Consider the following 56,712-nt stretch of genomic DNA (forward strand, 5'->3'; position numbering starts at 1 on the left):
TGGACAAGCAAACGATTCAGGGGGAATTCGGAGCCTTCGTCCATCAGTTTGATTGAAACCTTTTGAAAGGAATGACGTAAATGGAATAGGAAAGGGGAGTTGATGATGTACCTAGCAGATGCCGTGAAATTAAAGAGTATTCTGAGGAAACAGCTTGATCAGCTGATTGAAGAAATGGAGCGCGTAGCGTTCATTGATTTAGAAAAGGGAGAAGCACTCCCCGCACAACAAGGCCGGAGCTTAACCGACGTCGAAGCCGCCATGGACATCGTGCGTCATGATATGCGAGTCTTGGATCGTCTCGTCTACGCGGCGAATCTAGAAACTGTCATCGTGACGGATGAAGGAGAAATGCCGCTCGTCGAAGCAATCGAGTGGGCGACCCAATTGCGGGCAAAGGCACAAAATTATCAGATGCTCGCAAGTCGACCAAAACGCGAGTTCCAATACGGATTTGAAGGGACGACGATCATTCGTCATGCCTTATTCGATCCAGATGCCTATCGCTTAAAAGCGGAGGAAGTGGAACGGCAAGCACACAAAGTATCGAATGCGATCAATGCCGCGAACTATCAAACGACAATTGACTTTGATGGTGGACGTTATATGTAACTCCTTGACGTGGTGAGACTCCACGTCAAGGAGAGGGGACGGACCTCAATTTTCCTCTGTGGAGAAGAGATGGCGATGGCAAACCGATGACCATGAACCATTGACAGGCTGACCTGTTACCTTTGACCACCTATGGAACGCTGATGTTTTTTCCGTCCCCGATCCCTGTCGTTTCTTTGAGAAACGACAGGGATTTTTAGTGTGTCGATGGAAACAACAGGGTATAGAGAAGCACAAGAGAAAGGAGAGACATCATGAAACACACTTTTTCAGCATTCGTCGTACGAGAGGTGGATGGGAACTATGAAGGGAAGGTTGAGGCGAAACAAGTCGATGATTTACCGGAAGGAGACGTCTTAATTCGTGTCACGCATTCCTGTGTCAATTATAAGGATGCCTTATCGATGTCGGGTAATCGAGGGGTGACGAAATCCTATCCGCACACACCAGGCGTTGACGCAGCAGGATATATCGAACAAACGACAGATGAACGGTTTCAAACCGGTCAAGCGGTCGTCGTCAATGGCTTTGATTTTGGAATGAATACCTCTGGCGGATTTCAAGAATACATACGCGTACCAGCCGATTGGGTGACGCCACTTCCAGAATCCATTCGCCCATTAGAAGCGATGCGACATGGAACGGCAGGATTGACAGCAGCGCAATCAGTCGATGAACTATCACGAATTGTCTCAAAGGAGACAGGACCCATCCTTGTGACTGGAGCGACAGGAGGTGTCGGTACGATTGCGATCGCCTTACTGATTCGATTAGGCTATACAGTACACGCCGTAACCGGGAAACGAGTAGAACAAGAACGATTACTTAAAAAAGGTGTGGCGGAGGTATTAGACCGCACTACGTTCTTAGAAGAAACAGACCGTCCATTAAAAAAAGGAACGTATGCAGGTGTCATTGATACGGTAGGGGGTCCATTGCTCGCATCCGTCATTCGCTTCGTACAGTATGGTGGTGTCGTGACGACGTGTGGTAACGTCGGTGGGGCAGAGATGACACTGACAGTCTATCCCTTCATCCTGCGTGGCGTTCGCTTGATCGGAATCGATGCGGTACAAACACCGATTGCATATCGAGAGATCTTATGGCAACGGCTGGCGGATGAGTGGCGCGTCGATCTTGAACCAGAAGTCGACGTCAAAACACTGAACGACTTACCTAAAATCGCAGAAGCTCTGCTGACTTCTCGTCACCGTGGTCGAACTGTCATCGAAATTTAAATATTTCGAGTAAACATTGGTGGTATAGTGGGGAAAAACTGTGTCGACTTTTCAGGAGGAACCATACATGAGTGAACACCAACAAGAACGACAGTCTCGACAAGAACGACGGAAACAGAAACGCAATCGCCGAGGGATTGCGTTTGGCGGTATTTTAGCAACGCTATTCATCGTAGGTGGCTGGTTGTATATGTTGACGAATAACGATGCCTCTCAAGCAACATCGACGCTTGAGAAGCCGAAAACGACGGATCAAGCAACGAAAAACGAAAAGTCGAAGAAAGAGACAGCCTCGACAAAGGATCCAAAAGAAGCGAAAAAAGAGAAGAAGAAATCAAAGAAAAAGGTGGCAGAGTATGCGCAAGCAGCTTGGGTGACACGTCCGTTCGCGAACGTCTATCGCGATGCAAGCCGAAGTAGTGTCATCTATAAAGCAGATTTAGGTGATGTCTATGAGGTATTGGATGCAAAAGACGGAATGGTCCACTTGAAACTCAATGATAGTATCGAAGGGTATTTGCCTGAGACCGATGTCCGATTAGAAGCACCAAAAGGAACATCAGATAAAGCAGTCCTTACGGCACTCTCGCAAGCAGTTGCCAACCAACCGATTGATAAGCCGGAGCAGTATCTCGGAAAACCAATTGCTGACTTCGAAGCAAAATATGGTGCTGTTGGTAATACGCAACAGGACGCGGTCAATACGTATTACTTCTCGAACGCCGGATACCTGCTCGTCGTCTCGGACGGAATCATTGAAGCGATCGACTGGACGAATGCCTCAACGAACGCCTTGTCAACGCTCGGTGAACCCGTCGTCGATACGAACTATGGTACGTGGTACGAGGGAGAATCCTTACAACTAAAAGTGTTCCCGGACAACGGAAAGATGCGTCTGCGTCTTGCGCGTGATCCTGGACAAGAATGAATGAACAGCGGATTCGCTTCAAGCGAATCCGTCTTTTTTTTGCGCAAAAAACCTCCCGAGTCCGACACTCGGGAGGAAATATGAAAATCCTTTGGGAGGAGATTTTCTTAGTAGACGCCTACTGCATCAAATGATTTCGCTGCAGCTGTTGCTTCTGCACTTGTTGAACCATAAAGGTCTTTTGCCGATTGAACGACTGCTGCACGGAGTGAGCTGAAGTTCGAGTTCGGAGTCAAATAAACAGTGAGAGCACGGTAGTAGATCGCACCGAGTTTCGGTACACCGACACCTGTGACAGTTACGCCTGTGTGTGTTCCACCGTTACCGAGGAGGTAAGCGGCTTTGTTGACGATACCAGAGTTCGTGTGGACACCACCGTTATCTTGTGTACCTGTGTAACGTTTAGAGTAGTGATCTGGATCACCGTAAGCAGCTGGGTTCGACATCGAACGGAGTGCATCACCGCTGACACCAGGCGTGTAGATGTCTTCTCCTACGAGCCAGTCGAAGTTCGATCCAACAGAGTACTCAGCTACTGTACCCATGATATCAGAAACGGCTTCGTTGATCGCGCCTGACTCGTTTTGGTAAACGAGACCAGCTGAATATTCTGTGACAGCGTGTGTCAATTCGTGCGCAACGACGTCAAGTGCACCTGAGAGGTACGTGAATGTTGAACCGTCTCCGTCACCGTAGACCATTTTCGTTCCATCCCAGAATGCGTTGTTGTAGCTCGTCGAATAGTGAACAGTTGAGTTCAAGCGTGCACCGGCATTGTCATAACTGTTGCGACCATATGTGTTCTTATAGAAGTCATATGTTTTGGCAGCATTGACGTGTGCACTGACCGCAGCGCGGTCATATGTCGCGTTGAAGACGTTATCTGCATCAGCCCAGAGTGTTCCCGGAAGTGAGGTCCGGTTTTTCGCATCGTATGTGTAGATCCCTTTACCGCGTGTCGTATCTTGCAGATAGTATTTCCCAGCACTCAACGTCGTGTTGAATGTGACACTACGTCCGAGAACGTCCGTGCCTGTTGCGTGAGCGAGTTGGTCGAACTTGTTAAGTACTTTACCTGAGTTTGCATCAATGAAATATGTCCAGCGTGATGGTTCTTTACCAGCGAGGACCGTCGATGTCACTTTATACGCATAGACTGCATCATTTTTAACAGGATAGATGACGAGTTCTGCTTTTGGAGCGACTTCGAATTCAGAAGCCTTGATTGCTTTTTGGTATAACTTGATTGCTTTCTTTTCAGAAAGAGTTGCTTTTTTCGCGAGACCTGGTTTTCCTTTGACGTTGATCGCATCGTTTACGATTGCTTTCAAAGTACCGTCTTTCGCGACGTTCCCGACGACGACACTACCAAAGACAGGGACGCCATCCACTTCTTGTTGGAGACGTACGATCTGCGAAGATCCGTCTTTTTCGACATTCTGAACAGCAAAGTCACCTTTTTTGTTCACGAAATCTTTAACGATTGTTGCAGCTGGTTCTGACGAAGCTTTCGTGAGTTTACCAGCTTGAAGACCTTCTGCACCTACGACCGTAGGAACGACAAGTACACTTGCGACAAGCGATGTAGCGAGAAACTTTTTCAAAATAAATCGCCTCCTTGTTTGGGTTGAGTCTAACTATGCCAAAGAATTAAGAAAGCGAGAATAAGTCATTCGAATTAAATCGAATTTTCTGAATATAGTCCGTAGTACCTGTACTGAATTATTAAGTATGAAAGATATTTCAACGCAAAAAAAGAACCATTCAAGCGAATGGTTCAACGAATCCGTTGGTAGAGATGGTGGACATCATCTCGTGTCTCATCAATCTTAAAGTCATGAGGATCAAGTTCAATCCCTTGTTTAGAGGCAAAACGTTGAATTTTTTCGAAGGACTTCCAAATTTCGATATCAGGTCCTTCATGTTTCCAAAAAATATAACGTGCAGCAGGAATACGGTGACCTTTCATTCCTTTTGGAATATCGTCGAGTGACGAGACCGGATACCCGACACATTGCGAGTATTTGGTTCCGTTTCGTTCGAGTGAGATATCGAGCGGATAGCTATCTGGTTTTGCAGGAATCTCATGTGAGCGTCTTGAAAATTCACGCCAGAGTTCTGGCATCAACGTATGCAATTCGTTTTCTTCACATGTTAGTCCAAGACCAACAAAATAAAATTCATGACGTTCCACGATTTTAGGATGCATGAGAAACTCCTTTCCGTACTTACGACACGTCTTCAATCGGCGAACGTTTCAAGTCTAGAAAAAGACGCGTAAAGGTGGCGTCCCATTGTGTACCCATGCCCTCTTCTAAAATGGATAAAGCTTTTTCCACTGGCATTCCCTTACGATAAGGACGGTCAGATGTCATCGCATCGTAGGCATCAGCAATCGCCATGATCCGACCGAAGAGTGGGATGTCCTCTCCTGCGAGTCCTTCCGGATACCCCTTTCCGTCATAGCGTTCGTGATGGTACTTTACCCCAGGAAGAATTGGTTGTAACGTCTTTGGAAGCTGAACTTGCGATAGAATGTGCACACCGATGACGGGGTGTTGCTGAATGATTTGAAATTCTTCGTCAGTCAGGCGACCTTCTTTTAATAACACATCGTCACGAATGCCGATTTTTCCGATATCGTGCAACAAAGCTGATTTGCGTAACAGCTCGATTTGTTCATACGGCAGGTTGGCAGCCGTAGCGATTTCCACTGAATAAGCAGCGACACGAAGCGAGTGTCCTGCCGTATAAGGATCCCGGGCATCAAGTGTTGCGGCAAATAACGTAAACAGACTGTCCAGCAATTGCTCATTCTGTTCATCGCGTTTTTTGATTCCTTCCATCATCAGGTTAAAACCAGAGACGAGGTGCGAGAATTCATCAGAATACGGATTCGGTAACGAGACGAGACGATTGTTTTCGACATCTTGAATACCTTGTTGAAGAATCGCAATCGGTTTTCGGATGTTCTCATAAAGAAGAAGACTACAAAACGTCGCAACGGACAAGATGACGATTAAAATAAGCGTCGACCAGCTCCAATAAGAGCGGAGGCTTTCATTTTCTGTTAACTGAACGGCTGAGGCGAGCACGAACAGCATGATCGGAAAAACACCGATAATCAATGTGCTGATCAGCATTTTTTGCTTTAACGTGACGACCGTCGTTTTTCTTGGAACATCAAAGCCATGTTCGAAGGCATACTTCTCTAACGTGAGGAGCATATGCTCCGTAACGCGGTAGGTTAGAAAAAATTCAATCAGACCGTGTAAAATCGCGACGAGGACAGCACCAAAACAGGCGAGACCAATCAAGTAGTACGGCATCTTTAACCACTCTTGAGAGATTGCGAGTGCTGTCAGGAGTGATGCGGGAACTGAGAGACCTAAGAAGTGTGGTCCCATGATGCGTTGAACAGTCAGAACCGGAAAGTGATGGGTCGTTTGATAAGCCTCTTGGAAAGAGGCGAGTGAAGGAATCTCGTTTTGGAAGAAGCGTCGTAAGGCACCGATGTGCCGAGAATAAATCATATATTCTAGTAAGAACATCAGACTGACAGATAAACCCATGATACCCATTAAAATCAACTGTTCATTCCTCGTGAAGGTAAGGGTCTCAAAAATAAACAGACACCCGACGCCGAACACCGCGATGAATGAACCGAGCAGATAGTTTCTTAGTAAGTGGCGTTCAAAACGTTGTAAAGCGCTCATTGTATCCTCCCCTTTAGTGAATTAGAGTGCTTTCAGCGTACCGTTTTCTAAAACGGTGGAAGGATGTTTTTTTGAAAAAAAGGTGAAAGAATCTTTTGAAAATCTTTTGAAATTAATACTCAAAAATAGGTATGGTCATAAAGCACTAATTATCTTAAAAAAGATTGATTAAGGAAGTAAAATAAACTAAGATTTGAATATTCAGAAAAGTATAGTAATCTTTTACTTTTCACTACTACATAGGGGGTCAATTCACGTGGGAAAAAAGAAACAGCTTAGCTTAGCCGTACTGTCTGGAATTACGGCAGCTGCTTTTGCTGTCGGTCCGGTCTTACCTGGTGGGCAGGTAAAATCCGTACAAGCAGCAGAAAAAGCAGCCTCTGGTGCACCAATGGATTTAAGCACAGTCGATCAAGACAGATTGTTGAAAGTCTTGGAAAAACGTGGGGTCGTTTCAAAAGCCGCTTCCGTAGAAGCGAAGCAAAAAGCAGTCCAAAAGTATCTTGACCAAAAGGCGAACGGAAAACCAGCTCCTGATCATGCGCATGCATCGGGTAAAGAAGCAGCCTTCGACAAGAAAACAAAGGATTTCTTGACGAAGCAAAAGGAGAAGTTAGCAAAACAGCTGGACAAAAAGCATGATAACTACAAAAAAGGCAATCCGAACGGCTTCGTCAAAGTAGACAAAGCTAAGCAAGCAAAGTATAACGGTACGACACGGACGGACAAGGTATTGGTACTGCTTGTCGAGTACAGTGACTTCGCGCACAATAACGTCGTTCAAGAGCCAGGTTATATGTACGCTAAAGACTTTAACCAAAAGCATTATCAAGATTTGATGTTCGGGGATAAAGAATTTGAACTGTTCAACGGAGAAAAGGTTAAAACGTTCAAGCAGTATTATGAAGAACAATCGGGTGGAAGCTATTCGGTCGATGGGACGGTTTCGAACTGGTTAAAAGTTCCGGGAACAGCTAAGGATTATGGTGCTGATAGTCCAAAAGGCGGAAATGATAACTTGCCAGGAGCAAAAGGGCCGCGTGGACTCGTCAAGGATGCCTTGAATGCTGCCGTCAAGGCAGGCATCAATTTAGCTGAGTACGATCAGTTCGACCAGTATGACTTAGATGGCGACGGTAACTTAAATGAACCAGATGGTCTCGTTGATCACTTGATGATCATTCACGCAGGAACGGGGCAAGAAGCGGGTGGCGGTAAATTAGGGGATGACGCAATCTGGTCGCACCGCTGGACGCTCGATAGCGTTTATCCAGTCGAAAACACGACATCAAACGTTCCGACACGCTGGGGTGGGAAGATGGCAGCTTACGACTATACGATTCAACCTGAGGACGGCGCAGTCGGAGTCTTCGCGCACGAATTCGGACATGACCTCGGACTTCCCGATGAATACGACACGCAATACACAGGTCAAGGGGAGCCAGTCGCTTCTTGGTCCATCATGAGTGGTGGTAGCTGGAATGGTAAAATTGCCGGAACAGAGCCGACGAGCTTCTCTCCGCAAAACAAGGAATTCTTCCAGACAGTCATGGGCGGAAACTGGGCAAACATCCAAACAATCGATTTTGATTCGCTCACGAAAGCTGGAACAGCTTCGTACCTCGATCAGAGTGTCACGAAATCAAAAAATCCAGGGATCATCAAAGTCAATCTTCCACAAAAGCCAGTGAAAGGAATTGCTCCAGCGTTCGGCAAGAAGTACTACTACAGTACAAAAGGGAACGATCTTCATACATCGATGACGTCTCCTGAATTTGATCTGACGAATGCTAAACAAGCAAAATTTGACTTTAAAGCGTACTATGACGTTGAATTCAACTACGATTTCCTGACAGTCACTGCTACAGCCGATGGCCAGTCAAAAGTACTGGAAACGATCGGTAAAAAGGACACGGATGGCGATGAGCGAGCCGATTCTACTAAAGGCGCATGGGTAGATAAATCATACGACCTCAGTGAATTTGCTGGTAAAAAAGTCACGCTGAAATTTGAATATGTCACTGACGCAGGACTCGCGCTTGATGGTTTCGCGCTCGATAATGCTACGCTGACAGTCGATGGTAAAGTCGTCTTTGAAGATGATGCCGAGGGAACACCTAAATTCAAATTAGATGGTTTCGTCGCATCGAACGGCTTCACGTATGCAGATAACGCGTACTACCTTGAATGGCGCAACTATGCAGGTTCGGACAAAGCGCTCGAACATGCACGAGGTGTGAAGTACAACACAGGCCTTGTCGTTTGGTATGGTGATTCTAGCTTTGACGACAACTGGGTCGGTAAGCACCCAGGTGAAGGATTCCTCGGTGTCGTTGATTCGCATCCGGAAGCGATCGTCGGCACGTTGAAAGGACAACCGACGGTTAAGGACAGCACACGTTACCAAATCGCAGATGCTGCTTTCAGTTATGATAAAGCACCTGCATGGCTCATCGATTCGCCATCACGTGGACTTTACGACTATAAAGGTCTTCCAGGTGTGACGAAGTTTGATGATTCAAAATCGTATATCAACCAGTTGATTCCGGATGCAGGGAAATTGCTTCCGAACAATGGATTGAAAATTCAAGTCATCGGTGAAGCAAAAGATAACTCTGCTGGAGCAGTCTGGATCCACCGTTAAAAACAGAAGAACAGGTTCAGTTTCAGCTGAACCTGTTTTTTGTTTGAGTTACGTAGAAGAAGTGGAATCAATTGGAAAAACATTGGTCAGGCAACTTGACTTTTAAAGCGCATCCATTTTATACTTACGTTAGCTTAATATTGTTATTGTCATTACGGATTCACATCGTGTCACGAACAATCTTTTCGTTGCTCCATGTATTTCGGGACAATAATGAATTCCTTTCATATGCTCAGCATATGTATTAAGTAATTTATTTTTGGAGGTTGTTCCCATGAACACAGGTAAAGTAAAATGGTTTAACGCAGAAAAAGGTTTCGGTTTCATCGAAGTTGAAGGCGGAGAAGACGTATTCGTACATTTCTCAGCAATCACTGGTGAAGGCTTCAAAACACTTGACGAAGGTCAAGAAGTTGAGTTCGAAATCACTGAAGGCGCACGTGGAGCACAAGCTGCTAACGTCGTAAAACTTTAATTTCAACTATTCAATCGTCCCTTTTCGGAGGGGCGGTTTTTTATTAGACTAATATCTTGAATTCAAGATATTAGTGCGTTATACTTCAATTACCAAATCATTTACAGGGAGTGACGAAGATGGAGCTACTTGGAATTCATCATGTATCAATCTTAACAGGCATGGCAGAGCGAAATTATCAATTTTATACGAAAGTACTCGGAATGCGTTTGATTAAAAAAACAGTCAATCAAGATGACACGACATCGTATCATTTGTTTTATGGAGATGCGGAAGGGAATCCTGGAACAGATTTGACGTTTTTCGATATTCCACATCTTGGAACGGGTGTACCAGGAGCATCGAGTATTTCTTCGACATCTCTTCGTGTCAAAACAACAGCCGCTCTTCAATTTTGGAAAAAACGGTTTGAGGAAAAGGACGTTGAGCATGACGAAATTATTGAGCGTGCTGGACGACAGACACTGGCGTTTCGTGATCAGGAAGGAACGCGTTTGATTCTTGTCGCGGAAGATGGCGAAGTAGGTGTCGCAGGCGGTGTCCCATGGCCGCAAGAAGAGATTCCTTCTGAACATGCCATCGTTGGACTTGGAGCCGTGACATTGACGGTTAACGATCCGACACTAACGGTCCGCGTGCTGACGGAAGTGATGGGTTTCCGGAACGTTGGTCGCTATCCTTCACTAGCAGGTGACTTTGCTCCAATCGAAGTCTATGCGACAGGAGAAGGGGGAATCGGAGCAGAAGTCCACGTCGAAGCGCGTCCAGACCTTGATCGGGAACGTTTAGGTCGTGGTGGTGTGCACCATGTCGCGTTCCGTGTACCGAACAGTGAGGAGTACGAGAAGTGGGTCGAACGTCTGAATGCTTATCACTTACCGAACTCCGGTAAAGTCGATCGTCACTATTTCCAAGCCCTTTACTTCCGGGAACCGAATCATATCTTATTTGAACTCTCGACAGATACACCAGGATTTGCGACGGATGAGTCGGTTGAAACATTAGGGGAGACACTTGCGTTACCTCCGTTTCTTGAGCCAAAACGAGCTGCCATCGAAGCTCGGTTACGACCACTCGAAATCTGACAATCCTGTGACACAGGTCACAGATGGATCGTCCATCCCGTATACTAAGAGCAGGAATCAGGAAAAAGGAGTGACGGGATGTTAAGAACTACGCTTGGGCAATTCCGGATGATTGCGATATTAGAAGGAATTTCGTTTTTAGTCTTACTGTTGATTGCGATGCCGTTGAAATATATGGCGGACATTCCACAAGCAGTTTCGGTCGTTGGTGCACTTCACGGTGTCTTATTCGTCATGTACGCGATCTGGCTCGCCGTTGTGAAATTCAAATACGATTGGTCGATCATCAAGGCGGGTATTGCGTTCATCGCATCATTCATCCCGTTCGGCACGTTCATACTCGACCGGAAGTTAAAACAGGAAGCAACAAACGCGTAAATTGTGTATACTGAATAGAGCACGGCTGTGGATAACTGTTTTTGTCTATGCGAAGCAGGTTATCCACAGCTTTTTTCTGTGGATAATTTTTAGGAGGATATATTATGTCAACATTTGAAACATTACACATCAGTGACCTGTGGATAAAAAAATTACAAAAACAAGGCATCAAGGAGCCGACACCGATTCAAGAACAAGCGATTCCATCATTACTTGACGGACGCGACTTGATTGGACAGGCACAAACCGGAACAGGAAAAACACTAGCGTTCCTCTTACCGATTCTTGAGCAAATCGATGTCGAATCGCAAACGGTCCAAGCATTGATCGTCGCACCGACTCGCGAACTCGCGCGTCAAATCGCAGATGAGACCCATAAGCTGATTCGCAATACGGAACAGTACCGTGCTCTTGCAGTATATGGCGGGCAAGACGTCTTTAAACAGATTCAACGACTCGGACGGATGCCACAAATCATCATCGGAACACCAGGACGGATTCTCGATCATGTCGGTCGCGGCACACTAGACTTAAGCGAATTACGTACACTCGTCTTAGATGAGGCGGACCAAATGCTTCAAATCGGTTTCTTGCCAGAAATTGAAGATATCATCGAGGCAGCACCTGTTGATCGCCAGTTCGTCATGTTATCAGCAACGATGCCACCTAAAGTAGAGGAACTGGCGAAAACGTATTTGCGTAACCCAGTCGAAGTGCAGGTAGAAGCGGAAAGCATCACTGTAGAAGCGATCGAGCAGTTCGTCGTCGAGACGACGGATCGTCGCAAGCAGGCGACACTACGGACGATGCTTGACGAGATGCGTCCATATGCAGCCATCATTTTCTGCCGTACGCAACGTCGTGTCAGTAAATTAAACGAAGAAATGCAGATGCAAGGGTATCCGACGGATGAACTGCATGGTGGGTTGACGCAAGGGAAACGAGAAAAGGCAATGGCGAAGTTCTATCAAGGAAAAACACAATTCCTGATTGCAACAGACGTCGCTTCTCGTGGACTCGATGTGACAGGTGTGACACACGTCTTCAACTACGATTTACCGGACGATGCCGAAAGTTATGTTCACCGGATCGGTCGGACAGGACGTGCTGGGAACGATGGAATTGCCGTCTCGATCGTGACGCCGAAAGATGGTCGGACGTTCCGTGATATGGAACGTGAATTGAACATCTCGGTCACGCCAATCGTCGTCGAATTGTCTGAAGAGGCGATTCGCGCACAGCACGACCAGAGTAAAGGATCACGGAAGACGACAGAAGGACGTGGAAACACACGTCGTTCGAATAACCGTCGCCCGGGACGCGCACATCGTAAATAAACAGAAACAAGATAAAAGAGCCGGTCCATTTTCTCTGAAAAAGAGAAAATGAACCGGCTCTTTTTTATTTAGCATATACCATCTGACCACCAAGATGACCGGTATAAGCAAGTAATCCGCTACCGACGATGGCAACGACAAAACTGAGTAATAAAAACATTTTTTTGTTTGAGCGGTAACCCAATAACAAAAATAACAGCGAGACACCAAAGGCAACAAAGCTGAACAACGCGAAATGCTCATGATTTTCGATAGCAGCATGGGTAACGCTACTTAAGTTCGCTTCCGCATACTCTTCTGCTCCGTCTCCAGACAAATAGGCGGCGACCCCAGAAATCAGACCAACGACTAGCGTAAAGAGGGCGAACAATTTGAATTGCGTCCATTTCAGACTGACGAGTAACAATAACGTTGCGAATAATAAAAGTGCGATCGGTGCATGGACAAGAAGTGGATGAAGCGGTACGTTTCCCAACATATCAAAGACCTCCTTAGATAAGTATGATAAAGAATAATTTCACTTTACCCTGCTTATCTGACAGCTAACTGACACCGTTTTAAAGAGTTGGGAAATGAATGATGAAGCGTGTGCCTTCACCTAATGTTGAATCAATAGAAATCGTACCGCCATGTTGATCGACAATCGATTGAGCAATCGATAAGCCGAGGCCCGTACCTGTTCCGTGACGTGAATGATCCCCCCGGTAAAAACGCTCGAATATTTTAGTTTGTTGATCGGAAGCGATACCGATTCCACGGTCCTGTATCGTCAACTGACGTTCTGTAGTAGTTTCTTCGAGGGAGACATCAATGACTTTATCGCTGTAGACAAGAGCATTTTCAAGAAAGACCGTCAATAAGCGATTCAATTGATGGGCATCCCCTTTCATGTGTAAGTCAGGCGCGATCGAAGCGTGGATGATGCGATCCGAGTAGGCATGCTGAAAACGTTCGACGGTCTTTTGAACGAGTGAACTAAGGTCAACTTCCTGTTTCGGTGAAAGTTGTCCTTCTCGCGCAAGCAATAGTAAATCAGAGACTAAATACTGCATGCTTGCCGTTTCTGCTTTGATATCCTCTAGAATCGTTCGTCCTTCATTCGAAAGTGATTCCGCTTCTAGCAATTCAATCCCGCTGTAGACGATTGTCAAAGGTGTCCGGAGTTCATGTGAAGCATCGGACGTAAAACGACGTTGGCGATCGAATGCTTGTTGCACCGGTATGACGGCTCGACCAGCAAGGATGTATCCGACTAGTGTCAGGACAATCGTTGCGAGAACCGCAATCCCCGCAAGAACGGCAATCAATCGCTGTAAGGTATCTTCTGTCGGAGAGATGTCCTTCATCAGCAGTAGTCGTCCTTCTTCGGTACTCCGTTGATACAGTAAGAAGTGTCGATCATCCCAGTCCACTTGTTTCGTCGTATCATCTGACCTTAAAAAACGACGCAGTGTTTTGGACTCGACGTCTGGCGGCAGACTTTCATAGCGTTCGTTTCCTGAATCATCGAGTAACTGAAAGTAGATCGGATTTTGGATGAATTGATCTTCTCCGTGCTCGATCCGTTCGAAGATATCGCGATCAGATATGCCCTTCAATTGATTCAATTCCATTCGATTCAGCAATTGAGCGTTCGTGACATACACACCAATCAGGATGAGGACTAGTACAAAAAAGAACGAACCACTGAATAATAACGTCAGTCGTTTTCGAATCGAGTCAAGCATGTGGATCACCTAATCGATAACCGAATCCGCGAACTGTCCGGATCAAATTAGGAGCACCGACCGCATCTAGTTTTTTTCGAACAAGTCGGACGAGCGCATCGAGCGCGTTATCCGTAATATCCGCACCGATGCCCCACACGACTTCGATGATTAATTCACGACTCATCACCTGTTCAGGTCGTCTTAGGAGCAAAGAAAGGAATTCGAATTCACGTCGTGTTAAATCAATCGGATGGTGTTCATAGGAAATCGTTTGTGAGGACAGATCAAGGACTAGTCCATTGAAGGTGACCGTCGACACGAATGCCTTTTGTTGACGACGACTGAGCGCGCGCAGTCGTGCCAAAAGTTCATTTGATTGAAACGGTTTGACGAGATAGTCATCCGCTCCACTATCAAGACCATGGACGAGATCAATTTCCGTATCGCGAGCAGTCAGCATCAAGATGCCGCCTTCAAACTGTTCTTGGCGTAAAGTAGCGGCGACTTCGACTCCGCTCTTGCGAGGCATCATCCAATCGAGAACGAGTAAGTCATAGCGATACGTCTGACATTGGAGGAGCGCCTCCACTCCATCCCGTGCAACATCTACCTGATATCCTGCCCGCTCCAAATGGAGGCGTAACATCTTCGCAAGACGCTGATCATCTTCTGCTACCAAAACGCGCATGCACATCGCTCCTCTTTTTTTCTCATTATCCCATAGTTGCCGTCAGTTAGTTGTCAGTTTTTTTCGATACAGTAAACGTAACAAGAAGGGAGAGGAAACAGATGAAACCAAAACCATTTGCGAAATGGCTCGTCGGGCTTAGTAGTTCCGTCTTCATCGGACTTGCGATTGGTCAGTTGAGTGTCAGTTCGAGCGATTCCTCGACGACACCTGTTTCGACAGGCGATACGTATTCGAATGATACGACATTACCATCCCAAGGAAATCAATATAGCGATGATGAAGACGAATATGGAGAAGATGATGGATATTACGAAGATGATGATGGTCAATGGCAGGGCGACGAATCGTCTGGATTCAGTCAACCAGGTGGGTCGAGTGACGGTCAGTCCAGTCATTCGAGGTAAGGAGGAGGAAAATGGAGCGACAATTGTATGCGATGCATAATCAGGTGCGATTCGTGACGGATCAGCCGATTGATGAAGCCGAGTGGGAGGAACTCATCCGTTTCTTTCATTACGTCGATCGACAGTGGTCACGCTTTGATGATCAAAGTGAGGTTAGTCGATTGAATCGTTTGCGGATCGGGGACATGATATCGGTGTCCTTACCGTTAGCCCGCTTACTGGCACGCGCCACACGATACTTCGAACAGACGGAACATTATTTTTCTCCGTTTCTGCTAGCTCAACAACAAGCTAATGGTTACCGGCAATCGTTTCCGTTCACGCAAGCCATCGCTTATGAAGAAACGGCTCCACCGGAAATCGCACCATTCATCATTGAAGGATGCGACGTGACTCGAGTCGGAGGCGGCTTTATCGATCTAGGTGGAATCGGAAAAGGTGCTGCCGCGATGATCGCGGCGCAATGCCTACGAAAAACCTGGAACCGTGGACTGATTGAAGCGGGAGGTGACGTCATCGTCTGGTCTGAGGAGAAACCATGGAATATCACAATTACGCATCCCGAGACCGAACAACGCGTCGCTGATGTGCAATTACGACAAGGTGCGATTGCGACATCGAACCGTGTCTATCGATCGTGGAAGACGGACGGACAGACGCATCATCATTTGTTAGATGGACGAACAGGGCGTCCGACGAGGAGTCCGATTCTGCAAGCGACGGCGTCTGCTCCACAACTCTATGAAGCGGAAGTCATGACAAAGCTTGCCTTTCAGATGACAGAAGCAGAACGTCAAGAAAAATTGTTTCGTTGGTTTCCGAAAGGACGATTACTGATTTTAGACACTACAGGAGAATGGCGAAGCGAACAGAAAGGAGTGAGTGAGATATGGACTGGATGAAATGGTTGTTCTCGACATGGACGATGATTCGCTTGAGTGGCTTAAGCGGACACTTCTTCATGACGATTTCAGTCCTAGCAGGATTGCTTGGTTCCTACCCGGCTCTCAAAAAGCAAAAAGCACGATTGCATCACGTGCACTTATATAGTGGTTGGGCAGGATTGCTCGCAATCGTCCTCCATGCGACGCTCATCATTGTGGATACGTACGCACCACTGACAATCTTCGAGGTCTTGATTCCAGGACAAGCTTCCTATGAACCGCTTTGGAATGCATTTGGAACGATCAGTCTCTACTTATTTGGGTTCGTTCTCGTGACTTCGGATTTCTTAAAGGAGACGTTAGGCAAGACACTTTGGAAATTGACACATTGGCTTGTTTTACCTGCCTGGCTATTGATGACGGCACATGGTCTTTTCATCGGTACAGATACCGGAACACTATTTACGACGGTTTGGTACGCTGTCTCGACATTGACGATGTTCACACTTGTTCTGTACCGGATGCGGATCCGTCCTATGCAACGGACTCGAACTTCAGCAAAAGAGCGCTCAGTCGTACACTGAGCGCTCTTTTCATTGTCGGGCGAGCCAAGCTGTCCATTCGTTAAAGGCAGCATCCCGATTCTCAATATAGTTGTGATCACTATCGACGATCGCTTCCTCAAACGGACTGTCCGATACCAATAAGTCATGATGGAGCGCTTTGATCGATGTTTCGTCTCGTTCTGACGTCATGAGCAACATCGAGCGATCGGCTAGACGTTCTTTTAGCGTCAGTAAGTTCCAGGTCGTATGATGGTGCTTTAACTCGTCAAGTAACGCGTCAGCAGTGGCGTCATTTAGGAAAGCAGCTCCTCGCTCGAGAATACCATGAAGCACAGGCTCGTATTCCGGATGTTCGAGGACGAGCTGACCGACGAGTCCAAAATTAAACGGAGAAATCCCGACATAATGTTCAGCCTCCGGTGTCTCAGCAAAAGCATGAAGACCGGCGAACCCACCCATGCTATGACCGACAACGGTAATCTGATCAGCCTTGATACCGTGTTCAGTAGTGAAAGACTTGGAGCAGACGTAACGTAAAGTTGCCGTTGCGTCTTCCAGAACATGTTGGAATCGGAAGGTTCCGGGACTTCCGATCGTTCCACGATATGACGTGACAAGCACATGGTATCCTGCGCTTTGAAGTTGTACTGCCCAGTCCATGTTTAACTGTTTCCCGGGAAATCCGTGAAAGAGGACAATTAATGGAGCATCCTCTGTATGTTCAGGTGAATAGAGGCGGGCAATCAATTGTTCCGAACCACCGCTTGGAACATGTAAATAGGATAAAGTTGCTTTTTTCGTGATCGTTTCCAAAAAAACACGCTCCTTCATAACCATTTTCTAAGTCTTAGTGTGCGTGAAGATGCACAATCATGCAATGATTAAGTGTATGAACTAAAAAGATGGGATACCCATCTGGGCATCCCATCTTTTGTAAAGCATGGCTTAGAATACTTTTGTCGTCCATGATTCACAGTTCCATAAGTCTGTTGCAACAGCTTCATAGAATTCTGGTTCGTGTGAGATTAAGAGGACGGTTCCTTTGTACTCTTGTAACGCACGTTTTAATTCTTCTTTTGCTTCGACGTCCAAGTGGTTCGTCGGCTCATCGAGTACGAGGATGTTCGATTCCGTGTTCATCAATTTACAAAGACGGACTTTCGCTTTTTCTCCACCGCTGAGTACTTCGATTTTCGATTCGATGTGTTTCGTCATCAAACCACACTTCGCGAGCATGGCGCGGACTTGCTGTTGTGTCAGAGACGGGAACGTATTCCAGATCTCTTCGATACACGTATTCGAGTTCTTCTCTTTGACTTCTTGCTCGAAGTACCCGATATGCAAGTTCTCTCCCCGCTCAACGACACCCGAGACAGCCGGGATTTCACCGAGTAAACTCTTGAGCAACGTCGATTTCCCGATTCCGTTCGCACCGTGCAAGGCGATCTTCTGTCCGCGTTCGATCGTCAAATCAAGAGGACGAGACAGTGGCTCATCGTATCCGATGACAAGACCCTTTGCTTCGAACATCAATTTACTTGGTGTCCGTGCTTGGAGGAAGTGGAACTCTGGTTTTGGCCGTTCCTGTGCGAGTTCGATGACATCCATCTTATCAAGTTTTTTCTGACGTGACATCGCCATGTTCCGTGTCGAGACACGCGCCTTGTTCCGGGCAACGAAATCCTTCAACTCAGAGATTTCCTGCTGTTGACGCTTGAATGCAGACTCAAGTTGTTTTTTCTTCGCTTCGTGGATCGTGACGAAGTTGTCGTAGTCACCGACATAACGGTTCAATTCTTGATTTTCCATATGATAAATCAAGTTGATGACGCTATTGAGGAATGGAATATCGTGCGAAATCAAGATGAATGCATTCTCATATTCATTTAAATAGCGTTTTAACCACTCGATATGCTGGACATCGAGATAGTTGGTCGGCTCATCAAGTAAGAGAATATCTGGTTTTTCAAGAAGGAGTTTCGCAAGCAGAATTTTCGTCCGCTGTCCACCACTGAGCTCCTGTACATCCCGGTCAAGTCCGATTTCATCGAGACCAAGACCGCGTGCGATTTCTTCGACTTTTGCATCAATCGTATAGAAGTCGTTATTTGTCAAAATGTCTTGTAAGACACCGACTTCTTCGAGCATTTTTTCGAGTTCTTCTGGCTCGACTTCACCCATTTTACCGTACAAATCATTGATTTCCTGTTCGATATCGAACATGTACTGGAATGCACCTTTGAGAGCATCCCGAATCGTTAATCCTTTTTCAAGGACAGCGTGCTGGTCTAAATAGCCGACGCGCACATGCTTCGCCCATTCAACTTTCCCTTCATCCGGCTCAAGTTGCGACGTGATGATATTCATGAACGTCGATTTCCCCTCACCGTTCGCACCAACGAGACCGATGTGCTCGCCTTTTAACAGGCGGAAGGAGACATTTTCGAAAATGGCGCGGTCACCGAATCCGTGACTTAAGTTAGATACCGTTAAAATACTCATAATTGCTCCTTATTTCATGAATTCCTGTGACTTAGACGCCTGTCCGTTTTTTCTGGTTATTCGCTTTTTTCGTCTGTTGGCTCGTCAATTGTTTCGTTTGTGTTCCTTGTAAGCCAGTCGGACGTTTAGTTTGCGCTTGTTTTTTTGCTTTCAAGCGCTCGATCATTGCCTCTTGCAATGATAGTTTTTTTGGTTGTTCACTCATGTTCGTTCACCTCGATTGATTCGTTCTTACCTTCTAGTATGCCAAAAAAAACGTCTCTTGGAAATGAAGAGACTTGATTTTACGTCTCAAAGTGTATCTGCAAGATAGACGACATAACAATTCCGATCGATATCAATTTCACAGCTGTCACGCTCAAAAATACCGTGTCCTTCGACTTCAATCTTGTCTTTGATCAAAAAACGAATCGCTTGGATGTGATTTGGAACCGTTGATGTCTTTAAAAGCGGTTGGGCGCTTTCGGATAGATACTGTCTGAATTCAATATGAATTTGATGCGGTGGATAAACACGTTCTTCCGTCGCACGCGGTGATGCTTTGATGTGGTCGACAATCAATTGATCGTATTCACCTGCCATCTCATTGGAACGAAGCTCGTATTGATGTCCTTCGATGATATGGAATTCGCAGAGTTGGTGGGCGATGATTTCTTCCGGTTCGATCGCATAACGATCATATTGATAGATCGGCTGGAATTCACTATTTTCTTCAACATAGTAGGCAAGTGACATGCGTAAATCCTCCTTTTCATTCTATAGATACTATTACCACATTTTGATAAAAAAAGTTCCGGCAGAACAAAGAAACTTTTCTCTTCGAAAAAGCGTATACTATCCATAACGAGAGTAAAAGGAAAGGGGACTGAGAAGGTGAATTGGATGAAACAAGCTACACTAGCTGCGACACTGTTGATCGGAACGACATTAAGTGGGTGTGGATCGGATGATGCGCGAGCGGAACGACCAGATGATCCGGATTGTGATGACTATGAATATGATAACGATGAAGGTGTCTGGTACTGTGATGATAGTTCGTCGACTCATTCAGGCTACTATTACTGGGGTGGTAGTTATTTCGCTTCACGTGCCTTGATGCACAGTGCGATGCGAACGAAAGGATATACGCCGAAATCGAAAAAAGTAAAGAGTTACAATACGAAAACAAAAGGATTCGGAACGGGCTCGTCCTCCGGCTTTTTCGGCGGATGAATAAACGACAGACCTTTTATGGAGACATCGATCGTTTTTGGGATGTGCTAGACGGGGAACCGTACGCTGTCACGGAAATCATGCCGATCTCGGACAAACGAATCGATCAACTGCATATCGCGGCGCAAGAAGTGTATCGGATATTTGAAAAAGTACTTCCGATTCTTCGCTCAATGGATGATCAGGCACTACTTGAACTTGGCTTCCCAGTCGAAAGTCTTGCCTTCTTACGACTCGAGACGATGCGACCGCTGACCGTCATCGGGCGCTTTGATTTCATTGTGACGGCTGATCGCATTTCACTCATGGAATGGAATGCCGATACGCCGACCTTCATTAAGGAAGTATTTGAAGTCAACGATGTCGTAGCAGAGAAACAAGGATTTAAACGTGTCAATGATGGAGAAAACGAATGGCTCAAGGAAGCTGTCCGTCGTGCAATCGAAGCAGCGACATATCGGACGAAGCAGGATCCGCATGTTGTCTTCACTTCACATGGCGACCATATCGAAGATCGGCTGACGTCTGAGTATTTGCAGTCGTTCTGGAGTAGCGCGGTCTATTGTCCGCTTGATGCACTAGAGATTCGCCCGGAAGAGGGCTTGTACGATGAGACAGGTAAAAGAATTGATATTTTATACCGGCAAACCTTTCCAATCGAGATGGCTTTGCTGGACCGGGATGAAGAGGGGCGAAACCTAGGACAGTTATTGTTGCAACTTGTCGAGACGGGGCGGCTAGAAATCATCAATCCACCGTCCGCTTTTTTAATGCAAGCCAAGTCGGTTCTTGCGTTGATCTGGATGTTACACGAAACCAAGCATCCATACTTGAGCGAAATGGATCATACGATGATTGCACGTTATTTTTTACCGACATACTTATCAGAAGATGCATTCATCTCAAGCCGACAACCGTTCGTCAAGAAACCGATCTTTGGACGCGAAGGGGACACTGTAACGGTCCATGACGGACAGGGAGAAGTGCTGCTAAAGAATGAACAGCATACGTTTCTTGATCAACCGGCTGTCTATCAGGCGTATCGAGAATTACCGATGTATCCACTTCAAGAAGAGGGAGACGTCGCGTATATGTACGGTGTTTTTATTTTAGGTGGAAGACCGAGTGCGATTGGTGTACGTGCTGGAGAACGGATTACTGGGAATCGTTCCTATTTCGTACCAATCGGTCGACAGCATGAAGGAGGGAGAAACATATGAGAGCAGCCATTTTAGGAGCATCCGGTCTAGTTGGCCAAGAACTCGTAGACCGTTTGTTGGCAGAAGAGGCATATAGCGAGGTACATGTTCTTGTTCGCCGACCGATACGCCGTTTTCATCCGAAACTTGAAGAATGGGTGATTGATTTTGATCGTGTGACAGAAATCGAATTGCCTGTCGTTGATCACGTCTACTGTGCACTAGGTACGACGATTAAACAAGCAGGCTCGCAAGATGCATTCCGTCTAGTTGATTATACGTATCCGGTTGAACTTGGTCGTGAACTGTTAGATCTCGGTGCGACACGTTTTGCTTTGATTTCAGCTCTTGGTGCCCATCCGAATGCCAAAACCTTCTACAATCGCGTAAAAGGGGATACGGAAAATGGACTACGCGTACTAGGATACGATGCATTACTAATTTTCAGACCTTCGCTCTTGTTAGGAGAAAGAGACGAGTTTCGTTTAGGCGAACAGGCAGCTGCGAAAATTTCGACGGTGTTACGACCGTTATTAAAACGCAGTGCCATCGCTCCGATCGAAGCCGGTCAAGTCGCTGCGGCGATGATTCATGAAACGCTACATGCGCCGCCTGGAATTACGATCATCGAATCAAAACAGATGCAATCTTGAGCAGCCGACTTGTCGGTTGCTCTTTTATTATTCTTGTAATATAAATAATATTTGACTCATCAAATGATTTGCGGTTGAATGGTAAAGTGCTGTCTCATATATAAAAAAAGAAGTGAGACAATTCAGGCAAAACAGTGTATTCGTATCCTATCTGTTTCGTCACGCTTATCGTTTGGGGAAAGCGGGAAAAGATGATGGATTATGCACTTATTCAGGGCAGATGAAAGGAGCCAATCATATGGCAGAGTTTGATCGCGATCAGGTCTATAAGACCGTTCCGCAAAAAGGATTCTTTGGAAATCCGAAAGGGTTATTCACCCTCTTCTTCACCGAGTTTTGGGAGCGTTTCTCCTACTATGGTATGCGTGCCATCCTTATCTTCTATATGTACGACTCAGTCGCAAATGGTGGTCTAGGAATTGACAAGACGACAGCTGCGTCAATCATGGCCGTTTACGGTTCACTCGTCTACATGTCTGGGATCATTGGTGGATGGGTAGCTGACCGTTTGCTCGGTACGTCTCGAACTGTATTCTATGGTGGTATCTTGATAATGCTGGGGCATATCGTTCTTGCTTTACCAGCAGGCATTACGGCACTCTTCGTCTCGATGGGACTCATCGTCATCGGTACCGGTTTCTTGAAACCGAACGTATCGAATATCGTCGGAGATTTGTACAGTAAGACGGATAATCGTCGTGATGCTGGATTTAGTATCTTCTACATGGGGATCAACGCTGGGGCATTCCTTTCACCACTCGTCGTCGGTGAAGTGGCTGACCGTGGTGGGTACCATGCTGGTTTCGCACTCGCCGCCATCGGAATGTTCGCAGGACTTATCGTCTTCGTCCTGACGAAAAAGAAAAACCTTGGTCAAGCAGGTACGTATGTTTTAAACCCATTAAAAGGGGACGAGAAAAAACGCTTCATCACGATTGCGTCGATCGTTGTCGTCGTCATTGCGGTTCTCGGTGTCATTGCATCGATGACAGGATTGTTGACGATTTCTCGCTTTACCTTGATGGTCACGATTCTCGGAATCTTGATTCCAATCGCCTATTTCACAGTCATGCTTCGTAGTCCAAAGATTACAGATGACGAACGATCGCGCTTGATTGCTTATATTCCGCTCTTCATCGCAGCAGCGATTTTCTGGGCGATCCAAGAACAAGGTTCATATGTCCTCTCGATCTTTGCAAGTGAACGGACGAACCTTTCATTCTTAGGATTTGAGATTCAACCGGCATTCTTCCAATCGTTGAATCCGCTCTTCATCATCGTATTAGCACCTGTATTTGCAAGCTTCTGGGTCAAGCTAGGGGATCGTCAACCGACGACGATGCAAAAGTTCTCGTTCGGTCTTCTGTTTGCAGGGCTTTCGTTCATCGTCATGACACTACCAGGTATCCTATTCGGTGTTGAAACAACAGTTAGTCCGCTCTGGCTGACGCTCAGCTTCTTCCTCGTCGTCATCGGTGAGCTCTTCTTGTCACCAGTCGGTTTATCGGCAACGACAAAATTGGCGCCGGCAGCCTTCTCAGCGCAAACAATGAGTCTATGGTTCTTGACGAACGCAACGGGACAAGCGGTCAACGCACAAATCGTTAAGTACTATAAAGCGGATACAGAGATTCTATATTTCGGTATCACAGGTATCGTTGCCGTCATCTTCGGATTACTCTTATTCGCTTTCGCACCAAAACTTCAAAAATACATGCGCGGCATTCGTTAAGATATTCAAAAAAGACGCTTTCTCGATCGAGAAAGCGTCTTTTTATTAATCATTCGTCCGGATATGGCGTAAGGCCTCTGCAAGCAAGGCGACTAACGTTCCGAGGACGAGACCGTTCGACATCAGTGTCGTCATGAGTGGTGGTAAATCGGCCGTTGCTTCTTTCGGTAACAACAACGCACCGATGCCGACGAGAACTGGAAGACCAACTGTGATCATCGCTGTTTGACGATTCAAATCGCGAGCCGCTTCCGTGACGCCGATGATTGCCATGCCGGCAACGATCGGGGCGACCATCGCATAACCAACAGCGACAGGGATTTTAGCAATCAAACCGACGAACGGTGTCACGATACTGAGGAAGAGACACGTGATATTCGCATAAACGAACGCTTTGCGGTCCGTATTATCCGTTGAGGCGATGAATCCAGCCGTTCCGGAAATAGCAACAGGACCCACTGTACCGAACAGACCGGCGAAGAGTTGTCCGATACCAGCCGTGATACCAGCCGTCCCGACTTGTCCTTTGACCGTTTCTCCGCGCTTCGCACTGATGATCCGTTCAATGACCTTGATGTTCGCTAAGACGTTCGTCATCAAGAGTAACGAGATGATGATAGCAGTCGGTAATAGGCTCCAATCGATATGAATACCGCCGAATGGTAATAGGCTCGGTAAAGTGAACAGTGGACCGTCGAAGTTTGGCATCTCAGCACGTCCGATCAGTGCGAACATGCTCCAACCGACGAGTAGTGTAATCAATAAAGCATATTGTCGTAAGCGATCACTTCGTTCTAAATAGAGCGAGATCAAGACGGTCAGAATCGAGATGACGGCAGGCAATACTTGAATCCGTCCGTCTTCGATATTCAACAATCCTTTCATGACGGATCCCGACAGCTGTGCCGACAGCAATAACATATAAACACCAATGACTTGTGGAGTGAAGAGCGGAACTAAGCGTCGTAAGACACCTGTCACCGTCAAGATGATACAGATGATTCCGCTGAGTAAGAGTAAGAATCCGAGCGATTGTAGCGTGTTCGAATAACTGCCGTACAGCGTGACACCAATCGATGAATAGAGAGCGAATACTCCCCACCAAATTCCAGCAGGACCTTCCATGATTGGAAGACGGTGTCCGAGTAGGACTTGAAATAGACTTAAGATGGCAAATACGAATAGACAACGAGATAAAAAGGAAAGCGTCTCGGCACCCGAGAGTTCAAACGATGCTGCGATGGCAAGGGGTGGGGCAATGTTGGTACAGATGATGAATAAAAACCATTGAATCGTAGACACAAGGGTACGCGGCAAAACGTAAATCTCCTTTCGAAAAAACAATAGTGACTTTATCTTAAACCAATTCATGAAAAAGAGATAGGGATGCTTACAATGACTGAAAATTCTATCATTTGTTTTCATATGTGATTTAACACATAATAATGGGTATAATGCTATAGGGAGGGAATGACATGAAAAAATGGAGTAAACGAATCCTTGGAACGATTGTTGCAGTACTTGCGCTACTCGTATTTGCCTTTATGATTTGGGCACAATTCGATTATGACGCTTCGCAGCAAGCGGCGTCTTACGTGGAGACGGAAACACCACGTGAAGTCACGTTTGGAAAAGAGACGAGTGACGTCGGATTCATCTTTTATCAAGGAGCAAAAGTCGATGCAGCTGCTTACAGTTATTATGGTAATCAACTAGCGAAAGATGGACATTTTGTCATCATACCGAAGCTACCGTTTCGGATTGCCTTGCTCGATGCAAACGAAGGACTCGATATCGTCGAGGAATATCCGCAGGTCAAAAAGTGGTATCTGATCGGGCATTCACTAGGTGGAAGCGCGGCTTCGACAATCGTCGAACAACATTCGAAGATTAAAGGAATCATCTTCCTCGCATCCTATCCGATTGATTCGATTGATGTGCCCTCACTAACGGTCTATGGTGGACAAGATGGTGTCTTACCAATCGCTGATATCGAAAAAAGTAAGCAGAATGTTCGAAAAGATGCGGTATTCCATGAAATCAAACAAGGAAATCATGCGAACTTTGGTATGTATGGACCACAAAAAGGGGACAACAGGAGCCCATTGACGTCAAAAGAGCAACAAGATGAGGCGTTAGACGAAATCAAACAATTTATCGATATGCCTTGATCGATTCTTTAGGAAGAAACGATTCATCAACCAAACGAAAAAGACGGAGAGATTCCGGCACTGCGTCCGGAATCTCTCCGTCTTTTTTTACGGATTTAACTCAAGCGATGAGCGACTTCATCAAGTGTTGGCAAGGCAGCCATTGCACCTTTGACGGAAGCAGCAAGCCCACCTGAAATCGCTGCGAATCGTCCGATATCATGAAGTTCATCTGCTGACCAAGCGAATGAAAAATCACGTAACGCACACTGATAGAGTAACCCGGACATGAAAGCATCCCCAGCTCCTGTCGTATCAATCGCGTCGACCGTAATCGCATCGATGACAGCCATCGCGTGATCCGTATACAGAATCGACCCTTCACTTCCACGCGTGATAGCGAGAAGACGGATCGGGTATTCAGCTAACAATTCGGCAGCCCCGTCATCAAGGTCTGTTTGTCCTGTTAAAAACGTTAACTCTTCCTCGGCGAGTTTGACGATTTGTGCATCCGGTAGGACGGACCGGATCGTCGTCCGTGCTTCATCGAGATTTGGCCATAACGATTCACGCAAATTCGGATCATACGAGACAGGCACTTGGTGTGCTTTCGCACGAGCGATAGCTGTTCGTGTCGCGTTGACGGCTTCACCAGTGATCAAAGAGATAGAGCCGATGTGTAATAAATCGACGGACTCGAAGTCCTCTGGTACATGTGTTTCGTGAAAATGCATATCAGCGCGTTCCGCATTGATGAACTCAAATGACCGCTCGCCATCCTGCCCATTCGTGACGAGGACAAGACCTGTCTTTTGTGTTGAATCATGGATGAGGTAATCCGTGCGGACGCCATAGTGATGTAACGTATCTTTCAAGAAGTGGCCCATCGAATCATCTCCGACCGCTCCAAGAAAATAACTGTCTGCGCCTAATCGAGCGAGTCCGACGGAGACATTGGCAGGAGCACCCCCAGGATTTTTTTGAAATGTCATGTTCTCGGCATCAAGAGGAATCAAATCAATCAGTGCTTCCCCTAAACTAAAGATTTTCATACGTAGAACTCCTTTCAAGGTCGGGACGAATCCGTTCAATGTGTAAAGCCATATAACCAATTTCTGATTCAGGGACACGCGTATCGAGTTCGACTGCCAGCCAGTCTCCCATCTGATTCGCACAGGCGTAGGCGTCTGCATAACGGGTTTTGACAGCTGATAGAATTACGTCATCCATGTCGTGTAACGTTTCTCCCTGTTCGATCCGAGCGAGGACCAATTTCATATGCGTGAAGAAACGATAGTACGTCATCGACGATGTTTCGATCGTTTTTCCAAAAAAGACTTCAATCTGTTCACGCAGTTCATTGAGTAACGTGACCGTCTGCAAAGCAGTTGCCATGTTCGGATGAGTCTGGCGTGCATTATATAAGTGAAGCGCGATGTTCGCTGCTTCTTCTTTAGGGAGGGTGACCTGTAACGCGCGTTCGATTTCAAGGACTGCCCATTCTCCGATCGCATATTCTGGTCCATATAAAAGACGAATCTCTTCTGCTAGTCTATTATGCACGACGAGTTGTTCACGTGCTAGCCGTACGGCATGAGCGAGGTGATCCGTCAGACTGACATGAATATAGTCATGAAACGGCGTCTGAAGTTCACCTTCTGCATGCGAGATGATGCGTTCGGATAAGTCGATGACCTCAAGTGGTGTCGTCGTCAGAATCTCTTTGAACTGTTCCGCATTTTCAAACGAAGGGATGAACATTTTTTCGATCTTCGTCGCTTGGATCGGATCTTTTTTCTTTTTTCCAAAGGCGATACCGGGTCCCATGATGATGCGTTCTTGTCCATTTTCTTTAACGACAACTGCATTGTTGTTGAGGATTTTATGAATAATCAGCCTGACGTCCTCCTTTCCAGTCTTTTCTTTATTATAAAGCGAACGTAGAGCTTTGCGAACCGACAAATGCGACCACCGAGTCAGTGGACCCGGTTTGGTCGCATGAAGGATTAAGCAGCAATGTCTGTTTCTTTTTGTTTACGTGCATCAAGACGCATCAAGACGACAGTCGAAACAAAAGCAGTGACGACCGCAATCGCGAATCCAACGAGGTAGTTGATCAAATTCGTTGCACCGAGCGGGGCGACGATCGCGATCATCGGGATTCCAGTTAGTCCGTAGGCGTTCGCCGCGACTTGCGTCAAGACGACATAACCGCCACCAATCGCACCACCGATTGCACCACCGATGAATGGTTTTCCAAGACGTAAGTTGACGCCGTAGATGACAGGTTCCGTGATACCGAGAAAGGCTGAGAACGCAGACGGTAGGGCAAGTGCTTTGAGTTTGACGTTCTTCGTCAAGAAGTAGACGGCAAGTCCGGCACCGCCTTGAGCGACGTTCGCCATCGACCAGATCGGTAAAAGGAAGTTCTTTCCGATACTTTTATCGGCAAGTAACCCTGCTTCGATTGCATGGAAACTGTGATGCATCCCAGTGATGACAATCGTCGAGTAAAGTCCACCAAAGAGGAGACCAGCGACGACTGAGAACTGTTCGTAGAAGAAGACGAGTACGAATGAGATTCCTTTCCCGAGCAACGTTCCGATTGGACCGATGACGATCAATGCTAGGAAACCAGTGACGAGGACCGTAACGAATGGTGTGACGAGTAAGTCGAGCGTTTCAGGTGTTCGTTTCCGGACTTGTTGTTCAATCTTTGCCATGACCCAGACAGTTAAGAGAACCGGGAAGACCGTTCCTTGGTATCCGATTAACTCGATGTTCATTCCGAGGAATTTCATGACTTCAGGATCACTGTTCCCAAGTGTCCATGGATTCAAGAGGGACGGGTGTGTCATAATCCCCCCGATGACGGCACCGAGATACGGATTTGCACCGAATTCACGAGCTGCCGAGAAACCGATCAGAATCGGTAAGATGATGAAGGCTGAAGACGAGAACATATCAAGTAGTTGAACAATCGGCGAATCGCCCTCGACCCAACCGAATGCTTTGATCATACCGAGTAATCCCATCAAGAGACCAGCTGCGACAATGGCCGGAATGAGTGGAACGAAGACGTTCGAAAGGGAACGGGCAAGACGGGCGAACGGGTTTAATTTTTGAGATGCAGCCTTTTTAACGTCGAGTGGCTCTTCTCCATCGACTTTCACACCAGCGAGTGGTGCAAACGCAGCGAATACCTTATTAACGGTACCGGTCCCGAAGATGATTTGATATTGACCAGAGCTCGAGAAGGCACCACTTACACCATCCAAATCTTCAAGTGCCGCTTGATCTACCTTTGATTCGTCATGTAAAACAAGGCGTAAGCGTGTCGCACAGTGAGCGGCAGTAATGATGTTCTCGCGTCCACCGACAAGTTCAAGTACACGTTTAGCAGTTTGTTGATAGTCCATCTGAAAAGTCCTCCTTTTTTCGTGAAACACGCTAGATGAGACAAAAAAAAGGCAAGACCGAACGACACCTCTCCTAAGAAGGTGTCATTTCGGTCTTGCCAGCCATACTGTCACAATCCGCACTATTGATTTGATTTCATCATAAAGCAGAAAAGAAAGCGTTGTCAACAATCAATTTTCATTTTTTTGAATCCGAATATCAACCTCAACCCCGTAGTGATCGGAAACGACGGGTCCGTGAATCCCATCGAAGACGACACCGACGCGCTCGACATCGATCTTTCGGTTCGATAAGACAAGATCGATGCGTAATCCTTGTTGATTGTCTTCCCATCCATCGATGTTGCCATCGATCGTTTCAATCCCGACCGTTTCCTTAGCAAGCAGAAAAACGTCATGTAATCCTCGTTGCATCATATAGTCATACCCTGTATTTCGTTCTAAGGCATCATTGTTGAAATCCCCGAGGAAAAACGTCCATTCAAGTGGATCCATCCGAGCCATCAAGTGGTTGAATTGTTCCTGGAACGGCTCGACTTCATCTGCCCACCAGCCGAGATGACAGGTATTGAACGTGATGGGTGTTCCGTCGACTTGGATCGTGGCACGGACGATTTTCCGTGATTTCCAATCGAGTGTATCCTGACTACGGCTGACATAATAACTGTCTGACTTCAAGATCGGGTGTTTCGTCAATAAGGCGAGTCCTTCTTCGTATTTATCGTATCCGATATGGGCAAAATCCCAGATGAGGGAGTAGGTTTGACCTTGTTCCTTTAAGGCTTGCTGAATTAAATAAGCAAAATTATCATTACGCACCTCATCATGGACGATCGGTGTATCCATTAATTGACTGACTTCTTGCAGTGCGATGACATCATAATCTTGTGCGAGGATCTGTTGGACGATCTGCTTTAATTTTTCGAGTGGCTGTTCTTCTTGCCACGAATGACAGTTCAATGTGAGTAGACGCATGAGTGATCCTCCTGATTTTTCAAATAAGAAAGGTGAAACTCTTATGAAAGAGCTTCACCTTTAGGTAGTTCCCTAATCTCGCAGGTTTATGCGCCGATCCGGTCTTGGATATCTGATTTTAAGATATCGGCTTTTGGACCGTAGATGGCTTGCACGCCATTGTTCTTAAGGATCAGACCAAGTGCACCGTTTGCTTTCCAGTCCGCTTCTTGTGCGACAAGCGCTGGATTCTTAACGGTGACACGAAGACGTGTCATGCAGGCATCGACGTCTTCGATGTTCTGCTGTCCACCCAGTAAATCAATGATTTGGGAAGCTTGTGAACCATCGGCAGGAGCGGATGTCGCAGCAGCCTCACCTGAAGCTTCAGTAGTCGATACGTTGATATCGTCCAGATAGTTCCCGTTACGACCTGGTGTCGCATAGTTGAACTTCTTGATGACGAAACGGAAAGTAAAGAAGTTCAAGAAGAAGAAGAATACACACACACCGATGAAACGAATTAAGTCACCAATCAAACCAGCTTTTGCAATCAATGGAATGCGTGTCAGAAGTTCGATTGCACCAAACGCATGAATCCGAAGATGCATGACATCCGCTAGTGCGAAGGCAACACCTGTTAGTACAGCATAGATGACATAAAGAACAGGAGCGATGAACATGAACATGAACTCGATTGGCTCTGTGACACCTGTCAAGAAGACAGCGAGTCCTGCAGATAGGAAGACCGGTTTGTATGCTTTTTTCTTATCTTCATCGACTGACATGTACATTGCGACAGCAATACCGATCAATGAAGCAAGTGATGTGACGACTTGTCCTTCTTTGAAGCGGGCAGGAACGACACTGTTGATTAAGTCATTGTATCCTTGTGTGTTACCGGCTTGCTTTAAGTTGACAAGGTCAGTGATCCAAGCGAGCCAAAGCGGATCTTGACCAGCAACCGTCGATCCTTGAGCAGCACCTGTCAAGATTTTGTACGTTCCACCTAATTCCGTGTAGTTCATCGGTACAGTCAACATATGGTGCAGACCGAACGGAAGTAATAGACGTTCCAGTGTACCGTATACGAACGGTGCAATGATCGGTGCAGAATCACGTGAAGAGGCAATCCAGCGCCCGAAGTCATTCAACAATCCTTGGACGAACGGCCAAACGAGTGACAATGCGAATGCTGCAACAACCGATCCACCGATGACGACGAATGGAACAAAACGTTTTCCGTTAAAGAAGGCGAGCGCATCTGGCAATTTACTGAAGTTATAAAATTTATTAAAGAGAACGGCACCAAGGAAACCAGAAATGATTCCGACGAAGACCCCCATGTTAAGCGCAGGTGCCCCTAAAACTGAAGTGAAATAATCTTTTACGATGAGCTCAGAACCAAGCAATGAATCGACCGTTGCTTTTGGGTCCGCGATCATGTCAGCATTGACGCCAAAGATAGCGCCTGTGACACGGTTGATCAAAATGAAGGCGAGTAACGCTGCGAACGCACCACCAGCACGTTCTTTTGCCCACGATCCACCAATCGCGACGGCGAATAAGACGTGGAGATTCGTAATAATAGCCCAACCTAAATCCTCAACGATCCGGGCAATCGTTTGCATTAATACGATGTCGCCTCCGTACATGCCGATCAGTTTCCCGACCGAGATCATGATTCCTGCAGCAGGCATAACAGCGATGACGACCATCAACGCTTTACCGAGTTTTTGCCAAAAATCGAACGAAATAGCATTTTTCAAGATCATTCACTCCTTTTGGATCTCTTTTTCTCTAATATGTGTGTAAGAACAGTGCAATAATGTAAGCGATTAATGCAACCGTTTGCATATAGAATTGTAAGCGATAACTTTTTAAAAAGCTAGTGTTTTATAAGAAAAACATTCGGAAATTTATTTCAGTGGAAAAATGACAGTTCGGAAAGGTATTCAAATTTAAAAAAAGAGAAAAAGGCTACAGTGAACATTGTTTGGTTTCAAAAAAGAAAAGATGTTGGGCGGATGAAAGAATGGATTCAACCGATCGGGCAGTACGGTCAGCGGATTCGTACATTACGAGAACGTCATCAGTTAGATCAGCATACATTAGCTGAATTGACTAAAATGACACTTGAGATGATTCGATGTATCGAAAATAGCATTGTGGATCCGTCTTTTTTGATGATTGAGCGGCTGGTCCGTACTTTGCAGATTCCTGCGGATCATTTGTTACGGCATATTTATATTTGGTCATCTGAAGTCATCTGTCAGCACGATCGTACGACCTTGATCGACATCCCGTCGAGTTAATGGGTATGAAAAAGAGGAACGGTGGAAAAGTCCACTGTTCCTCTTTTGAGCGTTTAACGATTATCGACAGTCTCAGGATAGAGATCGTGATTGAATAGACGATGTTCTGCCATTCGTTCATATTTTGTACCAGGTTTTCCGTAGTTGTAGTACGGGTCAATCGAAATTCCCCCACGTGGCGTAAATTTCCCCCACACTTCGAGGTAGCGCGGTTCCATCAATTTCACGAGATCTTTCCCGATGACGTTGATGCAGTTCTCGTGGAAATCACCGTGATTACGGAAGCTGAATAGATACAATTTAAGTGATTTCGATTCGACGAGTTTTTCATCCGGGATATACGAAATGTAGATCGTCGCGAAGTCCGGTTGATTCGTAATCGGGCAAAGGCTCGTAAATTCTGGTGCATTGAATTTTACGAAGTAATCATTTTCCGGATGGCGGTTCGGAAACGCTTCGAGTACTTCTGGTTGATATTCGAAAATGTATGGAACGGCTTTTTGGCCAAGTAACGATAAGTCGTTTAGATCTTCAGGGCGCATAAATCATTTCTCCTTAGACGCCACGATCGTTCGCGAAAACGAGGGCGTGTAGTTGTGGTAGGACACGTGCGTGATTAAAACGTTCATCACGAGCAACGCGTTCCCAAAGTGTTTTTAAATCGTGTAGCATCCGTGGGGCGATCGTACCTTCTTCGTGCGGATCCGGATTTCCGAGTGATAGATAGAGCGTTTTTAAGGCATATCGCTCTGAAATCATCGCCGCGAAATCAAGATCTGCTTCATCAAAAATGACGATTTTAACGGCACGCTGTTGTTCTGGTAGACGCTTGAAAAAAACATCCAAACGATCAAAATCGATGTTCATGCCACTTGAAGGCGGTTTAGGACTGAGTGTGACGTCATCGATATCAAGTAACCAATTTTGCCAGTAAGAACCTTGTGTCTCAACCGACATCGTGATGTTTCGTTCTTTTAATGCCTCAACTAGCGTACCGATCGAAGCATGAAGTAACGGGTTCCCACCAGAAATCGTGACATGTCCGTAAGAGCCGAGTGCATCGAGGCGTTCCATGATCGTCTCTGCCGTCAAGAGTTCAGGTTTTTCAGAACCATCCCATGTAAAGGCGGAGTCACACCATGAACAGGAATAGTCGCAGCCACCGGTTCGGACGAACATCGTCTTTTGACCGATTGATCGTCCTTCCCCTTGGAACGTTGGTCCGAAAATCTCGAGAACCGGAATTTTTGGCGTTTTCGTTAAGGCACTCATGCTTCGTTCATCCACTCACGACGGACTTCAGCAAAAGCAGTCGGCGTCTCATAAAGTTTGACGAATTCGACACGAAGTCCACGTTCGTCTGGAAGGTGTTGTCCGAGCGTCTCAAAAATCCACGCCGCCATGTTTTCAGCTGTCGTATTCATGTATGGTAATGATTCATTTAAATAACGGTGATCGAGAAGTGGTTCGAGATGTGTTTTAAAGATTTTCTTAAGATCACCAAAATCAAGTGTCATACCGCGGTGATCAAGAAAACCACTGATGCCCATATCGACATGGTACGTATGACCATGAAGCGCACGGCATTTCCCATCGTAATCATATAGGTGGTGCGCTGCGTCAAACGTCAGTTTTTTGACGATCATGACGCGGGATTTCGTATAGATAAGCGAGTCGCCAGTCGGGCGCTCGACCGTTTCAGGTGCTTCGTAATTGAATGTCATGTGTGTTGAACCTCCTTGATGTATGCATCTAATCCATTTTTTCGTAATTCACAGGCCGGGCATTCGCCGCAACCATCTCCAATGACGCCGTTGTAACACGTCAACGTGCGATTTCGAACGAAATCAAACGCACCGAGCGAGTCGGCAAGCGCCCACGTTTCTTTTTTGTCGAGCCACATGAGTGGCGTGTGCAGTACGAATGGATAGTCCATTGCAAGGTTCAATGTCACATTCAGTGACTTGATGAAGGCATCACGGCAGTCTGGGTAACCAGAAAAGTCCGTTTCACATACGCCAGTGACGATATGACGGATTCCGCGTCCTTTCGCGAGGACGGCTGCGAACGAAAGAAACAGGTGGTTCCGTCCATCTACAAAAGTAGAAGGGAGACCATCTTCGTTCGTCGTGATGGTTTGGCTGTGGTCAGTCAAGGCGTTACTCGTTAGTTGACTGAGAAGAGAGAGATCAAGCTCATGGTGTTTGACACCGAGCTCAGAGGCGATGTCGCGTGCGACTTCGAGTTCTTGTGCATGACGTTGTCCGTAATTAAACGTCACGACTTCGACTTCTTCGTACTGTTTCAGTGCCTGAAACAGACAAGTCGTTGAGTCTTGGCCGCCACTGAAGACGACAAGAGCACGTTCGTTTTTCATAATGTACACTTCCATTCCTAGTTTTTATAACGGAGGAGGTTACGAACTCCGGAGACGTAGTCTCAACTATTCACACTAGCAGAAGCCATCAAAAAAGTCGACGTTTTCTAATGAAGGCCAAAAAAGAGATGCTGATTGTCGCTCGGACGATCGGCATCTCTTAATAGGAAATTACAGCGGATAGTGGTAATAGCGTTCTTTGACGAGCAGGTCACGGATGTTCGAGTCTTCCGAGATGACTTTCATCAAACCACCTGTTTGAGAAGCGTGTGCTTCGAGTGCCTTGATCTTTTGATCCGTATAGGCACTGACATCGTGAATGAATGTTCCTTCTCCAAGCTCTTCTTTCGTATTGTTCGCAAAAGCGACCGCAAGGAACTCAGGGCGATCGGCAGGATCCATTATCCGAAGGGCACGAACGACGGCGCGAGCTGTCGCTTCGTGATCGGGATGGACCGCGTAACCCGGATAAAATGAAATCAAGCGAGTCGGGCGCGTTTGTTGAATCAAGGTAAGGATACGGTCAGCAAGTGCCGCTTCATCCTCGAATTCAACGGTCTTATCGCGAAGTCCCCACATTTGGAGATCCGAAATCTTCATTTTTTCAGCTGCATCGATCAACTCACGTTTGCGAATCGTTGCGAGCTGTTCCCGGTTCGTAAAGACAGGGCGTCCCATGTTACGGCCCATCTCACCGAGCGTCAAACAAGCATATGTGACAGGACCACGATTTTCTGCGTGCTCGATGATCGTACCAGCAGAACTGAAGGCTTCGTCATCCGGGTGAGGGAAGACGACGAGTAAATGATCTTCGTGTGTCATGCGTCTACCTCCTCTGCACCTTGAGCAAATGGTGTCGGGCTAAGTTCAAAAGCAATCGCAAGACGTCCTTCGACATCGTGACCGGCAATCAACAATTGATCCCCAGCAAATTCGAAATCAGTTAATCCCTCACCGTATAACCAGCCGTGTGCAAGTTTCAAACCGATCCGGTAAGGACCGTTTCCTGTGATCAAACCACGTTCGTAAGTGATTTCCGCATTACGGAAAAACATCCCTGCGCTATGGAAGGTCGGATCTTGGTGCGTCGCGTAGGCACCGTTCGTCGTCTCAACGTGTACGTATAACGGTGTATTCGCATGTTCGTCGATATAACGCTGTATCTCTTGTAAATCAATGGCTTGCATAAATCATTCTCCTCTCCTATACAGAAAGAAGTCCGCGGATATCGCGGACTTCTTAAGCGGATCAAGACTGGACTGTACGATGTGCAGCGTGATCAGTTGGTCCGACGTATTCATTCAAACGGAATGAATGACGAATCGCAGAAGTGATAAAAGATTTTGCTGTGCGGACAGCAGCTTCTACCGATGCACCTTTTGCGAGTTCGGCCGTGATTGCTGCAGAGTACGTGCAGCCGGCACCGTGCGTGTACGGTGTCTCGATTCGTTCGTCCTCAATCAGGATAAACTCTTTTCCGTCATAAAGCACGTCAACTGCTTGTGGATGGTCAATCTTACTGCCACCTTTAACAAGAACGTATTGCGCACCTTTTTCATGAATCCGCGCTGCTGCAAGTTTCATTTCGTCTATCGTTGCTGGCGTTTTACCAAGACCCGATAATTGACCTGCTTCAAAGACGTTCGGTGTGACGACTGTCGCAAGTGGTGTCAAGACATCACGAAGTGCGTTCGCTGTATCAGGGTTTAGCACCTCATCCTCGCCTTTACAGACCATAACAGGATCGATGACGACGTTTTGGACGCCGGATGATTTGATTTTTTCGGCAACGGCTTCAATGATTTCGACAGTCGGGAGCATTCCCGTCTTCATCGCATCAACACCAATACCTCCAAGGACCGTGTGGATTTGTGTCCGGACGAGTTCTGTGTCGATTGGGTAAACCGCATGATGCCAAGAGTGATCAGGATCTTGAGCGACGATGACCGTCAAGGCATTCATTCCGTAGACGCCAAGTTCTTGGAACGTCTTTAAATCAGCTTGAATGCCAGCTCCACCACTCGTGTCGGAACCAGCAATCGTTAAGGCTTTACGTTTTGTCATGGGGCATTCCTCCTAAAGAAATAGACAATCCTTCTTGTTCTTCATGATAGCGAATTATGGGAAAAACAACAACTGTCGACGCTTCTAGCGTAGACAAAACCCCACCTATCTTGAATAGGCGGGGTGCGTACTTATTTAATGAATAAGAAGTCGAGAATATAGTAGATCATAGCAGCTAAAGCCATTGAAATCGGCAATGTGATGACCCATGTGATAAGCATGCGTTGCGCTGTTCCCCACTTGACACCTTTCTTACGGTGCGATGTACCTACACCTAAGATGGCAGATGAGATGACGTGTGTCGTCGAAACAGGAAGATGAATCGCCGTTGCACCAAAAATGATTGCTGCTGATGTTAAGTCAGCTGCTACACCATTGACTGGACGGATTTTCATGATTTGACCACCGACGGTTTTGATGATGCGCCATCCACCGACAGATGTTCCGAGACCCATTGCGATCGCACAGGAAAGTTTAACCCAAGTGGCAACTTCGTGATCCGTTTGGAAACCAGACGAAATCAAAGCGAGTGTGATTATCCCCATCGCTTTTTGCGCATCATTCGTACCGTGTGTGTACGATTGTAATGCAGCAGTTGCGATTTGGACGTGGCGGAAGCGACGATTCGTTTTCGCCAAATTTCCTTTTTTGAAGATGATTTTAAAGACTGCATATACGATGAAACCGAGTGTGAAGGCGAGTACTGGTGAAATCAGCAAAGCTTCAACGATTTTCAAGAACCCTTTTGCTTCGATGCCACCAAATCCAACAGAGGCAACAGCTGCACCAGCAATCGAACCAATCAGTGTATGCGACGAACTTGACGGAATACCAAAGTACCAAGTCAAGAGATTCCAAGCAATGGCTGAAATCAAGGCAGCGATGACGACATAGCTCCCGTGTTCAAGTGTTGACGGGTCAACGATGTCACCAGAGATCGTTTTTGCGACTCCAGTGAATGTGATTGCACCTAGGAAGTTCATCGATGCAGCCAAAATGATGGCATGGCGTGGTTTCAAAGCGCGAGTCGATACAGCAGTCGCGATTGAGTTCGCTGTATCGTGGAAACCGTTGATGAAGTCGAAGCTAAGTGCGAGAATCACGATTATGGCGGTGATGATAAACAGGCTATCCATCTCGTTAGCTCCTCACTTAAGCGTTTTTCATGATGATCGTTTCAATGACGTTAGCTGCGTCTTGGCAGTAGTCCGCGATTGATTCGAGCGATTCATAGATTTCTTTGTATTGAATGATTTTAATTGGATCTGTTTCTGTTGCGAACAATGCTTTGATTGATTTACGGCGTAAGTTGTCACAAATCGTCTCTTGTTCTTTGATTTTAATGACATGTTCACGCATCGGTTGCAATTTACGTGCAACAAGAAGATCCATTGACGTTGCGAGTTCTGAAACAGCGATGTTGATTTCATCAACGAACTTAATCATGTGCTCGTCTGCTTGAACGATATTGTAGATTTCGAAAATAGCAGAACATTCTTCAAAGCCATCTAAGACGTCATCGAGTGCGTTAGCGAGTGCGAGTAAGTCTTCGCGATCGATTGGCGTGATGAACGCGTTGTTCAAGTCGATGATCAACTGATGCATCAAATCGTCCCCAGCTGTTTCGAAGTCTTTTACTTTATGTGCAAATTCTTTTACATCCGCGATGCCGTTGATTTTAAAGTCAACGAAGAATTGCGAAGTCGTTTTTAAGTGTCCTGCGATTTCTGATAATTTAACTGCGAATGGATCTTGTTTTTTACTAAACATTTCTTCTGCCTCCATATTAAGAACAAGAATAGAATAGTGAAGCAACTTCACGAGTTCGATTGTAGCAGACGGTATTGTAAAAGAATACATTTATGAAGCGTCTTTACGAAATCTTAATAAATCTTAATATGAAGGTGATTGTAGATTTAATAAATTATCTGACAATAGGAGATTACATGTGTACTTAATTGAAATAGGTTGGATTGCGTTGTGATTACAAGCGAATGTCTTGTGATTGTAAGAATAAAAGCGCATCAGAAGTGGGAAAAGAGGATATGGCGTATGAAAATCGAATGATATGATTAAGTCTGCGTAATTAGGTAAAAGAGGAGGATTTTATTATGCTCGTTCAAAGTTTATGTATCCCGAAGCACCAATGTGTCACGATTTCCGAAACAGCGACGATCCGTGAAGCGCTTGACACGCTTGAAAAAACCGGATACCGATGTGTCCCGGTTCTTAGTCAGACAGGACAGGATTTCAAGGGGAATATCTATAAGATGCACATTTATCGTCATGGGATGAATGGTGGCAGTTTAGACGACAATGTCATGTCGCTGATTAAGAATACATCCAAATACATCTATACAGGAAGTAATTTCTTTGAAGTCTTCTTCTCAATTAAGGAATTACCGTATATTGCGGTCTTAAATGACGACGGTCATTTCTTCGGTATCTTACCGCACGGGAAGATGCTTGGAATGCTTGAGGAAGCATGGAATCGTGATTCGGGAAGTTACGTCTTAACGGTAGCCTTAAGTGAACAAAAAGGGGCGCTCGAGAAAATTTCGAAGATCGTTAACAAATATTCAACGGTGGCGAGTCTGATGACTCTCGATGCAAAGAGTAGTGTCATGCGTCGCGTATTAATTACGTTACCAACGGATTGTGACGAGAAGACGAAGAAAAAAATCGTGAAGAAACTTGACGACAAGGGTCTTCGTGTCGTCGCTGTTGAAGATTTAGCTGTTCGTGTATAATGGACCCGCATAAGACCAGTCATGACTGGTCTTTTTTTGAGGGAAAGGAAGAATAGACGATGAAACTATTAGTAGTAGGAGCAGGTGCGATGAGTGAGGCGCTCGTTCAAGGGTGGGTCGCTTCTGGATTTAAGCGTGAGGACATTACGATGACGAATCGCAGTGGTGGAGCACGCTTGACGGAAGTCGCGGCGCGACACGGCATTCAAACGGTCGAGCAAGAAGATGTCTCCTTATATGATGTCGTCATGCTTGGCATGCAACCCGATGGTGTACTTGCCTACGTAGCAAACCAACAATGGACGCATCAAACGATCGTTTCGATTGCGGCTCACATTACACCGGACGAAATCGAACGGTTAACAGAACGTCCGACAGTTGCTGTCATGCCGAATACACCCGTTGCCCATCGATTAGGAATGACTGGACTATGGTTCGGCTCACGCGTGAACGAAGAGATCCGAAGTGTAGTCGAGGCATTATTTGAACGTGTCGGAGAAATCGCGGAGGCAAATGAAACAACGATGCCAGCGTTCATGGCGGCAGCTGGATGTAGTCCAGCATTCTTCTATGAAATCGTAGCTGGTATGGTACCAGTTTTGACGGATGCTGGTTTTGAAGAGGGAAATGCACGTCGAATCGTTGCTCAAGCGATGAAAGGTTCAGCTGAAATTCTCATGCGTTCTAATGAGAGCACAGATCGTCTCATTGCTGACGTTGCAGCACCTGGTGGACCGACGGATCGTGGTGTCCAAGTGTTACGGGAGCGGCACCTGTTCGAAACGATGCAAGCGGCGCTACGAGAGAGTGCACGTGAAGCAAACGAATAATCCGCTTCAGAACGCTTACGTATAATAAAATGCGTAAGCGTTTTTTTCGTTCACGAAAGTTTCACGTGAAACATAAGCAAAGCGATTGCATCTCGAAATGAGAATCCGTACACTATAAAAAGAAACCGTCCAGACGGTACAGTAAAATAGATAGGAAAAGGGGGAGGCTTTTGGCTAGTGCAAAAGCACAAGAGACACGTCGCCGGATTCTTGAAGCAACGACAGCGATCATATTGCAACAAGGCTTTACTCAGCTAACGCTCGATGAAGTCGCGAAACAGGCAAATGTCTCGAAAGGTGGACTATTGTATCATTTTGCTTCGAAAGAAGCGTTGCTGATGGGAGTCATCGAAGCGCAAGAAGCACGTCAATTTGAACTGTACGAACAGCATCAGTTGACGATGGGACCGATGGAAGCGTTCGTGACGTTGCAAATCCAGCAGCAAGAGGAATTCCACCTCGACATGGATGCGCTTCTTTACTTATTGTCCTTGTTAAAGGATCACGCGACGTTCGTCGAGGAACGAAAGCGACAAGTTGAGCATTTCTTCCGCCAACTGACAGAACAGATGGATCCGGTTGAGGTGTTATCGATTCGTTTTACATTAGACGGTTTGAAACTGTCGGAGCATTTTCAGTTCGGTGCACCTTCTCCGACTATCCGACAACGATTGATTCAGCAATTAATAGAACGTGCACGACAATTAGACAAGCAAATTGAAGAGTGAAGGAGAACCATACGATGAAAAAGATCATCCAGTTTTCGGTGAACAATAAGTTTGCCCTCTGGCTTATGACGATCATCATCACAGTTGCCGGTATTTATGCGGGAACATCGATGAAGCTTGAGACATTGCCAGACATCACGACACCAACCGTGTCCGTGACGACAATTTATCCGGGTGCTACACCAGAACAGGTTTTAGATGAAGTCAGTCGAGAACTTGAAAGTAAGGTCGAAAATTTACCAGGTGTCGATACTGTACGTTCGACGTCCTTCCAAAATGCATCGAACTTACAAATTGACTACAACTTCAGTACAGACATGGAAGAAGCAGAGCAAAAGGTAAAAGAAGCTCTTTCAAACGTAGAACTACCAGAAGGTGTCCAAGAGCCACAAGTATCACGGATTTCCTTTGATGCATTTCCAGTCATCGGATTCGCTGTCTCAGACAAGGAACGCTCTCTGTCTGAGTTGACGAAACTCGTCGAAAACGAACTTCAACCGAAGCTTGAGGGAATCGAAGGTGCTCAAACGGTTCAAGTTGCAGGTCAAGAAATTCGTCGAATTGAGATTCAATTTGATGAGAAAAAACTCGAACGTTACGGTTTAACAGAAGAGAATGCGAAACAATTAATTCAAGCTAATGATTCACGTTTAGCGCTTGGTTTGTACGAGCTAGGAGATAAAGAACAGGCAGTTGTACTAGATGGAAAAGCAACGACGGTCAAAGAATTAAAAGATCTTCGTCTTCCATATACACCGCCAGCAGCGAATACTCCTGAAGCAGGGCAAGCAGGGCAAGCAGGGCAAGCAGGGCAAGCACCATCAGCAACAGGAGAGGCAGAGGCAGCATCCCAAACGACACCGTTGACAGGTGCTACGTCGGGACAAGCAACTCAAGCACCAACACAAGTACCAACTGTCACGTTGTCGCAAGTCGCGACGATTGAAGACAAAGGGATTGAAGAATCGATTTCTCGTTCGAATGGCGAAAGATCGATCGGTGTTCAAGTGACGAAATCGCAGGACGCAAATACGGTTGATGTCGTCAATGGCGTCAAGCAGACGATTAAAGACTTTGAAAAAGAAAACGGTTCGGTCAATGCATCTGTGACACTTGATCAAGGAAAACCAATCGAGGAATCCGTTTCAACGATGATTAGTAAGGCACTGATTGGTGCATTATTTGCCATCGTCATCATTTTGCTGTTCCTTCGAAACATCAAATCAACGATCATCGCAGTCATTTCGATTCCACTATCTCTTCTGATGGCGATTCTTGTGCTGAAGCAGATGGATATTTCTTTAAATATCATGACGCTTGGGGCAATGACGGTCGCAATTGGTCGAGTCGTTGATGATTCCATCGTCGTCATCGAAAATATTTACCGTCGTTTGACGGATCCGACAGAAAAGTTAAAAGGAAAAGAACTGATCATCAGTGCAACACGAGAAGTATTCATTCCAATCGCATCGTCAACGGTCGTTACGATTGCTGTATTCTTACCACTCGGATTTGTTACGGGATTCGTCGGAGAACTCTTCTTACCGTTCGCATTGACAGTCGTCTTTGCACTATTTGCGTCCTTGATCGTAGCGGTCACGGTCGTTCCGATGTTTGCGGACTCGCTCTTTAAGCGCGGTAAGGCACCAAAACCAGAAAAAGAAGAAGGTGGGAAGTTAGCGAACGGTTATCGTCGTATGCTGAATTGGTCGTTGAACCATAAATTCATCGTCTTTGGACTATCCGTCCTACTATTGATCGGAAGTTTTGCACTTGTACCAACAATTGGTGTCAACTTCTTGAATCAAGAAGGAGAAAAAACACTGTATGTCACGTACAATCCAAAACCAGGACAAACGTTGGATGATTCGTTAAAAGCAGCTGATCAAGCAGAAGATTATTTCAACAAACAAAAAAATATCGACAATCTTCAGTTTACCGTCGGTGGAGAAAATCCATTGAACCCAGGGAATACAAAACAAGGTGTCTTCATCGTCCAGTATGATCCAGACACAGAAGATTTCGCAGATGTTAAACAGACAGCAATCAAGCAGTTGAATGCCGACATTCCGACAGGAGAATGGAAAGAGCAAGACTTTAGTGGTGGAGCTGCGTCGTCAGGTGTCTCGTACTCGATCTTCGCGAATAACATTGAAGATTTAGAAAAAGTTACACCGAAATTCGTCGATGCGATCGAAGGCGAAACGAAATATGTTCGAAAAGTAACGACAGATTTAAAAGAAGCTTATACGCAGTATACGTTCGAAGTCGATCAGCAAAAAGCGGCTGAGTTCGGTGTTTCAACAGCACAACTCGCACAAGGTATCGCGAATGTCCAAGGTGAGGAAAAACCACTTTCTACTATTAAGGTGGATGGGAAGGAACTCGATGTCATCGTTCCAAACGAACAAACGACATATGATTCGATACGAGACTTGGAAGAGACAGATGTCGTGACACCACTTGGTGTTCGTAAACTGTCCGATTTTGTTGAAGTGAAAAAAGGAACGACACCTGACTCACTCAACGAACGCGATGGAAAACTCGTTGCTACTGTGACAGCAGAACTGAAAACGGATAAAGCAACAGAAGCTTCTCAAGCGATTGAAAAATCCGTCAAGAATATCAATCGTCCAACGGGTGTCTCATATGAGCAAGGCGGAGTTACTGAACAGATCCAAGAATCATTCACACAACTCGGTCTAGCAATGGCAGCAGCTGTAGCCATCGTCTATCTCGTCCTTGTCATTACGTTCGGAGGAGCATTGACGCCACTCGTCATCTTGTTCTCACTTCCATTCGCAATCATCGGTGGGCTCGTTGCACTTCTGATTACAGGCGAGACGATTTCTGTATCGTCCTTAATCGGTGCCTTGATGTTGATTGGGATCGTCGTGACAAATGCGATCGTCTTGATCGACCGTGTCATTCATAAAGAAGCAGAAGGTTTATCGACGCGTCAAGCACTACTCGATGCAGCAGGTACACGTTTACGTCCAATCTTGATGACAGCCCTTGCGACGATCGGTGCCCTTGCACCACTCGCCCTTGGACTCGAAGGTGGCGCATTAATTTCAAAAGGATTAGGCGTGACGGTCATCGGTGGACTTACAAGTTCGACATTGTTGACACTTCTTATCGTTCCAATCGTGTACGAATTCTTAGCACGTTTCCGAAAAAAGAAGTCAATTGATTCTTGAAAAAACGATTAAATCACTAAAACGGACAGATATGCAGAAATGGCGAGAATAAGCCATTCAGCATATCTGTTTTTTTGTTTTGTTACAAAAGTATTACAAGAAAGAATTCGCGTTAAATAACTGTAACATGATGAAAATCTGGAACGTGATAGGATAAAAACAGAAATTATCTGACAATTCAAGTGCATATTATACTCATACATAAGAGGAGAATGAATCGATGAAAACTGTCACTCGCGTTTTGCTAACCTTAACGTTACTAATCAGTAGCTGGACACTCGTTCCGTCATCAACACAAGCCGCAACGAGTAAGAAAGTCACGATCTCCGTGGATGTGTTAAATATCCGAGCGAAAGCGACAGCATCGAGTAAGCGAGTCGGTCAATTGAAACTTGGACAGTCCGTGGCAGTGAGCGGAAAAGTGAAAGATTGGTACCAAATTCGTCATCAAGGAAAAACAGCGTATATCGCTTCGATGTATACGAAAGCATACAATGCAAAAGCAACAAAAGGATTGAGCAAAACAGGGTCAACAATCGTATCGGTAGCGGAAGGTCTTAAAGGACGCCCTTATGTTTTTGGCGCGACGGGTCCAGTTAGCTTTGATTGCTCTGGATTTACACGTTACGTCTATCAAGCACTAGGAAAATCACTTCCGCGCACAGCAGCTGCTCAGTATTCATCGACGAAACGTACAGCTCCTGGCGCCGGAGATCTCGTCTTCTTTACACATGGAAGTGGGATTCAACACGTTGGGATCGCTGTCGATGGGAGTACGATGATCAATGCGAACTCGTACTATGGAAGAGTCGTCAAAGAATCGTTCCGTGGCGGCTACTGGGGATCACGGTATGTAGCGGCAGGGGCACTTTAAACAAATGAAGCGACGAATTCAAATCGATGAACTCGTCGCTTTTTTATATGGATTCAGGTATAAGGAAGAACGGTCGTTCCAGCAATGAACGTTGACGGTACTTCGATTTGCGGACGAATATTCATATCGTTTCGAACTGTTAGCTGAAAAGCATGTCGTCCGATCGTAGCATATGGAATCGCGATCGTCGTCATCGATAAGACTTCAGCGAGTTCACTTCCATCAAAGCCAATGACAGAGAGATCTCCCGGGACCTGATAGCCTTGTTTTCGTAGTTCCAAGATCAGTCCCGCGGCAACGTGATCACTGGCAGTCAAGATGGCGCTCGGTCGTTGTTTCTGTTGCATCCAGCGCCTTGCGACGTTCGCACCATCTTCGATCGTCAATGTCTGTTCATAGACGAACGCGTCACTGACAACTTCTTGATACGCATGTTTACGCGCCAAACTATTCGTACTGTCGGGGCGCCAGAGACAAATACCAATGCTTGTATGTCCTTGTTGTCGTAGATGTGCAAGTCCCTGTTGAAAGGCCGTGTAGTGATCGATATAGACAGCAGCGACGTCTTCGTGGTGTTCACAAAAGACAATCGGTCCATAGCGTTCGTACGGTAAAATCGCTGATAACGGAAGGCTGTGCGACACGACGATGAGTGCGTCGATCTCCTGTTGCGCTAGCGCATCAAGAGCGAGTTGCTCATGCGTTTCCACATAATTCGTTTGCCACGTCAAGAAACGATAACTGGCGTCAAAAGCCGCTTGTGCGATGCCTTGGAGAATGGCGGCGTGATATGGATGATCAACGAATGGGAGCATGACACCGACCGTCTTCGTCATGCCCGTCGAAAGATGGACAGCGGTTTGATTACGGATATAGCCAAGTTTTACTATCGCTTCTCGGACAGCTTGTCGCTTCTCGTTCGCCACGTATGGGTGATCATTTAGTACACGTGAGACTGTCGTGACGGACACGTTTGCTTCACGTGCCAAGTCTCGGATGTTCGTCATCGCGCATCCCTCCTTTAGGTCTGGCGAGATAATCGTTGTTCAAGTCGGCGCCAATCCTGTCGGGAGACGGGAGCCGAGAATGGAGATGTCTGTTCAGCCAATTCATTGATTTTTGAGAGCAGTCGTGTTTTTTCTTGAGGAGACAAATCAGGATATTGATCAACCAACGTGTGTTGACACAAATAATAGCCTGCTGGTGTGTGCAATTGTTCAATCGCCCATTCAAAAGCAACATTCCGCTTGAATAGCTGGGTTAACCGAGTATGGATCGACATGATGATTACCTCCTTTTTAGTGTATATCAAGACGATAGGGTATGAAACGCGTTTCACGGCAAGAACTATTTTTGAGCAATGGATTGATTGAGAAAATTCAGCGAGAATTGACCGAGTAGACAAAGAAGTCTATGATTGTGACGATACAACACAAAGAGGGGCGAACGTAAAATGGAATCGACAGACTCGAAGCTGGCATTAAAAATGCTCGTTGTTCTATCTCGGACGATGCATGCGGTGACGGAGCAAGTAAAGGCAGACATCAAAACACATCAGTTGAATTTATCGGAATTCGGAGTCCTGGAATTGCTTTACCACAAAGGGGATACGCCTTTACAACAGATTGGCGATAAAATTCTGTTAACGAGCGGCAGTGTGACGTATGTCGTCGATAAACTCGAAAAGCGTGGATTGATTGCGCGAAAATCATGTGCGACGGATCGTCGTGTCACGTTTGGAACATTAACGGAAGCTGGACGCGAACTGATGGAAGAGACATTCCCGAAGCATGAAGCCTTTTTAGCAGACTTGTTCAAGGATTTGTCAGTGTCGGAAAAGGAACAGTTGATTGATCAATTGAAACGAATCGGTTTACGAGCCGAACATTATACGCCGCTCGAAAATGCATAAGGATTAGCACTCATATGATGGAAAAGGCTCAAGTCACGGACTTGAGCTTTTTTCTACAATCAGAAGTCAAACTAATTGACAAACGAAAAGGTGGTTGGTATGTTTAGTTACAGAATTTACTTTAAATAAAAGGGAGAAATAATAATGACTAAATTACTTTATGTAACTGTTAACCCAAAAGCTACAGAACACTCTTTCAGCCTTCAAGTCGGTGAAGCATTCCTCGAAAGCTACAAAGCAGCGAATCCTTCAGCTGAAGTAGAAGTTCTTGACCTATATAACGAAACAGTCCAAGAAATCGACACAGACGTGTTAAGCGCATGGGGCAAATTCGCAACAGGCGAAGAATTAACAGAAGTGGAGATCGCAAAAGTTGGTACGATGACAAAACATCTCGAACAATACATGGAAGCAGATGAGTATGTCTTCGTCACACCAATGTGGAACTTCTCTTTCCCAGCACGTCTCAAAATGTACATCGACAGCGTACTTCTTGCAGGTAAAACATTCGCTTACACTGCAGAAGGTCCTAAAGGTTTGATGGAAGGCAAAAAAGCACTCCACATCCAAGCGACAGGTGGCGTGTACACAGGATCTGGTCTTAACTTCGGTGATGACTACCTCCGTCAAGCACTTGCTTTCACTGGTGTAACAGACTACGATGCCCTCTTCATCGAAGGTATGGCGATGAACCCAGAAAAAGCAGAAGAAATCAAAGAAGCAGCAATCGCAAAAGCGAAAGAACTCGGTCGTTCATTCTCGACTGTCAACGCATAAGATAAGCGTAAAAAAGGCTCCCGCCGTGTCGGGAGCCTTTTTGTATTTGTATTGAGTTAAGAGAGCGTTGATTTTTTGCGAAGCACAAGCGTCAGGAAGAGCAACAAATCTTTTAATTTCTCAAAGCCGCGGGGATGCGTCGAGATACGATAGAGCCACTCTAGCTTGAGGCGACGGAATAATTTTGGAGCACGCTTACTATGTCCGGACCAGACATCGAATGCACCACCGACACCGATGAAGATGCCGTGATCGACTTGATCATAAACAGAAGCGATCCATTCCTCCTGTTTTGGCGCACCGAGTGCGACGAGGATAAGATCAGCTTGTGCTTCTGCGATCGCTTGCGTTGCTTCCTCTGTCTTTCCAAAACCGTGAAACGTTCCGACGAAGCGGATGTTCGGAAAACGAATCGATAACTGATGGATCAACGATTTCATAACTTCCGGGCGTCCACCAAGCAAAAAGACACGCTTCTTCAGTGCATCTGCCGTCCGCAATAGTTCACGTGCCGTCTCGATCCCTGGCAATGTCGCAGTGAGGGGCGCTCCCATTCGTTTACTGGCAGCGGTCACACCAATTCCATCTGGTGTGATAAACGTCGCCTGCCGTAAAATGGCTTCGTAAGAAGGTTCGCGCAATGCACGCAACACGAGCTCAGGATTCGCCGTGACAAGAAAGGCTTTTCCGCGGTCGTGTAAGATTGTTTTAATATGGGTATACCATTGCGAAGGTGTCGCATCGACGAATGGTAGTCCAAATAATTGTTTTGTCTGAATCATAGTTTCCCACCTCATCATCCATCATAGCAGAATCAAGACGTACGAACAGCGACTTGAGACTGAAAAAGGAGCGGATCCATGTGCATCCATCTTGGCAAACGGTGTTAAAAGAAGAAAAGGAAAAACCTTATTTTCAGGAATTGTGGGCTTTTTTGAAGGAAGCCTATCAAACGACGACCGTCTATCCTCCGAAAGAGCGGATCTTTCATGCGTTTGATGCGGTCGCACCGGAAGACGTCCGGTGCGTCATTTTAGGACAAGATCCCTACCATGGTCCACGACAAGCGAACGGACTCAGCTTTTCTGTCCATGACGGAGTTCCGATCCCGCCGTCCCTTCGAAACATGTATAAGGAACTCGTCGCGGATATCGGTTGTCCGGCTCCGACATCCGGAAATCTCGAAGCTTGGTCACGACAAGGTGTCTTTTTACTGAATACGTCGCTCACGGTTGAAGAAGGAAAAGCGGGATCGCATGCTAAAAAAGGCTGGGCATCATTCACGGATCGGGTCATTGAAGTCCTAGGAACACAGACACAACCGATCGTGTTCATCCTATGGGGAAATCATGCGAAGAGTAAAAAGGTGCTGATTGATACGAATCGTCATCTTGTTCTCGAAGCCGTTCATCCAAGTCCCTTATCAGCGAGCCGAGGATTTTTCGGTAGCAAACCTTATTCGCAAACGAATGCTTGGCTGAAAGAGCAGGGAAGAGAGCCAATTGACTGGTGTTTATCGTAAATCAAAAGCGTGTGTTCCGTTGAATGCGGAACACACGCTTTTTTGAGTTACTCAGTGACTTGAGATAGTCGGTTCTTCATCCATCATGAACTTTTCGACGACGAGGGCGACACCATCTTCATCGTTCGAAGCAGTCATATACTGGGCTTTTTCTTTAACGGTATCGGCTGCATTCGCCATCGCGACGCCAAGACCTGCCCATTCGATCATCGATAGATCGTTGTTGCCGTCTCCACAAGCAATGACTTCTTCCTGAGCGATACCAAGCTTCTCAGACAGTAAGGCAAGGCTTGTGCCTTTTGTGACACCGTCTTCCGTGAATTCAAGGAAAAATGGCTTTGAGCGAGCAACCGCGAGTTCCCCTGCAAGCTCTTGTTGAAGCGTCTGCTCGACCCGCGCGAGGTGTGTCTCTTCTGCCATCATTAAACACTTGACGACAGGTGTTTGAATCGCTGTTTTAAAATCAGCGACGGGAATGATGTCCATACCAGTCAATTGTCCTTCGAGTGTCGTATACTCATTCGGCTGTTCTGTCAGAATCTCATGTCCGACATACGTGTGAATGTAGACATCCTCCCGTTTACTTACATCATAAAGACGATGGACCGTCTCCGGAGAGAGGGTACTGAGGAAAAGTGATTCGTTCGTTTTGCAATCGATGATCGAAGCTCCGTTGAAGCTCAGGATGTAGCTTCCGTATCGTGCGAGTTCTAGTTCTTCTGCAAGATCAAGCATCGCATATGTCGGACGACCGCTTGCAAGAACGACTTTCTTCCCGCGACGTTGCGCAGCAAGTAAGGCTTCTTTCGTACGTGGTGAAATCGTATGATCACTTGTCAACAAGGTATCATCTAAATCGAGAACAATCATTTTGTACGTCATACATTCAAACCCCTTTCAATTATCTGTATATCGTAACAACTTGTGTCCCATTCGACAATATACTCTCCATTGAGAGAGTATGATAAAGTGGAAACAGAGCCCGTACGGAAAGGATTCCAACTTTATGAAATATCTCTTCATGATCATATCAAGTCTATTATTAGCAGGATGCAGTACGATGTTTCCGCATCCCGCCTCTCTACTCCAACATCCGTCCCTTCCGGCATGGGAGCAGTCGTTGAAAGAGCGGATTGACCGCGATTTGCCGAAACAGGCAGAAATCGTGGCGCCACGAAATCAAGCAGTATCCCGTCTATACGAACTCGTTGATTTAGATCGAAACGGTAAGGATGAGGCGATCACCTTCTACCGTAGTGAGCAGGATGGACGTTTCACGATTCATCTTCTCGTTCATGAACGACAAGGTGAAAAATGGCGACTTGTGACACGGCAGACAGTTGCTGATGGGCGAGCCATCGATCGACTCGAAGTCGTATCTGACGCGCAACATAAACAAAACCATTTAGTCATCGGGATTACCAGTTATGGTGAAAACACGTTATATATCATTGAACAGCTGTTGTCGAAGCAACGAGATGTCACGAAGGTGGATCGGTATGACCGCCTGTCGGTGGATGATTTGAATCAAGATCGCGAGCGAGATATGGTGCTTCTACAAAAGGGAAGTCCATCTCGTTTGATCTATTATAAGGATATCTTGTCGAAAAAGCGTCAAGAGACGACGCTAGCGACAAAAGATGGCGATTTATTCGCAGAACATGATTTATTTGAAGTCGATACGATCAATGCTGCGCGCAATAAAGGCTTGATTGTCTCTTATACACGTGATGCTAAGATGCACATCGCATTATTCCGTTTAGCGAACGATACGTTGGAACAAGTGCGCTTCGGTCAAGTCGATGAGATCCTTGAACCGATGTATACGTTTCCGAAGGATGTCGATCAAGACGGAATCGTCGAGTTCGGTCATCAATATACGCCGGGCGGTAGTGAAGGGCGTGAAGGTGAGCCGAAGCCACGTATCACCGCGTACTATACATGGAATGGATCGGACAATCCGCCATTTCTTGAGAGTGGATTCGAACTACGGGAAGAGCAGTACATTGATCAGGAATACAATTTCGTTATGCGTTTCCCGGCCAATTGGGCGACACGGGAAACGATCGAAAAACGTGAAAATCGCGTTCGTTTCATCAATCGGGATACGAAGCAGGTTGATTTTGAATTAGAGATCATTCCAAAGAATCAATACATTGCTAGTGACCAAAAACGAAAAATTAAAGAGGGCATCGATTATGTCTATGTGATCGATGCGACGAAGGATTATGAAATGTTCGTCAATCGTGTCACACTCGTGGAATAAAGAATCAGGGGGAGAAAAGAATGACCAAAATACTAGTAGCCGAGGATGAACACGCGATTCGCAGTTTCATCGTCATCAATTTGAAACGGGCAGGCTATGACGTCATTGAAGCGGAAAACGGAAAAGAGGCACTCGCGCAATTTGATCAACAAACCTTTGATATTCTGTTACTGGATATCATGATGCCGGAAGTCGATGGTTTCGCTGTCTGTGAACAGGCGCGGGCGAAGGATGAAGTGGTCGGGATCATCATGCTGACGGCACGGACGCGAGAAGAAGATAAAGTCATGGGACTAAGCGTAGGGGCGGATGACTACATCGCGAAGCCGTTCAGTCCAGCAGAATTACTCGCACGTATCCAGTCGCTCCTGCGACGGGTAGAGACATTACGCCGCAGAAAACAGCCGCGTGAACTTGTTTCTGGACCGTTCCGAATTGATTTAGGAGCGAAGCGTGTCCAAAAAGACGGCATTGACGTCGAAGTGACGCCGACTGAATATGATTTACTTTGTCATTTCATTAAAAATGAGGATCAAGTCATGTCGCGAGATGAACTACTCGATGCGGTATGGGGCGAGAACTATTTCGGCGATCGAAAGACAGTCGATGTCAACATTCGCCGTCTTCGTCAAAAAATCGAAGAAAATCCAGCGGAACCGAAGTTCATCGAGACGTTGTGGGGACATGGATACAAGTGGCGTAACGAAGAATGAAGCGCCAGATATTAATGCGGTTCATGACGATCATCACGGTGACGGTCCTACTTGTCATCGGGATTCTCTCATTCGTGACCTATAACTATTATTACGTGACGGCGACGGATGTCTTGAAACGTCATGCGAATGCGAGTGCGGTGTTGTTTGCAAATAGTGGTCTCGCTTATGATTACACGGATTCAGAAGCGACGATTCATGATGTACTCGATTCTTATGCCTATCCAGATGCAGAAATCGAAGTGTTGGATGCGACAGGCATTCCGCGTTATTCCTCGACAGGGTTCATTTCGCAACGTAAATTGACGCGAGAGGCAGTCAATCAAGTAAGAGCGGGTCAAACCGTCACGAAACGATATGACGATGAGGCGACGGGAGAGCATTTGCTGGAAGTGACGGAACCTGTCGTGTCATTCGGTCAGACGACGGGAGCGCTCCGTTATACGACATCGCTTGAACGAATCGACCGACGTGTGATTGAAATTTGTTTAGCGATCGTCCTCTTGGGTACAGTAGTTTGGGGACTTGCCTTCATTTATTCCTCACGTCTGGTGTCTTCGATCGTTCGACCTATCCAAGAGGTAATCGGTGCGTCGGACCAAATCGCGAAACAACATTACGACGTTAAGGTGAACGAGGAGTATTCGTTCGAACTTGGAGAACTAGCACGGACAATCAATTATATGGGGCAACAGATCAAACAACAGGAAACATTGAAAGATGAATTCATTTCGGGTATCTCCCATGAGTTACGGACACCGTTGACATCGATCAAAGGCTGGAGTGAGACGTTACTCGTCGAACAGGATCAGTTGCCGGAAGAGGCGTCGCTTGGGATGGGCATCATTCATTCAGAGACGGAGCGTTTGATTTCGCTCGTTGAACAGTTACTCGATTTCTCAAAACTCGAGACGAGTCGTCTCGTCCTATACCGTCAGGAAGTCAACTTAACGGAAATCATCGAGACCGTCGCAGCGCAACTACGTCAAAAGCTGGAAGAGAAAAATGTTCAGATTGTGCAAAAGTTACCGGCGCAAGTCATTGGTCTATACGACGAAAACCGATTGAAACAAGTCTTCTTGAACCTGCTTGATAATGCAATCCGTTTTTCACCAATTGGAGGAGCGATTACGGTTCGACTCGTTCGTTCCGAGCGTGTGTTATTCCTTTCTTTCAGTGACGAAGGACCTGGTATTCCGAAAGAACACCTACGTCATGTCACGGAAAAGTTTTATCAAGTGCAAAAAGGAAAGGGCGGAACGGGACTCGGGCTATCGATTTGTCGAGAGCTTGTTGAAGCACATGAAGGCAAGCTATTCATCGACAATCAGCCAGAAGGCGGCGTCATCGCGACGATTCTGCTCCCTGTCACGAAAGCGTAAACACTCAGACAGGCAGAGTGAAGCAGAAACTGGTAAAGTAAAGTGGATTATAGTACGAAATGGATCAGATGATAGGAAACGGAGGAATCAGTCATGGCACTTGGTGTTTCAAATGGTACGCTTCAACCGCTCTCCGGAAAACCGAATGCGGTATCTACTCAAACCGATCTACAGGATATGAAAATGCGTCCGCTCCCGTTCAAAGGAACGCTTGCGGATTCGAAGTTCCACCTCTTACGTATTCTACAAAGCCTCGACCGAGTCAAAATCGTTAAGGAGGAAGGAACATACATCCATGCCATCTTCACGAGTAAAGTCTTTCGCTTCAAGGATGACGTCGAATTTTACTTCGATGAAGCCGCACAAATGATTCATTTCCGTTCGGCATCACGTGTCGGATACTCTGACTGGGGCGTCAACCGTAAACGGATGGAAGACATCACACGTCGGTATGAGGAGGGTTTGCGATGAAGACCTATCAATTAGTTGTCATCGGTGGTGGTGCAGCCGGAATGACGATTGCTGCCGGTGCAGCAAGTCTTGGTGCACATGTTGCCCTGATTGAACGTCATGCACATCTAGGTGGAGATTGTCTCCATTATGGTTGTGTTCCTTCAAAGGCTTTGATTGAAGCCGCACACGACGTGCACGTCATGAAGCGGACGGCTGAAAAATACAACGTGACGCTGAACGGAGACGCGGTCTATTCTAAAACGAAAGCAAGCGTTGATCGTGCGCGTAACATCATTCAATCACATGATGGAACGAAACGATTTGAAGATCTTGGTGTCGATGTCTATATCGGAGAAGCGACATTCCTTAGTGCACATGAAGTCGAAGTAGCGGGACAGCTTGTCGTTGGTGAAAAGTTTGCGATCTCAACAGGATCCCAACCGATCATTCCACCGATTGATGGACTAGATACGATCGATTATTTAACGAACGAGACGATCTTTGAATTAACAGAGCGTCCTGAGCGGCTGCTCGTTATTGGTGGTGGGGCGATCGGTCTTGAGCTGTCGCAAGCTTACGCACACCTCGGAACGGAAGTCACAGTTATCGAGGGCATGAAGACGCTGCTCGGAAAAGAAGATCGTGACATGGTCGAAGTCATTCAACGTCAGCTCGAGCAAGAATTGACGTTGCATCTCGATACTAAGGTCACGCATGTCCGCAAGTCAGCTGGAGGCATCGAAGTGACGGTCGAAGCAAATGGGGAATCACGTGTCATCGAAACGGATGCCGTTCTTGTCGCGGTCGGTCGTAAGCCACGCATCGAGGCGTTACGTCTTGACCGGGCTGGTGTTCATGTCGAAAAAGGATTCGTCCAAGTCGACGGTTCGCTCCGGACAAGTCAGCGGCATATCTTTGCCGTCGGAGATACGATTGATTCCTTACCGTTTACGCACGTCGCAGGACTAGAAGGAAAAACCGTCGTCACAAATGCTTTGTTCGGTTTACGGACGAAACCTGATTATCGAGCGGTCCCGTGGGTAACATTCACAACGCCTGAATTGTTCCATCTCGGTTTGACAGAAGAAGAAGCACGTAAGAAACACGGTGACATCAAGGTCTACCAGACGGGTCTCGATGAAGTGGATCGTTTCGTCATCAATGGTCAGACGGAAGGGCGCGTCAAGCTCATCGCCGATAAACGCGGGAAACTGATCGGGGCACATGCGATCGGAGAACAAGCCGGCGAGTGGATGCAAGAAGTCGTCTATGCAATGGCACGTAAAGATAAGGTCGGTCAACTGTCACGTGTCGTGCATCCGTATCCGATTCGTGGTGCTGCCGTTCAGCGTGCTGCTGATGTCTACTGGCGTGAGCGTTTATTCGCTGGTCCGATCCCAAAATGGTTGAAACGTTATTTCGACTGGAAACAAGGAGAATGATTCATGCAACAACCTGCTACTAAACGGAATTTTGTCCCACTCGTCATCCTGTTGACTCTTGTCATCAACTTGCTCGTGGCTCTCTTATTTTTTGCGCCACCTGTACAAGTCGACTCAGGATTCGATTGGACGTTACTTCCTTTTTTGAACGCCATCTTTAATAGTTTTACCTTCATGCTGTTGCTCGGCGCATGGATTTCGATTCGTCGCGGTAACCGCGTGAATCATCGCCGCTTCATTGGTGGTGCGATGACGACGACGACTCTATTCTTGATTTCATACGTCACGTACCATGCAGTCAGTGAATCGACGAAGTTTGGTGGAGAAGGATTTATTCGTCCGATCTATTTCTTCATCTTGATTACGCACATCATTCTAGCTGCAGTCATCGTCCCGCTCGTCTTGATGTCACTTGCACATGCTGTGAATCAAAATTTCGAAAAGCATAAAAAATGGACACGCTTTACGATGCCGCTTTGGTTATACGTCAGCTTGACCGGTGTCATCGTCTATATCATGATTCGTCCGTATTATTGAAAAGATCCTTCGTGGGTAACCACGAAGGATCTTTTTTTACGTGCCGGACTTAACTTTCGTTTCGTCGAGTACGTTTGCTTTT

General features: G+C 46.3%; 62 protein-coding genes (2 of these 62 running past the window's edge). 32 read left to right on the plus strand and 30 right to left on the minus strand.

Annotated elements, in window-relative coordinates:
- The 4 genes from BW42_RS12955 to BW42_RS12970 form a co-directional block, all read left to right on the plus strand.
- Positions 1-56 carry the 3' portion of a hypothetical protein gene (locus BW42_RS12955; protein ID WP_035411920.1) on the plus strand. It extends 712 nt beyond the left edge of the window, so only the last 56 of its 768 coding nucleotides appear in the window; its start codon lies off the left edge, out of view; it ends in the stop codon at positions 54-56.
- 49 nt (positions 57-105) lie between these two features.
- Positions 106-612 (plus strand): hypothetical protein, encoded by a 507-nt coding sequence (locus BW42_RS12960; RefSeq protein WP_035411922.1) that lies wholly within the window; start codon positions 106-108, stop codon positions 610-612.
- Positions 613-866: 254 nt separating this feature from the next.
- Positions 867-1,850 carry a YhdH/YhfP family quinone oxidoreductase gene (locus BW42_RS12965; RefSeq protein WP_035411925.1) on the plus strand — a complete coding sequence of 328 codons (984 nt, stop codon included), beginning with the start codon at positions 867-869 and terminating at the stop codon, positions 1,848-1,850.
- Between the two features lie 67 nt (positions 1,851-1,917).
- Positions 1,918-2,778 (plus strand): hypothetical protein, encoded by an 861-nt coding sequence (locus tag BW42_RS12970; protein ID WP_035411928.1) that lies wholly within the window; start codon positions 1,918-1,920, stop codon positions 2,776-2,778.
- 107 nt (positions 2,779-2,885) lie between these two features.
- On the opposite strand, the gene BW42_RS12975 is transcribed toward BW42_RS12970, so the two are convergent.
- The 3 genes from BW42_RS12975 to BW42_RS12985 all read right to left on the minus strand — a co-directional run bounded on the left by BW42_RS12975 (position 2,886) and on the right by BW42_RS12985 (position 6,494).
- Positions 2,886-4,382 carry a M4 family metallopeptidase gene (locus BW42_RS12975; RefSeq protein ID WP_035411931.1) on the minus strand — a complete coding sequence of 499 codons (1,497 nt, stop codon included), beginning with the start codon at positions 4,380-4,382 and terminating at the stop codon, positions 2,886-2,888.
- A gap of 173 nt (positions 4,383-4,555) precedes the next feature.
- Positions 4,556-4,987: a GyrI-like domain-containing protein gene (locus BW42_RS12980; RefSeq protein ID WP_035411934.1), complete on the minus strand. Its 432-nt coding sequence runs from the start codon at positions 4,985-4,987 to the stop codon at positions 4,556-4,558.
- A gap of 19 nt (positions 4,988-5,006) precedes the next feature.
- Positions 5,007-6,494 carry an HD domain-containing phosphohydrolase gene (locus tag BW42_RS12985; RefSeq protein ID WP_035411937.1) on the minus strand — a complete coding sequence of 496 codons (1,488 nt, stop codon included), beginning with the start codon at positions 6,492-6,494 and terminating at the stop codon, positions 5,007-5,009.
- A 256-nt stretch (positions 6,495-6,750) separates the two neighbouring features.
- Between BW42_RS12985 and BW42_RS12990 the strand changes: the two genes are divergently transcribed.
- The 5 genes from BW42_RS12990 to BW42_RS13010 all read left to right on the plus strand — a co-directional run bounded on the left by BW42_RS12990 (position 6,751) and on the right by BW42_RS13010 (position 12,413).
- A complete protein-coding gene (locus BW42_RS12990; protein ID WP_035411939.1) occupies positions 6,751-9,138 on the plus strand; it encodes an immune inhibitor A domain-containing protein in 2,388 nt (795 codons plus the stop codon).
- Positions 9,139-9,412: 274 nt separating this feature from the next.
- Positions 9,413-9,613, plus strand: a complete 201-nt coding sequence (locus BW42_RS12995) for a cold-shock protein (RefSeq protein ID WP_023469752.1) — start codon at positions 9,413-9,415, stop codon at positions 9,611-9,613.
- Between the two features lie 119 nt (positions 9,614-9,732).
- Positions 9,733-10,698 (plus strand): ring-cleaving dioxygenase, encoded by a 966-nt coding sequence (locus tag BW42_RS13000; RefSeq protein WP_035411942.1) that lies wholly within the window; start codon positions 9,733-9,735, stop codon positions 10,696-10,698.
- Between the two features lie 78 nt (positions 10,699-10,776).
- Positions 10,777-11,076 carry a DUF3817 domain-containing protein gene (locus BW42_RS13005; RefSeq protein WP_035411945.1) on the plus strand — a complete coding sequence of 100 codons (300 nt, stop codon included), beginning with the start codon at positions 10,777-10,779 and terminating at the stop codon, positions 11,074-11,076.
- A 104-nt stretch (positions 11,077-11,180) separates the two neighbouring features.
- A complete protein-coding gene (locus tag BW42_RS13010; protein ID WP_023469749.1) occupies positions 11,181-12,413 on the plus strand; it encodes a DEAD/DEAH box helicase in 1,233 nt (410 codons plus the stop codon).
- 64 nt (positions 12,414-12,477) lie between these two features.
- On the opposite strand, the gene BW42_RS13015 is transcribed toward BW42_RS13010, so the two are convergent.
- The 3 genes from BW42_RS13015 to BW42_RS13025 form a co-directional block, all read right to left on the minus strand.
- Positions 12,478-12,891 carry a DUF2231 domain-containing protein gene (locus BW42_RS13015; RefSeq protein WP_035411948.1) on the minus strand — a complete coding sequence of 138 codons (414 nt, stop codon included), beginning with the start codon at positions 12,889-12,891 and terminating at the stop codon, positions 12,478-12,480.
- A gap of 79 nt (positions 12,892-12,970) precedes the next feature.
- Positions 12,971-14,140 (minus strand): cell wall metabolism sensor histidine kinase WalK, encoded by a 1,170-nt coding sequence (locus BW42_RS13020; protein WP_035411953.1) that lies wholly within the window; start codon positions 14,138-14,140, stop codon positions 12,971-12,973.
- Entirely contained in the window at positions 14,133-14,810 is a 678-nt protein-coding gene (locus tag BW42_RS13025) for a response regulator transcription factor (RefSeq protein ID WP_035411955.1), read from the minus strand. Before BW42_RS13025 ends, BW42_RS13020 begins: the two co-directional genes overlap by 8 nt.
- Positions 14,811-14,911: 101 nt before the next feature.
- Here BW42_RS13025 and BW42_RS13030 point away from each other — a divergent pair, with 101 nt between their 5' ends.
- From BW42_RS13030 to BW42_RS13040, 3 genes are read left to right on the plus strand one after another with little or no spacing between them, the layout of a single operon-like run.
- Complete coding sequence (locus BW42_RS13030; RefSeq protein ID WP_035411958.1) at positions 14,912-15,217, plus strand: hypothetical protein; 306 nt, start codon at positions 14,912-14,914, stop codon at positions 15,215-15,217.
- A gap of 11 nt (positions 15,218-15,228) precedes the next feature.
- Positions 15,229-16,119, plus strand: coding sequence for an FAD:protein FMN transferase (locus tag BW42_RS13035; protein WP_035411962.1), 891 nt, complete (start codon positions 15,229-15,231; stop codon positions 16,117-16,119).
- A complete protein-coding gene (locus BW42_RS13040; protein WP_035411965.1) occupies positions 16,107-16,685 on the plus strand; it encodes a hypothetical protein in 579 nt (192 codons plus the stop codon). Before BW42_RS13035 ends, BW42_RS13040 begins: the two co-directional genes overlap by 13 nt.
- Before the next feature lie 9 nt (positions 16,686-16,694).
- Here BW42_RS13040 and BW42_RS13045 read toward each other — a convergent pair whose 3' ends face one another.
- From BW42_RS13045 to BW42_RS13055, 4 genes are all read right to left on the minus strand, one after another.
- Complete coding sequence (locus BW42_RS13045) at positions 16,695-17,480, minus strand: S9 family peptidase (RefSeq protein WP_035411968.1); 786 nt, start codon at positions 17,478-17,480, stop codon at positions 16,695-16,697.
- A gap of 132 nt (positions 17,481-17,612) precedes the next feature.
- The gene (locus tag BW42_RS13050) at positions 17,613-19,169 is read right to left on the minus strand and encodes an ABC-F family ATP-binding cassette domain-containing protein (protein WP_023469741.1); all 1,557 of its coding nucleotides are present in this window, start codon (positions 19,167-19,169) and stop codon (positions 17,613-17,615) included.
- Between the two features lie 31 nt (positions 19,170-19,200).
- Positions 19,201-19,374 carry a hypothetical protein gene (locus BW42_RS16460; RefSeq protein WP_023469740.1) on the minus strand — a complete coding sequence of 58 codons (174 nt, stop codon included), beginning with the start codon at positions 19,372-19,374 and terminating at the stop codon, positions 19,201-19,203.
- Between the two features lie 86 nt (positions 19,375-19,460).
- Positions 19,461-19,904 (minus strand): hypothetical protein, encoded by a 444-nt coding sequence (locus tag BW42_RS13055; protein WP_035411971.1) that lies wholly within the window; start codon positions 19,902-19,904, stop codon positions 19,461-19,463.
- Positions 19,905-20,051: 147 nt separating this feature from the next.
- Between BW42_RS13055 and BW42_RS13060 the strand changes: the two genes are divergently transcribed.
- From BW42_RS13060 to BW42_RS13075, 4 genes are all read left to right on the plus strand, one after another.
- Entirely contained in the window at positions 20,052-20,381 is a 330-nt protein-coding gene (locus BW42_RS13060; protein ID WP_035411974.1) for a hypothetical protein, read from the plus strand.
- A complete protein-coding gene (locus tag BW42_RS13065; RefSeq protein ID WP_035411977.1) occupies positions 20,378-21,601 on the plus strand; it encodes a glutathionylspermidine synthase family protein in 1,224 nt (407 codons plus the stop codon). Before BW42_RS13060 ends, BW42_RS13065 begins: the two co-directional genes overlap by 4 nt.
- On the plus strand, positions 21,598-22,233 hold the full coding sequence (locus BW42_RS13070) for a hypothetical protein (protein WP_035411980.1): 636 nt from the start codon (positions 21,598-21,600) through the stop codon (positions 22,231-22,233). Before BW42_RS13065 ends, BW42_RS13070 begins: the two co-directional genes overlap by 4 nt.
- 238 nt (positions 22,234-22,471) lie before the next feature.
- Entirely contained in the window at positions 22,472-23,965 is a 1,494-nt protein-coding gene (locus BW42_RS13075; RefSeq protein WP_035411982.1) for a peptide MFS transporter, read from the plus strand.
- Between the two features lie 45 nt (positions 23,966-24,010).
- Here the strand turns inward: BW42_RS13075 and BW42_RS13080 are convergent, their stop codons facing one another.
- Positions 24,011-25,282, minus strand: a complete 1,272-nt coding sequence (locus BW42_RS13080; RefSeq protein WP_035411985.1) for a purine/pyrimidine permease — start codon at positions 25,280-25,282, stop codon at positions 24,011-24,013.
- Positions 25,283-25,440: 158 nt separating this feature from the next.
- Here BW42_RS13080 and BW42_RS13085 point away from each other — a divergent pair, with 158 nt between their 5' ends.
- Positions 25,441-26,136 (plus strand): alpha/beta hydrolase, encoded by a 696-nt coding sequence (locus BW42_RS13085; protein WP_035411987.1) that lies wholly within the window; start codon positions 25,441-25,443, stop codon positions 26,134-26,136.
- Positions 26,137-26,231: 95 nt separating this feature from the next.
- Here the strand turns inward: BW42_RS13085 and BW42_RS13090 are convergent, their stop codons facing one another.
- The 5 genes from BW42_RS13090 to BW42_RS13110 all read right to left on the minus strand — a co-directional run bounded on the left by BW42_RS13090 (position 26,232) and on the right by BW42_RS13110 (position 32,206).
- Complete coding sequence (locus BW42_RS13090) at positions 26,232-27,167, minus strand: carbohydrate kinase (protein ID WP_035411991.1); 936 nt, start codon at positions 27,165-27,167, stop codon at positions 26,232-26,234.
- Positions 27,154-28,077 carry a PRD domain-containing protein gene (locus tag BW42_RS13095; protein WP_081780435.1) on the minus strand — a complete coding sequence of 308 codons (924 nt, stop codon included), beginning with the start codon at positions 28,075-28,077 and terminating at the stop codon, positions 27,154-27,156. Before BW42_RS13095 ends, BW42_RS13090 begins: the two co-directional genes overlap by 14 nt.
- A 44-nt stretch (positions 28,078-28,121) precedes the next feature.
- Positions 28,122-29,534 (minus strand): sucrose-specific PTS transporter subunit IIBC, encoded by a 1,413-nt coding sequence (locus BW42_RS13100; RefSeq protein ID WP_035411994.1) that lies wholly within the window; start codon positions 29,532-29,534, stop codon positions 28,122-28,124.
- A gap of 171 nt (positions 29,535-29,705) precedes the next feature.
- Positions 29,706-30,509 (minus strand): endonuclease/exonuclease/phosphatase family protein, encoded by an 804-nt coding sequence (locus BW42_RS13105; protein ID WP_035411996.1) that lies wholly within the window; start codon positions 30,507-30,509, stop codon positions 29,706-29,708.
- A gap of 86 nt (positions 30,510-30,595) precedes the next feature.
- Positions 30,596-32,206 (minus strand): PTS transporter subunit IIBC, encoded by a 1,611-nt coding sequence (locus BW42_RS13110; protein ID WP_231496921.1) that lies wholly within the window; start codon positions 32,204-32,206, stop codon positions 30,596-30,598.
- Positions 32,207-32,515: 309 nt separating this feature from the next.
- Here BW42_RS13110 and BW42_RS13115 point away from each other — a divergent pair, with 309 nt between their 5' ends.
- Positions 32,516-32,803, plus strand: coding sequence for a helix-turn-helix domain-containing protein (locus tag BW42_RS13115; protein ID WP_035411999.1), 288 nt, complete (start codon positions 32,516-32,518; stop codon positions 32,801-32,803).
- A gap of 53 nt (positions 32,804-32,856) precedes the next feature.
- Here the strand turns inward: BW42_RS13115 and queF are convergent, their stop codons facing one another.
- The 9 genes from queF to BW42_RS13160 all read right to left on the minus strand — a co-directional run bounded on the left by queF (position 32,857) and on the right by BW42_RS13160 (position 39,014).
- A complete protein-coding gene (gene queF / locus BW42_RS13120) occupies positions 32,857-33,345 on the minus strand; it encodes a preQ(1) synthase (RefSeq protein WP_035412002.1) in 489 nt (162 codons plus the stop codon).
- A 13-nt stretch (positions 33,346-33,358) separates the two neighbouring features.
- On the minus strand, positions 33,359-34,075 hold the full coding sequence (gene queE / locus BW42_RS13125) for a 7-carboxy-7-deazaguanine synthase QueE (RefSeq protein ID WP_035412005.1): 717 nt from the start codon (positions 34,073-34,075) through the stop codon (positions 33,359-33,361).
- Positions 34,072-34,527 carry a 6-carboxytetrahydropterin synthase QueD gene (gene queD, locus BW42_RS13130; protein ID WP_023469724.1) on the minus strand — a complete coding sequence of 152 codons (456 nt, stop codon included), beginning with the start codon at positions 34,525-34,527 and terminating at the stop codon, positions 34,072-34,074. The genes queE and queD overlap by 4 nt, the downstream gene beginning before the upstream one ends.
- The gene (gene queC, locus BW42_RS13135) at positions 34,524-35,180 is read right to left on the minus strand and encodes a 7-cyano-7-deazaguanine synthase QueC (protein ID WP_023469723.1); all 657 of its coding nucleotides are present in this window, start codon (positions 35,178-35,180) and stop codon (positions 34,524-34,526) included. Before queC ends, queD begins: the two co-directional genes overlap by 4 nt.
- Before the next feature lie 171 nt (positions 35,181-35,351).
- Positions 35,352-36,002: a bacillithiol biosynthesis deacetylase BshB2 gene (gene bshB2 / locus BW42_RS13140; RefSeq protein WP_035412008.1), complete on the minus strand. Its 651-nt coding sequence runs from the start codon at positions 36,000-36,002 to the stop codon at positions 35,352-35,354.
- Positions 35,999-36,367, minus strand: coding sequence for a YojF family protein (locus BW42_RS13145; RefSeq protein ID WP_035412012.1), 369 nt, complete (start codon positions 36,365-36,367; stop codon positions 35,999-36,001). Before BW42_RS13145 ends, bshB2 begins: the two co-directional genes overlap by 4 nt.
- Positions 36,368-36,428: 61 nt before the next feature.
- A complete protein-coding gene (gene pdxK / locus BW42_RS13150) occupies positions 36,429-37,244 on the minus strand; it encodes a pyridoxine/pyridoxal/pyridoxamine kinase (protein WP_023469720.1) in 816 nt (271 codons plus the stop codon).
- 131 nt (positions 37,245-37,375) lie between these two features.
- Complete coding sequence (locus tag BW42_RS13155; protein WP_035412015.1) at positions 37,376-38,380, minus strand: inorganic phosphate transporter; 1,005 nt, start codon at positions 38,378-38,380, stop codon at positions 37,376-37,378.
- 16 nt (positions 38,381-38,396) lie between these two features.
- Positions 38,397-39,014 carry a DUF47 domain-containing protein gene (locus tag BW42_RS13160; protein WP_035412018.1) on the minus strand — a complete coding sequence of 206 codons (618 nt, stop codon included), beginning with the start codon at positions 39,012-39,014 and terminating at the stop codon, positions 38,397-38,399.
- Between the two features lie 341 nt (positions 39,015-39,355).
- On the opposite strand from BW42_RS13160, the gene cbpA reads away from it, so the two are divergent.
- From cbpA to BW42_RS13185, 5 genes are all read left to right on the plus strand, one after another.
- Complete coding sequence (cbpA, locus tag BW42_RS13165; RefSeq protein ID WP_035412021.1) at positions 39,356-39,994, plus strand: cyclic di-AMP binding protein CbpA; 639 nt, start codon at positions 39,356-39,358, stop codon at positions 39,992-39,994.
- Positions 39,995-40,053: 59 nt separating this feature from the next.
- Positions 40,054-40,824 carry a pyrroline-5-carboxylate reductase gene (locus tag BW42_RS13170; protein WP_035412024.1) on the plus strand — a complete coding sequence of 257 codons (771 nt, stop codon included), beginning with the start codon at positions 40,054-40,056 and terminating at the stop codon, positions 40,822-40,824.
- A gap of 170 nt (positions 40,825-40,994) precedes the next feature.
- On the plus strand, positions 40,995-41,552 hold the full coding sequence (locus BW42_RS13175; protein WP_035412025.1) for a TetR/AcrR family transcriptional regulator: 558 nt from the start codon (positions 40,995-40,997) through the stop codon (positions 41,550-41,552).
- 14 nt (positions 41,553-41,566) lie between these two features.
- A complete protein-coding gene (locus tag BW42_RS13180) occupies positions 41,567-44,752 on the plus strand; it encodes an efflux RND transporter permease subunit (protein ID WP_035412028.1) in 3,186 nt (1,061 codons plus the stop codon).
- A 220-nt stretch (positions 44,753-44,972) separates the two neighbouring features.
- Positions 44,973-45,626, plus strand: a complete 654-nt coding sequence (locus BW42_RS13185; RefSeq protein ID WP_035412031.1) for a C40 family peptidase — start codon at positions 44,973-44,975, stop codon at positions 45,624-45,626.
- A gap of 53 nt (positions 45,627-45,679) precedes the next feature.
- Here BW42_RS13185 and BW42_RS13190 read toward each other — a convergent pair whose 3' ends face one another.
- Positions 45,680-46,633 carry a LacI family DNA-binding transcriptional regulator gene (locus BW42_RS13190; RefSeq protein ID WP_035412034.1) on the minus strand — a complete coding sequence of 318 codons (954 nt, stop codon included), beginning with the start codon at positions 46,631-46,633 and terminating at the stop codon, positions 45,680-45,682.
- Between the two features lie 14 nt (positions 46,634-46,647).
- Positions 46,648-46,908: a hypothetical protein gene (locus BW42_RS13195; RefSeq protein WP_035412036.1), complete on the minus strand. Its 261-nt coding sequence runs from the start codon at positions 46,906-46,908 to the stop codon at positions 46,648-46,650.
- 171 nt (positions 46,909-47,079) lie between these two features.
- Between BW42_RS13195 and BW42_RS13200 the strand changes: the two genes are divergently transcribed.
- Both BW42_RS13200 and BW42_RS13205 read left to right on the plus strand, forming a co-directional pair.
- Entirely contained in the window at positions 47,080-47,538 is a 459-nt protein-coding gene (locus tag BW42_RS13200) for a MarR family winged helix-turn-helix transcriptional regulator (RefSeq protein ID WP_035412039.1), read from the plus strand.
- A 144-nt stretch (positions 47,539-47,682) separates the two neighbouring features.
- On the plus strand, positions 47,683-48,315 hold the full coding sequence (locus tag BW42_RS13205) for an NAD(P)H-dependent oxidoreductase (protein ID WP_023469709.1): 633 nt from the start codon (positions 47,683-47,685) through the stop codon (positions 48,313-48,315).
- A gap of 56 nt (positions 48,316-48,371) precedes the next feature.
- Here the strand turns inward: BW42_RS13205 and BW42_RS13210 are convergent, their stop codons facing one another.
- A complete protein-coding gene (locus BW42_RS13210; protein ID WP_035412042.1) occupies positions 48,372-49,097 on the minus strand; it encodes a WecB/TagA/CpsF family glycosyltransferase in 726 nt (241 codons plus the stop codon).
- An 80-nt stretch (positions 49,098-49,177) separates the two neighbouring features.
- On the opposite strand from BW42_RS13210, the gene ung reads away from it, so the two are divergent.
- Positions 49,178-49,837, plus strand: a complete 660-nt coding sequence (gene ung / locus BW42_RS13215) for a uracil-DNA glycosylase (protein ID WP_197026245.1) — start codon at positions 49,178-49,180, stop codon at positions 49,835-49,837.
- A 51-nt stretch (positions 49,838-49,888) separates the two neighbouring features.
- Here ung and BW42_RS13220 read toward each other — a convergent pair whose 3' ends face one another.
- Positions 49,889-50,719: a Cof-type HAD-IIB family hydrolase gene (locus BW42_RS13220; protein ID WP_035412045.1), complete on the minus strand. Its 831-nt coding sequence runs from the start codon at positions 50,717-50,719 to the stop codon at positions 49,889-49,891.
- A 124-nt stretch (positions 50,720-50,843) separates the two neighbouring features.
- Between BW42_RS13220 and BW42_RS13225 the strand changes: the two genes are divergently transcribed.
- From BW42_RS13225 to BW42_RS13250, 6 genes are all read left to right on the plus strand, one after another.
- On the plus strand, positions 50,844-52,103 hold the full coding sequence (locus tag BW42_RS13225; RefSeq protein WP_231496918.1) for a hypothetical protein: 1,260 nt from the start codon (positions 50,844-50,846) through the stop codon (positions 52,101-52,103).
- A 20-nt stretch (positions 52,104-52,123) separates the two neighbouring features.
- Positions 52,124-52,816: a response regulator transcription factor gene (locus tag BW42_RS13230; RefSeq protein WP_035412051.1), complete on the plus strand. Its 693-nt coding sequence runs from the start codon at positions 52,124-52,126 to the stop codon at positions 52,814-52,816.
- Entirely contained in the window at positions 52,813-54,198 is a 1,386-nt protein-coding gene (locus BW42_RS13235; RefSeq protein ID WP_035412052.1) for a cell wall metabolism sensor histidine kinase WalK, read from the plus strand. Before BW42_RS13230 ends, BW42_RS13235 begins: the two co-directional genes overlap by 4 nt.
- A gap of 93 nt (positions 54,199-54,291) precedes the next feature.
- Positions 54,292-54,669 (plus strand): DUF1499 domain-containing protein, encoded by a 378-nt coding sequence (locus BW42_RS13240; RefSeq protein WP_035412055.1) that lies wholly within the window; start codon positions 54,292-54,294, stop codon positions 54,667-54,669.
- Positions 54,666-56,093, plus strand: coding sequence for an NAD(P)/FAD-dependent oxidoreductase (locus tag BW42_RS13245; protein ID WP_035412058.1), 1,428 nt, complete (start codon positions 54,666-54,668; stop codon positions 56,091-56,093). The genes BW42_RS13240 and BW42_RS13245 overlap by 4 nt, the downstream gene beginning before the upstream one ends.
- A gap of 3 nt (positions 56,094-56,096) precedes the next feature.
- Positions 56,097-56,630, plus strand: coding sequence for a DUF420 domain-containing protein (locus tag BW42_RS13250; protein WP_035412061.1), 534 nt, complete (start codon positions 56,097-56,099; stop codon positions 56,628-56,630).
- Positions 56,631-56,666: 36 nt separating this feature from the next.
- On the opposite strand, the gene BW42_RS13255 is transcribed toward BW42_RS13250, so the two are convergent.
- Positions 56,667-56,712: the end of a flagellar motor protein MotB gene (locus BW42_RS13255; protein WP_035412064.1), read on the minus strand. The gene runs 728 nt beyond the window's last position; the window shows 46 of its 774 coding nt (coding positions 729-774); its start codon lies beyond the right edge, outside the window; its stop codon occupies positions 56,667-56,669.

It is taken from the genome of Exiguobacterium sp. RIT341 (assembly GCF_000632205.1).
GTDB lineage: Bacteria > Bacillota > Bacilli > Exiguobacteriales > Exiguobacteriaceae > Exiguobacterium_A.

Coding starts and splice junctions, on each gene's coding strand:
- BW42_RS13210 (WP_035412042.1), bottom strand. CDS start 49,097: ATGATTCAGACAAAACAATTATTTGGACTACCATTCGTCGATGCGACA.
- BW42_RS13235 (WP_035412052.1), top strand. CDS start 52,813: ATGAAGCGCCAGATATTAATGCGGTTCATGACGATCATCACGGTGACG.
- BW42_RS13160 (WP_035412018.1), bottom strand. CDS start 39,014: ATGTTTAGTAAAAAACAAGATCCATTCGCAGTTAAATTATCAGAAATC.
- BW42_RS13060 (WP_035411974.1), top strand. CDS start 20,052: ATGAAACAAGCTACACTAGCTGCGACACTGTTGATCGGAACGACATTA.
- BW42_RS13035 (WP_035411962.1), top strand. CDS start 15,229: ATGGAGCGACAATTGTATGCGATGCATAATCAGGTGCGATTCGTGACG.
- BW42_RS13030 (WP_035411958.1), top strand. CDS start 14,912: ATGAAACCAAAACCATTTGCGAAATGGCTCGTCGGGCTTAGTAGTTCC.
- BW42_RS13195 (WP_035412036.1), bottom strand. CDS start 46,908: ATGTCGATCCATACTCGGTTAACCCAGCTATTCAAGCGGAATGTTGCT.
- BW42_RS13240 (WP_035412055.1), top strand. CDS start 54,292: ATGGCACTTGGTGTTTCAAATGGTACGCTTCAACCGCTCTCCGGAAAA.
- BW42_RS13105 (WP_035411996.1), bottom strand. CDS start 30,509: ATGCGTCTACTCACATTGAACTGTCATTCGTGGCAAGAAGAACAGCCA.
- BW42_RS13025 (WP_035411955.1), bottom strand. CDS start 14,810: ATGCGCGTTTTGGTAGCAGAAGATGATCAGCGTCTTGCGAAGATGTTA.
- BW42_RS13085 (WP_035411987.1), top strand. CDS start 25,441: ATGAAAAAATGGAGTAAACGAATCCTTGGAACGATTGTTGCAGTACTT.
- BW42_RS13200 (WP_035412039.1), top strand. CDS start 47,080: ATGGAATCGACAGACTCGAAGCTGGCATTAAAAATGCTCGTTGTTCTA.
- BW42_RS13075 (WP_035411982.1), top strand. CDS start 22,472: ATGGCAGAGTTTGATCGCGATCAGGTCTATAAGACCGTTCCGCAAAAA.
- BW42_RS13020 (WP_035411953.1), bottom strand. CDS start 14,140: ATGCTTGACTCGATTCGAAAACGACTGACGTTATTATTCAGTGGTTCG.
- BW42_RS13090 (WP_035411991.1), bottom strand. CDS start 27,167: ATGAAAATCTTTAGTTTAGGGGAAGCACTGATTGATTTGATTCCTCTT.
- BW42_RS13205 (WP_023469709.1), top strand. CDS start 47,683: ATGACTAAATTACTTTATGTAACTGTTAACCCAAAAGCTACAGAACAC.
- BW42_RS13170 (WP_035412024.1), top strand. CDS start 40,054: ATGAAACTATTAGTAGTAGGAGCAGGTGCGATGAGTGAGGCGCTCGTT.
- BW42_RS13015 (WP_035411948.1), bottom strand. CDS start 12,891: ATGTTGGGAAACGTACCGCTTCATCCACTTCTTGTCCATGCACCGATC.
- BW42_RS13100 (WP_035411994.1), bottom strand. CDS start 29,534: ATGGACTATCAACAAACTGCTAAACGTGTACTTGAACTTGTCGGTGGA.
- BW42_RS13055 (WP_035411971.1), bottom strand. CDS start 19,904: ATGTCACTTGCCTACTATGTTGAAGAAAATAGTGAATTCCAGCCGATC.
- BW42_RS13185 (WP_035412031.1), top strand. CDS start 44,973: ATGAAAACTGTCACTCGCGTTTTGCTAACCTTAACGTTACTAATCAGT.
- BW42_RS12970 (WP_035411928.1), top strand. CDS start 1,918: ATGAGTGAACACCAACAAGAACGACAGTCTCGACAAGAACGACGGAAA.
- BW42_RS13230 (WP_035412051.1), top strand. CDS start 52,124: ATGACCAAAATACTAGTAGCCGAGGATGAACACGCGATTCGCAGTTTC.
- BW42_RS13000 (WP_035411942.1), top strand. CDS start 9,733: ATGGAGCTACTTGGAATTCATCATGTATCAATCTTAACAGGCATGGCA.
- queD (WP_023469724.1), bottom strand. CDS start 34,527: ATGACATTCAATTACGAAGCACCTGAAACGGTCGAGCGCCCGACTGGC.
- BW42_RS13065 (WP_035411977.1), top strand. CDS start 20,378: ATGAATAAACGACAGACCTTTTATGGAGACATCGATCGTTTTTGGGAT.
- BW42_RS12980 (WP_035411934.1), bottom strand. CDS start 4,987: ATGCATCCTAAAATCGTGGAACGTCATGAATTTTATTTTGTTGGTCTT.
- BW42_RS13155 (WP_035412015.1), bottom strand. CDS start 38,380: ATGGATAGCCTGTTTATCATCACCGCCATAATCGTGATTCTCGCACTT.
- BW42_RS13190 (WP_035412034.1), bottom strand. CDS start 46,633: ATGACGAACATCCGAGACTTGGCACGTGAAGCAAACGTGTCCGTCACG.
- BW42_RS13005 (WP_035411945.1), top strand. CDS start 10,777: ATGTTAAGAACTACGCTTGGGCAATTCCGGATGATTGCGATATTAGAA.
- BW42_RS13225 (WP_231496918.1), top strand. CDS start 50,844: ATGAAATATCTCTTCATGATCATATCAAGTCTATTATTAGCAGGATGC.
- queF (WP_035412002.1), bottom strand. CDS start 33,345: ATGCGCCCTGAAGATCTAAACGACTTATCGTTACTTGGCCAAAAAGCC.
- queE (WP_035412005.1), bottom strand. CDS start 34,075: ATGAGTGCCTTAACGAAAACGCCAAAAATTCCGGTTCTCGAGATTTTC.
- pdxK (WP_023469720.1), bottom strand. CDS start 37,244: ATGACAAAACGTAAAGCCTTAACGATTGCTGGTTCCGACACGAGTGGT.
- BW42_RS12965 (WP_035411925.1), top strand. CDS start 867: ATGAAACACACTTTTTCAGCATTCGTCGTACGAGAGGTGGATGGGAAC.
- BW42_RS13050 (WP_023469741.1), bottom strand. CDS start 19,169: ATGAGTATTTTAACGGTATCTAACTTAAGTCACGGATTCGGTGACCGC.
- BW42_RS12960 (WP_035411922.1), top strand. CDS start 106: ATGTACCTAGCAGATGCCGTGAAATTAAAGAGTATTCTGAGGAAACAG.
- BW42_RS13245 (WP_035412058.1), top strand. CDS start 54,666: ATGAAGACCTATCAATTAGTTGTCATCGGTGGTGGTGCAGCCGGAATG.
- BW42_RS13180 (WP_035412028.1), top strand. CDS start 41,567: ATGAAAAAGATCATCCAGTTTTCGGTGAACAATAAGTTTGCCCTCTGG.
- bshB2 (WP_035412008.1), bottom strand. CDS start 36,002: ATGACACACGAAGATCATTTACTCGTCGTCTTCCCTCACCCGGATGAC.
- cbpA (WP_035412021.1), top strand. CDS start 39,356: ATGCTCGTTCAAAGTTTATGTATCCCGAAGCACCAATGTGTCACGATT.
- BW42_RS13010 (WP_023469749.1), top strand. CDS start 11,181: ATGTCAACATTTGAAACATTACACATCAGTGACCTGTGGATAAAAAAA.
- BW42_RS12995 (WP_023469752.1), top strand. CDS start 9,413: ATGAACACAGGTAAAGTAAAATGGTTTAACGCAGAAAAAGGTTTCGGT.
- BW42_RS16460 (WP_023469740.1), bottom strand. CDS start 19,374: ATGAGTGAACAACCAAAAAAACTATCATTGCAAGAGGCAATGATCGAG.
- BW42_RS13110 (WP_231496921.1), bottom strand. CDS start 32,206: ATGGTCGTCATCGCTGTTATGCCTGCTGCAGGAATCATGATCTCGGTC.
- BW42_RS13145 (WP_035412012.1), bottom strand. CDS start 36,367: ATGCAAGCCATTGATTTACAAGAGATACAGCGTTATATCGACGAACAT.
- BW42_RS13070 (WP_035411980.1), top strand. CDS start 21,598: ATGAGAGCAGCCATTTTAGGAGCATCCGGTCTAGTTGGCCAAGAACTC.
- BW42_RS13040 (WP_035411965.1), top strand. CDS start 16,107: ATGGACTGGATGAAATGGTTGTTCTCGACATGGACGATGATTCGCTTG.
- BW42_RS13220 (WP_035412045.1), bottom strand. CDS start 50,719: ATGACGTACAAAATGATTGTTCTCGATTTAGATGATACCTTGTTGACA.
- BW42_RS13115 (WP_035411999.1), top strand. CDS start 32,516: ATGAAAGAATGGATTCAACCGATCGGGCAGTACGGTCAGCGGATTCGT.
- queC (WP_023469723.1), bottom strand. CDS start 35,180: ATGAAAAACGAACGTGCTCTTGTCGTCTTCAGTGGCGGCCAAGACTCA.
- BW42_RS13250 (WP_035412061.1), top strand. CDS start 56,097: ATGCAACAACCTGCTACTAAACGGAATTTTGTCCCACTCGTCATCCTG.
- BW42_RS12985 (WP_035411937.1), bottom strand. CDS start 6,494: ATGAGCGCTTTACAACGTTTTGAACGCCACTTACTAAGAAACTATCTG.